Raw genomic sequence first — 53,812 nt, forward strand, 5'->3', positions numbered from 1 at the left:
TCTGCTTCGTCAACAAGCTCGACCGCACCGGCGCCGAGTTCCACCGCTGCGTCGACATGATCAAGGACCGCCTGGGCGCGGTTCCGATCGTCATGCAGCTCCCCATCGGTGCCGAGGCCGACTTCCAGGGTGTCGTCGACCTCGTCACGATGAAGGCGTTCGTCTGGTCCGCCGAGGCGACCAAGGGCGAGATGTACGACGTCGTCGACATCCCGGCCACGCACACCGAGGCTGCTGAAGAGTGGCGCGGCAAGCTGGTCGAGACCGTCGCCGAGAACGACGACGAGATCATGGAGCTCTTCCTGAACGGCGACGAGCCGTCCGTGGAGCAGCTGCACGCCGCCGTCCGTCGCATCATCATCGGCTCCGGCAAGGGTGGCGGCTCGACCATCACCGCGGTGTTCTGTGGCACGGCGTTCAAGAACAAGGGCGTTCAGCCCCTGCTCGACGCCGTCGTCCGCTACCTGCCGTCGCCGCTGGACATCGAGGCCATCGAGGGCCACGACGTCCGCGACGCCGAGGTGGTCGTGAAGCGCAAGCCGTCGGACGAGGAGCCCCTCGCCGCGCTCGCGTTCAAGATCATGAGCGACCCGCACCTCGGCAAGCTCACCTTCGTCCGGGTTTACTCGGGCCGCCTGGAGGCCGGCACTGCGGTGCAGAACTCCGTCAAGGGCAAGAAGGAGCGCATCGGCAAGATCTACCGCATGCACGCGAACAAGCGTGAGGAGATCGACTCGGTGGGCGCCGGCGACATCGTCGCCGTCATGGGCCTGAAGCAGACCACCACCGGTGAGACGCTGTGCGACGACAAGCAGCCGGTCATCCTGGAGTCCATGGACTTCCCGGCCCCGGTCATCCAGGTCGCCATCGAGCCCAAGTCCAAGGGTGACCAGGAGAAGCTGGGTGTCGCCATCCAGCGTCTCGCGGAGGAGGACCCCTCCTTCCACGTTCACTCGGACGAGGAGACGGGCCAGACCATCCTCGGCGGTATGGGCGAGCTGCACCTCGAGGTGCTGGTCGACCGTATGAAGCGCGAGTTCAAGGTCGAGGCCAACGTCGGCAAGCCGCAGGTCGCGTACCGCGAGACCATCCGCAAGGCGGTCGAGCGCCACGACTACACGCACAAGAAGCAGACCGGTGGTACCGGTCAGTTCGCCAAGGTGCAGATCGCGATCGAGCCGATCACGGACGCCGAGGGCCCCGCGTACGAGTTCGTGAACAAGGTCACCGGTGGCCGCGTGCCGAAGGAGTACATCCCCTCGGTCGACGCGGGTGCGCAGGAGGCCATGCAGTTCGGCATCCTGGCCGGCTACGAGATGACGGGCGTCCGCGTCACGCTTCTCGACGGTGGCTACCACGAGGTCGACTCCTCCGAGCTCGCGTTCAAGATCGCCGGTTCGCAGGCCTTCAAGGAGGCCGCGCGCAAGGCGTCCCCCGTGCTCCTCGAGCCGATGATGGCCGTTGAGGTCACCACGCCCGAGGACTACATGGGTGAGGTCATCGGCGACATCAACTCCCGCCGTGGCCAGATCCAGGCCATGGAGGAGCGTCACGGCGCCCGCGTCGTGAAGGGCCTCGTGCCGCTTTCGGAGATGTTCGGCTACGTCGGAGACCTCCGCAGCAAGACCTCGGGTCGCGCCAGCTACTCGATGCAGTTCGACTCCTACGCCGAGGTTCCGCGGAACGTCGCCGAGGAGATCATCGCGAAGGCCAAGGGCGAGTAACTCTCCCGAGTACACGCTTTAGGCTTGTCACCGGACCCCCTGGGGCAACAGGGGAATTCAAAAAACCAGTTGCCCCGGGGACCGGCTTTCCAGCAAAGATCACCTGGCGCCGATCTGTAAGGCGTACAGAACCACTCTCCAGGAGGACCCCCGTGGCGAAGGCGAAGTTCGAGCGGACTAAGCCGCACGTCAACATCGGCACCATCGGTCACATTGACCACGGTAAGACGACCCTCACGGCCGCCATTACCAAGGTGCTGCACGACGCGTACCCGGACCTGAACGAGGCCTCGGCCTTCGACCAGATCGACAAGGCTCCCGAGGAGCGCCAGCGCGGTATCACCATCTCCATCGCGCACGTCGAGTACCAGACCGAGGCGCGTCACTACGCCCACGTCGACTGCCCGGGTCACGCGGACTACATCAAGAACATGATCACCGGTGCCGCGCAGATGGACGGCGCCATCCTCGTGGTCGCCGCCACCGACGGCCCGATGCCGCAGACCAAGGAGCACGTGCTCCTGGCCCGCCAGGTCGGCGTTCCGTACATCGTCGTCGCCCTGAACAAGGCCGACATGGTGGACGACGAGGAGATCCTGGAGCTCGTCGAGCTCGAGGTGCGCGAGCTCCTCTCCGAGTACGAGTTCCCGGGCGACGACCTGCCGGTCGTCCGCGTCTCGGCGCTGAAGGCGCTCGAGGGCGACAAGGAGTGGGGCGAGAAGCTCCTCGGCCTGATGGCTGCCGTGGACGAGTCGATCCCGACCCCGCCGCGTGACACCGAGAAGCCGTTCCTGATGCCCGTCGAGGACGTCTTCACGATCACCGGTCGTGGCACCGTCGTCACCGGTCGTATCGAGCGTGGTGTCCTGAAGGTCAACGAGACCGTCGACATCATCGGCATCAAGACCGAGAAGACCACCACCACGGTCACCGGCATCGAGATGTTCCGCAAGCTGCTCGACGAGGGCCAGGCCGGTGAGAACGTCGGTCTGCTGCTCCGCGGCATCAAGCGCGAGGACGTCGAGCGCGGCCAGGTCATCATCAAGCCGGGCTCGGTCACCCCGCACACCGAGTTCGAGGCCCAGGCCTACATCCTGTCCAAGGACGAGGGTGGCCGCCACACGCCGTTCTTCAACAACTACCGTCCGCAGTTCTACTTCCGTACCACGGACGTGACGGGCGTTGTGACCCTGCCGGCCGGCACCGAGATGGTCATGCCGGGCGACAACACCGAGATGTCGGTCGCGCTGATCCAGCCGGTCGCCATGGAGGAGGGCCTGAAGTTCGCCATCCGTGAGGGTGGTCGCACCGTGGGCGCCGGCCAGGTCACCAAGATCGTGAAGTAAGTTCTTCACGCTCTGACCTGGTAGTCCGCGCGAGCGGGCTCTGTGTCTGGCTCAAGGGCCCCTTCCCTTCCGCTTCGGCGGCGGGGGAGGGGCCCTTGGTCGTGTCCGGACCCGTGTCCGGACCTGTGTCCGCCCTCCCCTGCGTCCGTACGCGGGGGAGGGGGCGGGTACGGGAGAGAGCCGCACCTCCGTCGCGGTTTCCAGAGTTGGGGGCTGCTGGCGAGCGACTGCCTGCGCGTCGGCGTGCTCTGGCGCACGCGAGTGAGTGCCGGTCTGCGCGACGGCTGAACCCTGGAAGGGAACAGAGGTTTCCATACCGAATGGGTGACCTTTGCCGGGGGTGGTCGTTGAGTGCAGGGAGGGGTTCTTCGGCTGGCGCAGGGGCGGGGGTGCGGTAGTGGGCGGGTTGCGGGAGGTGGCGGCGCCGTTCGTCGTCCCGGGGCCGTCCGGTGTGGCGGTCCGCGACCGGCTCAAGGGCCTGACCGTCGAGGACGAGAGGGTTCTCCGGCTGGCCGGTGCGCTGCTCGGCTCGCTCGCTTCCCGGGATCTGAAGGCACGGTGCGCGGCGGGGCTGGATCACGACGCCGAGCAGTGGGCGAAGCGTAAGCGTGCGCTCACGCTGGAGTCTTCGTCGCGGTGGGCCGGGTCGATCACGAAGGCGACGCACGATCAGTGGGCGCTGGCCCGCCGCTGCCGGCTCGCGCACATCCAGTCCCTGCAAGCGGGCGTGCGCACGCTGACGGACCGGTTGTCGAAGCCAGTCGGTGAGAAGGGGGCCAAGGGGGCGCCGGGCGGGTACCGCAGCAGGCAGGAGTGGTTCGCCAGCTGATCTCCGGCATGCCCACCGGCAGACTCAAGGCCCGTCTGGTGTCCATGGCCTCCGAGCGCGGCCTGGCCATCGTCGCCGTGGACCCCGCCTACACCTCGATGTGGGGCGACGAGCACTGGCGCAAGCCCCTCACCAGCAAGACACGCAAGATGTCCCGCCACGATGCTGCGAGCATCGCGATCGGGCGACGCGCCCTCGGGTACCCGATCCGGCGACGGACGGCACCGCCCCCACCACACCAGAGCGATGTGGTAGGGCATCGGGCCGTCCAGGCCGGACCGGGCACCCCGGAGCGTAAGGGAACCCGTCCCCGCATCCCCGGACCACGGACACGATCCGTGCAGCCGGACGCGGAGCGGACGCGGGCGACCAGGACACCCAAAACCGTTCGGGATGTCCGCAGTGGACAGGAACGGGCCCAAGGCTCACTCCTGCTCACTGACCAGGAACGGTGCAGCCCTCTCGTGTCCGGCGTGCGGCCGCGGCCGTCAGTTCACGCGCAGGGACTCCGTGAACGCCTTGCAGACGGCGTAGTCGGGCAGCAGGCCCGTCTCGATGGCCTCCGCCAGCGACGGGGCGGCCTCGTCGCGCGCGGACAGCTGCGGGACCTCCGCCGGCCAGTCGATGCCCAGATCGGGGTCGAGCGGGTGAACCGAGTGCTCGCCGGTCGGGTTGTACGTCTCCGAGCAGAGGTACGAAAGCGTGGCGTCGTCGGAGAGCGCGCAGAAGCCGTGGCCCATGCCCTCGGGGATGTACACCGCGCGGCGGTCCGTGTCGTCGAGGCGGACGCCCTCCCAGCGGCCGAAGGTCGGGGAGCCGACCCGCAGGTCCACGATGACGTCGAGCACGGCGCCGCGCACGCAGGTCACGTACTTGGCCTGGCCGGGCGGCACGTCGGCGAAGTGGATGCCGCGGACCACGCCGCGCGAGGAGACCGAGAGGTTGGCCTGGGCCAGCTTCAGCGGGTGCCCGACGAGCTCGGACAGCCTGTCGAAGCGGTACCACTCGGTGAACAGGCCGCGCGGGTCGCCGTGCAGCTGCGGGGTGATCTCGTACACGCCCTCGATGGAGAGCTCGCGGAACTTCACTTGGCGGCCTCCTCGTCGAGCAGGTTCAGCAGGTACTGGCCGTAGCCGCTCTTCAGCAGCGGCTGGGCCAGCTCGCGCAGCTGCGCGCCGTCGATCAGGCCGGCCCGCCAGGCGGCCTCCTCGATGCAGCCGATCTTGAAGCCCTGGCGCTCCTCGATGACGCGGACGAACTCGGAGGCCTGGACCATCGAGACGAAGGTGCCGGTGTCCAGCCAGGCGGTGCCGCGGTCGAGGATGGTGACGTTGAGCTCGCCGGCCTGGAGGTAGGCGTCGTTGACGGCGGTGATCTCCAGCTCGCCGCGGGCGCTGGGCTTGAGCTCGCGGGCTATCTCCACGACGCGGTTGTCGTAGAAGTACAGACCCGGCACCGCGTAGCGGGACTTCGGCTTCTCCGGCTTCTCCTCGATGGAGACGGCCTGCCCGTTCTCGTCGAACTCGACGACGCCGTACGCCGTCGGGTCGGCGACCGGGTACGCGAAGACCCGGCCGCCCTTGGCGCCGGTGTGCTCGGCCAGGCGGGTGCCGAGGCCGCTGCCGTGGAAGATGTTGTCGCCCAGGATGAGGGCCACGGACTCGTCGCCGATGAAGTCGGCGCCCAGCACGAACGCCTGGGCGATGCCCTCGGGGCGCTCCTGGACCGCGTACTCCAGCCGCAGGCCGAACTGGGATCCGTCACCGAGCAGGCGCTCGAACTGGGGACGGTCCTCCGGCGTGGTGACGACCAGAATCTCGCTGATTCCGGCCATGACCAGGGTGGAGAGCGGGTAGTAGATCATCGGCTTGTCGAAGACGGGGAGCAGCTGCTTCGAGACTGCCCGGGTCAGCGGCCAGAGTCGGGATCCGGTGCCGCCGGCCAAGAGAATTCCACGCATGGCACCACACTATGCGAGAGCAACCGGAACGAAGGGCTCCGGACCGCTGGGGCGGTAGTACAAGCGACTAGACTCTCCGTACTATGCGCATTCTTGTGACCGGCGGCGCCGGCTTCATCGGTTCAGAATTCGTCCGCCAGCAGCTCGGCGCGGACGCATCGGCCCAGATCACGGTGTTCGACAAGCTGACCTACTCCGGTGTCGAGGCCAACCTCGCCCCGGTCGCCGGCCACGCGGGTTACAAGTTCGTCAAGGGCGACATCTGCGACGCCGAGGCCGTCGACGCGGTCATGCCCGGCCACGACGTCGTGGTGCACTTCGCCGCCGAGTCGCACGTGGACCGCTCCATCGCGGGCGCCGGCCCGTTCGTCATGACGAACGTCGTCGGTACGCAGGTCCTGCTGGACGCCGCCCGCAAGCACGGCGTCGGCCGCTTCGTCCACATCTCCACCGACGAGGTGTACGGCTCCATCAACGAGGGCTCCTGGACCGAGGAGTGGCCGCTGGTGCCCAACTCCCCGTACTCCGCCTCGAAGGCCTCCTCCGACCTGCTGGCCCTGGCGTACGCGCGGACCCACGGCATGGACGTCGTGGTGACCCGCTGCTCCAACAACTACGGGCACTACCAGTTCCCGGAGAAGGTCATCCCGCTGTTCGTCACCAACCTGATGGACGGCAAGAAGGTCCCGCTGTACGGCAACGGCGGCAACGTCCGCGACTGGCTGCACGTCTCCGACCACTGCCGCGGCATCGACCTGGCCATGCGCAAGGGGCGCGGCGGCGAGGTCTACAACATCGGCGGCGGCACCGAGCTCACCAACAAGGAGCTCACCGGCGTCCTGCTGGAGGCCGCGGGCCTCGGCTGGGACATGGTCGAGCACGTCGAGGACCGCAAGGGCCACGACCTGCGCTACTCCATCGACATCAGCAAGATCAACGCGGAGCTGGGCTACGCCCCGCAGGTCCGTTTCGAGGACGGCATCGCGCAGACCATCGCCTGGTACCGCGAGAACCGCGCCTGGTGGGAGCAGCTGAAGGACAAGGCGGCGCTGCAGAAGTGACCGCCGCCGACCCGAACGCCGACGCCGCCCCCGTCTCGTCCGCCGCCCCCGAGGCCGCCGGACGCTGGCTCGTCACCGGTGCCGCGGGCATGCTCGGCCAGGACGTCCTGGCCGTCCTGAAGGACGCCGGGATCGAGGCCGCCGGCCTGCGCCGGGCCGACCTCGACATCACCGACTCGGCGGCGGTCCGCGCCGCCGTCGACGGTGTCGCCGTGGTGGTCAACTGCGCCGCCTGGACCGACGTGGACGGCGCGGAGACGGCCGAGGAGGCCGCCACCGCCGTCAACGGCACCGGGGTGCGCGTGCTCGCCGCCGCGTGCGCCGACGCAGGCGCACGCCTGCTGCACGTCTCCACCGACTACGTGCTGCCCGGGGACGCCTCCGAGCCGTACCGCGAGGACACGGCCACCGGCCCGGTCAACGCGTACGGCCGCAGCAAGCTGGTCGGCGAGCAGGCCGTCGCCGAACTGCTGCCGCAGGACGGCTACGTGGTCCGCACCGCCTGGCTGTACGGCGAGCACGGCCCGAACTTCGTCGCCACCATGCTGAAGCTGGCCGCGCAGCGCGACACCCTAGACGTGGTCGACGACCAGCACGGGCAGCCGACCTGGTCGTACGCCCTCGCCCACCGGCTGGTCGAACTGGGCCTCGCCGCGCTGGCCGGACGCGCCCCCGGCGGCGTCTACCACGGCACCGCGAGCGGCCGCACCACGTGGTTCGGGCTGGCCCGCGAGGCCTACCGGCTCGGCGGCCTGGACCCGGAGCGCATCCGTCCGACGACCTCCGAGGCCTTCGTCCGCCCGGCGGCGCGCCCCGCGTTCAGTGTCCTCGGTCACGCCCGCTGGTCCGAGGCCGGCCTGTCCCCGCTGCCGGACTGGCGCGAGCAACTCGCCGGGGCGCTGCGGCAGCCCGCCTTCGCCGACCTGCTGAAATCCCCCTCGCAGGGCTGAGCGGCAGAGCGGCTCACCCTCCTCCGCACACCGCGCTGCGGGGCCCTGACAGGACTGTCAGGGCCCCGCAGGCGCCATCAGGTGTGCCATATGCTTCTCCTATTAAGATGTTTGGCTTCTTCGCGCGAAAGGCGAGCCGTCCGCCGTGCAACTCTCCGTCTTGACCTCCGTCACCGGTCTTCTGGTGCTGGGGTACATCCTTGAGCTGCTGCGCCGTCAGCAACTGCGGGAGAAGTACGCCGCGATATGGCTCGCCATCGGCTTGGTGGTCGCGCCGCTCGGATTCGTGCCCGACCTGCTGGACCCGGTCGCCCGCAGCCTCGGTGTCGCCTCCGGCGTGAGCCTGGTGCTGTTCGTCGGATTCGTGCTCGTCCTGCTCGTCAGCCTCCACCTCAGCTGGGAGACCAGCAGGTTGGAAGCCGAGACGCGAACCCTCGCAGAGGACGTCGCCCTGATCCGCGCGCACCTTGTCCAGCAGGGTGGTTACCCCAGCACGTCGCCGCGCACGGAGGAGTCCGGCGCCGCCATCGAGGCACAGGTGAAGCCGTGAACGACGGTCGTCGTGTTCTGATCATTCTTCCTGCCTGGAACGAGGAGGACGGCCTGCCGTCCGTCCTGCGCGAGATCCAGGAGCAACTGCCCTACGTCGACACCCTGGTGGTGGACGACGGCTCGGCGGACAACACCGCGGCAGTGGCCAGGGCAGCCGGTTCGGCCGTGGCCCAGCTCCCCTTCAACCTCGGTGTCGGCGGCGCGATGCGCCTCGGCTACCGCTACGCGCAGCAGCACGGCTACGACGTCGCGATCCAGGTGGACGCCGACGGCCAGCACGACCCGTCGTACGTTCCGGCACTCCTCGAACGCCTCGCCGCCGGCGAAGCCGACCTCGTCATCGGTGCCCGGTTCGCGGGCGACGGCGAGTACAAGGCCCGCGGCCCCCGCAAGTGGGCGATGTCGCTGCTGTCCGTGATCCTCTCCCGGGTCACCCGGACCAAGCTGACCGACACCACCTCGGGCTTCCGGGCCTGCAACCGGCCGCTCATCGAGTTCTTCGCCCGCTGGTACCCCGTGGAGTACCTCGGCGACACCATCGAGTCCATGGTCGGGGCGGCCCGCTCCGGCTTCACCGTCCGCCAGATACCCGTGGCCATGCGGGAGCGGACGACGGGACGGCCGAGCGCCTCTCCGTTCAGGGCGACGGTGTACCTCGCCCGGGCCGGCCTGGTGCTGCTGCTCGCGATGATCCGCCGCATGCCCGAGGAGCTGCGGGCGTTCACGCCCGGCTCCCCGGCGTACACCGCCTTCCAGCAGGACGCCGCCGAGCGGCGCGGGCGCGAGCTGACCAAGGCCTAGGCGGAGAACATGTCGCGTTTCGAGATCCTCCTGCCGTACTACGGCGACGTCTCGCTGATGCAGGACGCAGTGCGCAGCGTCCTGGTCCAGGGCGGCGACGACTGGCGTCTCACCGTCGTCGACGACGGCCGGGAGCCGGGAGTCCCCGAGTGGTTCGAGGAACTGGCCGACCCCCGGGTCCGCTACTTCCGCAACGAGCGCAACCTCGGTGTGACCGGCAACTTCAACCGGTGCGTCGAACTCGCCGAGTACGCGTACCTGGTGCTCATGGGCTGCGACGACCTCATGCACCCCGACTACCTCGACGTGGTGCGGGCGGCGGCCGATCGTGAGCCGACCGCGGCGATGATCCAGCCCGGCGTCGAGGTGATCGGCACCGACGGCCTGCCGTACGACACCCTGGGCGACCGGACCAAGCGCAAGCTGTACGCGCCCAAGGGGCCGGGCCGGGCGCTGCTCGGCGGCGAGGAGCTGGCCGTCAGCCTGCTCCGCGGCAACTGGCTGTACTTCCCGTCGATCTGCTGGCGCACGGAGGCGGTCAAGCGCTTCGGCTTCCGCACGGACCTCGGCGTGATCCAGGACCTCGCCCTGGTCGTCGACCTGCTGGTGGCGGGGGAGACCCTGGCCACCACCCCGGAGGTCTGCTTCAGCTACCGCCGGCACGCCGGGAGCGAATCCTCGGCCAAGGCCTACACCGGCCAGCGGTTCGAGGAAGCCAAGCGCTTCTTCGTGGAGACCGCCGACCGCCTGGACCGGCACGGCTGGCCGCGCGCTGCCAAGGCCTCCCGCTTCCACCTCTCCTCCCGGCTGCACGCGCTCACCCTGCTGCCCGGCGCCGCCAAGTACGCCGGCCGCGCCGGTGTCGGCGCGATGCTCCGCCACGCCGCGCGCTGAGCGCGCGACCGTCGAAGGCTTTCCATGAATCCGGTCACGAAGCTGCTCAAAGCCCTGCCCCCCGGGACCGCCATGGTCGCGGGGGGCACCGCTGTGCTCGGTGCCGCCTCCTACATCCATCTCGCGGTGGCCGGCCACAGCCTGCCCAAGGCCGGCATGGCCGGGGTCTCCGTGTTGTGGACCCTGGTGATGTCCGTCGGGATCGGCCTGTTCTTCCCGGTCGAGCAGGAGCTCACCCGTATCGTCGCGGCCCGGGCGGTACGCGGTGAGGGCGTCGCGCCGGTGCTCCGGAAGGCGGGGGTGCTGACCGCAGGCATCCTCGCCGCGGTACTCGGCGCACTCGCCGCCTTCGCCCGGCCGATCGCCGACCGGCTCTTCCACGGCGACCTCCAGATGGTCGCCGCCCTGGGCGCAGCCTTCGTCGGGATGGCCCTGTGCTACCTCACGCGGGGCGTGCTGGCCGGCACCGGCCGGTTCACCGCGTACGGCTCCCAGCTCGCGATCGACGGCGGCCTGCGGATCGCACTGGCCTTCGCCTGCGCGGCCGCGGGACTGCACTCCGCGCTCGCCTTCAGCCTCATCCTGGTGGTGGCGCCGCTCGTCGCCCTGCTGGCAACGCTCCGCCCCACCCTGGGCGCGGCGCGCCCCGGCGGTACGATCCGCACCCCGGAGCTGGTGCGCGGCCTCGGGCCGCTGATCGCGTCCACCCTGCTGGCCCAGGTGGTGGTCAACGCGGCGGTGATGAGCACCCAGCTGCTCGAACCGGACCGGACCGAATTGATCGCGGCCCTGCTCAGCGCCCTGGTGCTGGCCCGGGTGCCGCTGTTCGTCTTCGGCTCGCTCCAGGCCTCGCTGCTGTCCGGCCTGTCCACCGTGGTGGCTGCCGGCGACCACCAGGGCTTCGCCCGGATGCTGCGCAAGGCCTGCCTGGTGGTGCTCGGCCTCGGCACCGTCGGCGCCGTACCCGCCGTCGCGATCGGTCCCTGGCTGATCGAGGTCCTGTTCGGCGCCACCCCCGGCCAGCTCGGCCGCACGGACTTCCTGTGGTTCGCCGCCGGGACGACCTGCTACATGCTGGCGATGGTCCTCGGCCAGGCCCAGATGGTGCTGCACAAGCACCGCGCCCAGTTGGCCTGCTGGGCGTTCGGCACCGCGGTGCTGCTCGGCATCACGCTGCTCCCCGGCGACATCGCGCTGCGGGTGGGCCTCGCCTATGCGATCGGCTCGCTGGCCACCGCCGCTTCGATGCTGCTGACCCTGCGCGGCGCCGTGCCGCGCCGCAGCACCGCACCCGTACTCGACGGACACCTCACGGAAGTGTGATCTGGCATGACTCGCCTGGCCCCCCAGCCCACCGCCGACCCGGAAACCGACCGGCCGGTCGGGGATCCTCCGGCGGACAGCCGCACCCGGACGGGGTGGTGGCACGCCCGCTGGGTGGTGCCGACGGCGCTGGCTGCCGGGTACGTGCTCAACGTGCTGTTCCGGCTGTCGCTGGTCACGAGGCAGCACTACCCGACGGTCAACCCCGACGAGCCCATGTACCTGGTCATGGCCAGGATCATGGCCGGCCGGCCGACCACCGAGATCCCCGGCAACCAGGTGATCCCCGGCGGCTACTCGCTGCTCATCTCGCCCGCCCTGCGGATCACGCAGGACCCGGTGTTCGCCTACCACCTGATCATGGGCATCAACGCGCTGATCAGCTGCCTGCTGCTGCCGGTGGCCTACTGCGCGCTGCGCCGGCTGGACGTCTCCAGGCCGGTCGCGTACATCGTCGCCGGCGCCGCGGTGCTGCTGCCGCCGGTGGTCTTCTACTCGCAGTTCGCCATGGCCGACACCCCGCTGCCGGTCCTGGTGCTGACGTGGCTGATCGGCATCCACGGCCTGTTCTCCGAGGGGACCCGCCGCCGGCGGATCGCGTTCGGCCTGCTGGCCGCCTTCGCCGCCGGGTACTGCCTGCTCACCCATGACCGCGGCGGCGTGATCATCGCACTGACCGCGCTGGTGCTGCTGGCGCTGCTGGTCCGGGGCTGGGCCCCCCGGATCGCCGGCGTGCTGGCGCTGGCCGTGCTGGCCGCCATGTTCGTCGCCAAGCAGCTCATGACCGCCTATCTGATGTCCCGGATCGACGGCGCCCGTCCGAGCGAGGTCGGCAACGCCGTCTTCCAGACGCTGCAGAACACGCAGTTGATGCGCCGCACCCTCATGCGGATGGTCGGCCACCTCTGGTACTTCATGACGAGCACCTGGGGCCTGGGCGCGTTGACCCTGGTGGTCTGCGTGTACGCGGTGTTCAGCGGGCGCTTCAGCCGGGCCGATCGCGTGGTGGCCTTCCTGATGGTCGCGCTGCTGGGGGGCATCGCCCTGGCGGCGGCCGCCGGACTCCCCGACGACCACCGGATCGACACCATCGTCTACGCGCGCTACCTGTCCCCGCTGGTTGCGGTGTACGTGCTGGTGGCGGCTGCGGTCCTGTACCGCGTCCGCAGCCGGAAGAAGACCGCCGCACTCGGCGCAGCCGCGGCAGGCGTGACGCTGGCCCTCGCGGTCGTGCTGATCCACATGGGCGCCGAGGAACTCCGCAAGTCCTTCTTCCTCGTGTGGGGCCTGCCCGACGTGACCTTCCTCGCCAGCCGCCTGTCGGGGGACTGGGAGAGCTTCCGTGCGGCGCGCACCACGGCGGTCGCCCTGCTCGCGCTCGCGGTCCTGCTGCTGCCGGTTCTGCTCGGCGGCACCCGCCGGGCCCGGCTCGCCGCCGGTGGCTTCGGGGTGGCGCTGGCGCTGCTCGCGGGCTACGCGACCGTCTCCATCACCAACCACGTCACCAAGCCCTTCACCGCGGGGCGTTACTACGACGCCTCCGGATTCGTCAAGGAAGCCGGCATCCGGCCCGGCGACCGCCTGGTGATGGACAAGGACTTCCGCTGGGAGCCCCAGGTGACGATGTCCTTCCAGGTGCTCGACGGACGGGTGTGGACCCGCTATCTGATCAAGAACGAGACCCCGCCGGCGGAAGCCAACGTCGCCGTGCTCGCCCTCTTCGACCGCAAGGCCCCCGCCACCGACAGCTGGCGCAATGCGCCGGCCGGCTGGTACGTGGACCGGCACATCGGCAAGCGCGAGTACGTGGTCTGGCGCCGCGGATAGGGCAAGGAAGACGGCGGGGCCCCCGGACGCGGTCCGGGGGCCCCGCCTCGGCGTTCAGGGGTACGGGCAGCGGCAGCGATGCGGGGGGCCGTCCGCTTCCGGCGAGGAGCGGGGCCGGGCTGTCAGTACCCGCCAGTAGCATCCGCCGTGACAGGTGCAGATCACCGGGGCGGACGCGCCGCAGGGGGCGGGAAGGCGGCCGACTTCTGCACCGACGAATCCCGTAGGCGGGGCTCCCGGCAACGGGGCGGCCCCGCCGCGCTGCGCAAGGACATACACATGGCCGACAACGGCAACGGCAACGGCAACGGCAACGGCAAGGACGACAGGGCGGGGGTCTCCGACGAGGAGTGGGCCCGGTTCCTGGAGCAGGCCGAGGCGGGCATGGCCACCGCCCCCAAGGAACCCTCCGCACGGGCCCGCGAGGTCACGGCCCGGCTGCGCCGCGAGGAGGAGCAGCGGGCCAAGGCGGCGAAGAAGAAGTGGGGGAGGAAGGGCGGGGGCCGGCCCGGCGACCCGCCCGGCTGGCGCACCGGCCCGGCCTGGCAGGAGCTGGAGGGCCGGGGGAGGGGCCGGCGGCGTCTCAAGGCGGGCCTGGCCATCGCGGCCATCGCCGCCCTCGCGCTGGTCGCCCTGCGGCCGGAGCTCGTCATCGACCGCCTCACCGGCAAGGCCGCGCAGCGCGGGGCCGAGGCCTCCCGGGGGCCGCTGCCCGCCGAGACGGCCCGCCCCGGTGCCGCGCCGTCCGAGACCCTCCCCGACCGGCCGACGCTGCGGGAGCCGTTCCGGGGCTCCCCGGCCGCGCAGTGGGCCGACGGGGCCGCCGGCATCGAGGTGCCGGAGGCGCAGGCCCTGAACGGGGTGTCGAAGGAGTACGTCGCCGAGGGCCTGGCCCGCACCAAGCGGTTCCTGGTCGCGGCCAACCTCGATCCGGCGACCCTGCGGGGCGAGCGGCCCCAGCCGGCGCTGGACCTGATCGACCCGGCCCAGGACGAGCTCGTCGCCCTGGTGGAGCGGTCGCTGGCGACGCCGGACCGGGACAGCGACCCGCTGCACCTGTTCACCCGGTTCAAGGCCGCCGAGATACGGCCCGCCGGGGACGTGGTGAAGGTCCGCGGCCGGATGGAGCTGCAGCCCGGGGACAAGCCGGGCCTCGTGGACGTGGTCGTCGACTACACGTTCGTGTACCCGGTGGTCGAGGCGCGGGCGGGCGCGGAGGAGGTCACGCGCTCGATCGTGCGCAGGCAGATGGAGTTCACGATCGCCGACCCGGTGCGCTGGCGGGTCAAGCCCGGAACGCTGCAGCTCGGGGCGTACGCGGCCGACACGGCGAACACCTCGTGCGACCGGTGGGACGGGTACCTGCACCCCGAGTTCCCCGGGCGGCCGGCGACCGGCACCGCCCCCTCCGGGACCCCGCAGGACCCGTACGACCGCAGCAAGGACATCCGGAGCGGCCAGGGGGAGGGCTGCACCGCGGCCTCACGGCTCTGACCGGCCCGATCGTGCAGCCGGACGGCGCAGGGGGCGCCCGGGACCGGTTCCCGGGCGCCGGCCGCGTGGCGCGGTTTGATCGCTCACGGGGGAGGGGTATTCTCTTCCGCCCGATTGGCCAGGTACGCGCCTCGTATGGCAGACTACTCAAGTTGCTCGGCTGAGTGTCGATGCTGCGCGCCTCCCGCCGGGAGGACCGGAAGCGAGTCCCACAGTACTCGTCGCCTTTATCTGCCTCACGGGGCAGCAATGGGGCGGACGTACGGGAATCTTCCGGGAAGCGTCAGCACGGTGCCGGCCAGGCGCTCGGTGGGTGTTTCTCCCCCGAAACGCGGTCCAGGGACCGCACCCCCTGAACAAGGGAATTTCCGTATGGGAATTTTCTGGGAGGGAGTGCGACACGCCCGACCGCGGGGGTCGGAGAGAAGCGGTGGAGAGATCCACAGCCGGCCGAGGGCCAGAGCGTTTCCACAACAGACAGGACTACGGAGTAGCCATGGCGGGACAGAAGATCCGCATCCGGCTCAAGGCCTACGACCACGAGGTCATCGACTCCTCGGCGAAGAAGATCGTCGAGACGGTGACCCGCACTGGTGCGTCGGTCGCGGGCCCGGTGCCGCTGCCCACTGAGAAGAACGTGTACTGCGTCATCAAGTCGCCGCACAAGTACAAGGACTCGCGCGAGCACTTCGAGATGCGCACGCACAAGCGCCTGATCGACATCCTCGACCCGACGCCCAAGACCGTTGACTCGCTGATGCGCCTGGACCTTCCGGCCGGCGTTGACATCGAGATCAAGCTCTGAGAGGCGTCGAGAAGATGGCAAAGCAGATCAAGGGCGTCCTGGGCGAGAAGCTCGGCATGACCCAGGTCTGGGACGAGAACAACCGTGTCGTCCCGGTTACCGTCGTCAAGGCCGGTCCCTGCGTCGTCACCCAGGTCCGTACCAACGACACCGACGGCTACGAGTCGGTCCAGATCGCCTTCGGCGAGATCGACCCGCGCAAGGTGAACAAGCCCCTCAAGGGCCACTTCGCCAAGGCCGACGTCACCCCCCGCCGCCACCTGGTGGAGCTCCGCACCTCCGACGCCAGCGAGTACACGCTCGGCCAGGAGATCACCGCGGCCGTGTTCGAGTCCGGCGTCAAGGTTGACGTCACGGGCAACAGCAAGGGCAAGGGCTTCGCCGGTGTCATGAAGCGGCACAACTTCCGGGGCCTCGGCGCCGGTCACGGTGTGCAGCGCAAGCACCGCTCCCCCGGTTCGATCGGTGGCTGCGCCACCCCTGGGCGCGTCTTCAAGGGCGTGCGCATGGCTGGTCGTATGGGCAACGAGCGCGTCACCACCCAGAACCTGACCATCCACGCGGTGGACGCGGAGAAGGGTCTGCTCCTCATCAAGGGTGCGGTCCCCGGTCCGAACGGCGGCCTCGTCCTGGTCCGTACCGCGGCCAAGGGGGCTTGAGGTTAATGAGCACCATTGACATCCTTTCGCCGGCAGGCGACAAGGCCGGTACCGTCGAGCTCCCCGCGGAGATCTTCGACGCGAAGACCAGCGTTCCGCTGATCCACCAGGTCGTCGTCGCGCAGCTGGCCGCGGCCCGTCAGGGCACGCACAAGACCAAGACCCGTGGCGAAGTCCGTGGTGGTGGCAAGAAGCCTTACCGCCAGAAGGGCACCGGCCGCGCCCGTCAGGGTTCGACCCGCGCTCCGCAGTTCGCCGGCGGTGGCGTCGTCCACGGCCCCGTGCCGCGTGACTACTCGCAGCGGACCCCGAAGAAGATGAAGGCCGCCGCCCTCCGCGGTGCCCTCTCGGACCGCGCGCGTCACTCCCGCATCCACGTCGTCACCGGCGTGGTCGAGGGTGCCGTCTCCACGAAGGCCGCCAAGACGCTGTTCGGCAAGATCACGGAGCGCAAGAACCTGCTCCTGGTCGTCGAGCGTGCCGACGAGGCCGCGTGGCTGTCCGCCCGCAACCTGCCCCAGGTGCACATCCTGGAGCCGGGCCAGCTGAACACGTACGACGTGATCGTCTCCGACGACGTGGTCTTCACCCAGGCCGCGCTGGAGTCCTTCGTGTCTGGCCCCAAGGCCGATGAGACCGAAGGGAGCGACGCCTGATGTCCGAGGCGACCGTTACCAGCAAGACCTTCACCGACCCGCGCGACCTGCTGATCAAGCCGGTTGTCTCGGAGAAGAGCTACGCGCTGCTGGACGAGAACAAGTACACGTTCATCGTCGCGCCCGGCGCCAACAAGACCCAGATCAAGCAGGCCGTCGAGGCGGTCTTCTCGGTCAAGGTCACCGGGGTCAACACGATCAACCGTCAGGGTAAGCGCAAGCGCACCAAGACCGGTTTCGGCAAGCGTGCTGACACGAAGCGCGCCATCGTGACCCTCGCTGAGGGCGACCGTATCGACATCTTCGGCGGCCAGGCCTCCTAACGGAGTCCTGAGTCGTCCGGAATCGGACGAGGACTGAGAAATGGGTATCCGCAAGTACAAGCCGACGACCCCGGGCCGTCGTGGCTCCAGCGTCGCCGACTTTGTCGAGATCACGCGGTCCACGCCGGAGAAGTCGCTGGTCCGCCCCCTGCACAGCAAGGGCGGCCGTAACAACACCGGTCGTGTGACCGTTCGCCACCAGGGCGGTGGCCACAAGCGCGCCTACCGCGTGATCGACTTCCGTCGTCACGACAAGGACGGCGTGCCGGCCAAGGTCGCGCACATCGAGTACGACCCCAACCGCACCGCGCGCATCGCGCTGCTGCACTACGCCGACGGCGAGAAGCGCTACATCATCGCGCCGCGCGGTCTGCAGCAGGGTGACCGGATTGAGAACGGCCCGACGGCCGACATCAAGCCCGGCAACAACCTGGCGCTCCGCAACATCCCGGTCGGTACGACCATCCACGCCATCGAGCTGCGTCCCGGCGGCGGTGCGAAGTTCGCCCGCTCCGCGGGTGCCTCCGTGCAGCTGCTGGCGAAGGAGGGCACCATGGCCCACCTTCGTATGCCGTCCGGTGAGATCCGTCTCGTCGACGCGCGCTGCCGCGCCACCGTCGGCGAGGTCGGCAACGCCGAGCAGTCGAACATCAACTGGGGCAAGGCCGGCCGCATGCGCTGGAAGGGCGTCCGCCCGACCGTCCGCGGTGTCGCGATGAACCCGGTTGACCACCCGCACGGTGGTGGTGAGGGCAAGACCTCCGGTGGTCGCCACCCGGTCAGCCCGTGGGGTCAGAAGGAGGGTCGTACTCGTTCGCCGAAGAAGGCTTCGAACAAGTACATCGTCCGCCGCCGCAAGACGAACAAGAAGCGCTAGGAGCGGGTTTAGATGCCGCGCAGTCTCAAGAAGGGACCCTTCGTTGACGGCCACCTCCTGAAGAAGGTGGACGTACAGAACGAAGCCGGTACCAAGAACGTCATCAAGACCTGGTCCCGTCGCTCGATGATCATCCCCAGCATGCTGGGTCACACGATCGCGGTGCACAACGGCAAGACCCATGTCCCGGTGTTCGTCACCGAGTCCATGGTCGGCCACAAGCTCGGCGAGTTCTCGCCGACTCGCACCTTCCGCGGCCACGTCAAGGACGACCGGAAGTCGAAGCGCCGCTAAAGCGGGGTGGGAACGACTATGACTTACACCGAAGGGACAACCATGGAAGCCAGGGCCCAGGCGCGGTACATCCGCGTCACGCCCATGAAGGCCCGCCGCGTGGTGGACCTCATCCGTGGCATGGATGCCACGGAGGCTCAGGCGGTCCTGCGTTTCGCTCCGCAGGCCGCGACTGTGCCGGTGGGCAAGGTGCTTGACAGCGCCATCGCCAACGCCGCGCACAACTACAACCACACGGACGCCTCCTCGCTGTTCATCAGCGAGGCGTTCGTTGACGAAGGTCCGACCCTGAAGCGGTTCCGTCCGCGTGCCCAGGGCCGTGCCTACCGGATCCGCAAGCGGACCAGCCACATCACCGTGGTCGTCAGCAGCAAGGAAGGAACCCGGTAATGGGCCAGAAGGTAAACCCGCACGGGTTCCGGCTCGGCATCACCACCGACTTCAAGTCGCGCTGGTACGCCGACAAGCTGTACAAGGACTACGTCAAGGAAGACGTCGCCATCCGTCGGATGATGACGTCCGGCATGGAGCGCGCCGGCATCTCGAAGGTTGAGATCGAGCGCACCCGTGACCGCGTGCGTGTGGACATCCACACCGCTCGTCCGGGCATCGTCATCGGCCGCCGTGGCGCCGAGGCCGACCGCATCCGCGGTGACCTCGAGAAGCTCACCGGCAAGCAGGTCCAGCTGAACATCCTCGAGGTCAAGAACCCCGAGCTCGACGCTCAGCTGGTTGCGCAGGCCGTGGCCGAGCAGCTCTCCTCCCGCGTCTCCTTCCGCCGTGCCATGCGCAAGAGCATGCAGGGCACCATGAAGGCCGGCGCCAAGGGCATCAAGATCCAGTGTGGTGGCCGTCTCGGCGGCGCCGAGATGTCCCGGTCCGAGTTCTACCGCGAGGGTCGTGTGCCGCTGCACACGCTGCGCGCGAACGTGGACTACGGCTTCTTCGAGGCCAAGACCACCTTCGGCCGCATCGGCGTGAAGGTCTGGATCTACAAGGGCGACGTCAAGAACATCGCCGAGGTTCGCGCCGAGAACGCTGCGGCCCGCGCGGGTAACCGCCCGGCCCGTGGTGCCGGCGCTGGCGACCGTCCCGCCGGCCGTGGTGGCCGCGGTGGCGAGCGCGGCGGCCGTGGTGGCCGCAAGCCGCAGCAGGCTGCCGCTGCCGAGGCCCCCAAGGCCGACGCCGCTGCCGCCGCTCCGGCCGAGAGCACCGGAACGGAGGCCTGACCGACATGCTGATCCCCCGTAGGGTCAAGCACCGCAAGCAGCACCACCCCAAGCGCCGCGGCATGGCCAAGGGTGGCACTGAGGTGGCATTCGGCGAGTACGGCATCCAGGCGCTGACCCCGGCGTACGTGACGAACCGTCAGATCGAGTCCGCTCGTATCGCCATGACCCGTCACATCAAGCGTGGCGGCAAGGTCTGGATCAACATCTACCCGGACCGTCCGCTGACGAAGAAGCCCGCCGAGACCCGCATGGGTTCCGGTAAGGGTTCCCCCGAGTGGTGGATCGCGAACGTGCACCCGGGCCGGGTCATGTTCGAGCTGTCCTACCCGAACGAGAAGATTGCGCGTGAGGCTCTCACTCGTGCGGCCCACAAGCTGCCGATGAAGTGCCGGATCGTCAAGCGCGAGGCAGGTGAGTCGTGATGGCGGCCGGTACCAAGGCGTCGGAGCTGCGCGAGCTGGGCAACGAGGAGCTCGTTGCCAAGCTGCGCGAGGCCAAGGAAGAGCTGTTCAAGCTCCGCTTCCAGGCGGCGACCGGACAGCTCGAGAACAACGGCCGGCTCAAGGCCGTCCGCAAGGACATCGCCCGGATCTACACCCTGATGCACGAGCGTGAGCTCGGCATCGAGACGGTGGAGAACGCCTGATGAGCGAGAAGAACGTGACTGAGAAGACCGAGCGCGGCTTCCGCAAGACCCGTGAGGGCCTGGTCGTCAGCGACAAGATGGACAAGACCGTCGTCGTCGCCGTCGAGGACCGCGTCAAGCACGCGCTGTACGGCAAGGTCATCCGCCGTACGAACAAGCTCAAGGCTCACGACGAGCAGAACGCTGCCGGCGTCGGCGACCGCGTCCTCATCATGGAGACGCGTCCGCTGTCGGCGAGCAAGCGCTGGCGCATCGTCGAGATCCTCGAGAAGGCCAAGTAATCACCTGAAGGGTTTCCTTCAGGTTCGTTCCGCCAGGCTCGGCCGGGGCCGCCCGCTTGAGGGCGCCCCGGCCGGGAACCGGCAGACAAACAGGAGATAGACGTGATCCAGCAGGAGTCGCGACTTCGCGTCGCCGACAACACTGGTGCCAAGGAGATCCTTTGCATCCGTGTTCTCGGTGGCTCGGGTCGCCGCTACGCGGGCATCGGTGACGTCATCGTTGCCACCGTCAAGGACGCGATCCCCGGTGGCAACGTGAAGAAGGGTGACGTCGTCAAGGCGGTCATCGTTCGCACCGTCAAGGAGCGCCGCCGCCAGGACGGCTCGTACATCCGCTTTGACGAGAACGCCGCCGTCATTCTGAAGAACGACGGCGACCCTCGCGGCACCCGCATCTTCGGCCCGGTCGGCCGTGAGCTGCGCGAGAAGAAGTTCATGAAGATCATCTCGCTCGCGCCGGAGGTGCTGTAAGCATGAAGATCAAGAAGGGCGACCTGGTCCAGGTCATCACCGGTAAGGACAAGGGCAAGCAGGGCAAGGTCGTCGCGGCCTTCCCCGGCGAGAACCGCGTCCTGGTCGAGGGTGTCAACCGGGTCAAGAAGCACACCAAGGCTGGTCCGAACCAGGCCGGCGGCATCGTGATCACCGAGGCCCCCGTCCACGTTTCGAACGTCCAGCTGGTCGTGGAGAAGGACGGCAAGAAGGTCGTCACCCGCGTCGGTTACCGCTTCGACGACGAGGGCAACAAGATCCGCGTTGCCAAGCGCACGGGTGAGGACATCTGATGGCTACTCCGCGTCTGAAGACGAAGTACCGCGAGGAGATCGCGGGCAAGCTGCGTGAGGAGTTCTCGTACGAGAACGTCATGCAGATCCCCGGCCTCGTCAAGATCGTCGTGAACATGGGTGTCGGCGACGCCGCCCGTGACTCGAAGCTGATCGACGGCGCCATCCGCGACCTCACCACGATCACCGGTCAGAAGCCGGCCGTCACCAAGGCCCGCAAGTCCATCGCGCAGTTCAAGCTGCGCGAGGGTCAGCCGATCGGTGCGCACGTCACCCTCCGTGGCGACCGCATGTGGGAGTTCCTGGACCGCACCCTGTCGCTCGCGCTGCCGCGCATCCGCGACTTCCGCGGCCTGTCCCCGAAGCAGTTCGACGGCCGTGGCAACTACACCTTCGGTCTCACGGAGCAGGTCATGTTCCACGAGATCGACCAGGACAAGATCGACCGCGTCCGGGGTATGGACATCACCGTGGTGACCACGGCGACCAACGACGCTGAGGGCCGTGCGCTCCTCCGTCACCTCGGCTTCCCCTTCAAGGAGGCGTAAGCGAGATGGCGAAGAAGGCTCTGATTGCCAAGGCTGCTCGTAAGCCCAAGTTCGGTGTGCGTGCGTACACCCGCTGCCAGCGCTGCGGCCGCCCGCACTCCGTGTACCGCAAGTTCGGCCTGTGCCGCGTGTGCCTTCGTGAGATGGCTCACCGTGGCGAGCTGCCGGGCGTGACCAAGAGCTCCTGGTAAACCCTTCTGTCCTCGGACAGTTGGGATTGCCGGTAACTCTCGGTAAGCATCTGGGTCGGCGGAGGCCCCTCCCCCATGCCGTAGGCTAGTGGGGTTGGGCGTCCGCCGCCCGCACGACTTACTACGCCGTAGGTCCCCGCACCGCACCCGTCCCGTCTCAGTACGGGGAGAGGGATGGCGCATACAGGAAACCCCGGCGAGAGAGGCCGAAGGCCAATTCATGACCATGACTGACCCGATCGCAGACATGCTCACGCGTCTGCGGAACGCTAACTCGGCGTACCACGACTCCGTCGTGATGCCGCACAGCAAGATCAAGTCGCACATCGCGGAAATCCTCAAGCAGGAGGGTTTCATCACCGGCTGGAAGGTCGAGGACGCCGAGGTCGGCAAGAACCTCGTCCTCGAGCTGAAGTTCGGCCCGAACCGCGAGCGCTCGATCGCCGGCATCAAGCGAATCTCGAAGCCGGGTCTGCGCGTTTACGCGAAGTCCACCAACCTGCCGAAGGTCCTCGGCGGCCTGGGCGTGGCGATCATCTCCACGTCCCACGGTCTCCTGACCGGCCAGCAGGCGCAGAAGAAGGGCGTGGGTGGGGAAGTCCTCGCCTACGTCTGGTAGTCGGGAACGGAGGAAAAGCTATGTCTCGTATCGGCAAGCTCCCCATCCCGGTTCCCGCCGGCGTGGACGTCACCATCGATGGCCGCACGGTTGCGGTGAAGGGCCCCAAGGGTCTCCTCTCCCACACCGTTGCCGCCCCCATCGAGATCGTTAAGGGCGAGGACGGCGTTCTGAACGTCACCCGTCCGAACGACGAGCGTCAGAACAAGGCCCTCCACGGCCTGTCCCGCACGCTGGTGGCCAACATGATCACCGGTGTGACCCAGGGATACACCAAGGCGCTCGAGATCAGCGGTGTCGGTTACCGCGTTGCCGCGAAGGGCTCCGCTCTGGAGTTCCAGCTCGGCTACAGCCACCCGATCCTGGTGGAGGCGCCCGAGGGCATCTCCTTCAAGGTCGAGTCGCCGACCAAGTTCTCGGTCGAGGGCATCGACAAGCAGAAGGTCGGCGAGGTCGCCGCCAACATCCGCAAGCTGCGGAAGCCCGACCCGTACAAGGCCAAGGGCGTCAAGTACGCGGGCGAGGTCATCCGCCGCAAGGTCGGAAAGGCTGGTAAGTAAAGCCATGGCATACGGTGTGAAGATCGCCAAGGGCGACGCTTACAAGCGCGCTGCGAAGGCGCGCCGCCACATCCGCATCCGCAAGAGCATCTCGGGTACGGCGGAGCGTCCGCGCCTCGTCGTGACCCGCTCGAACCGCGGTATCACCGCTCAGGTCATCGACGACCTCAAGGGTCACACCCTGGCGTCGGCGTCGCACCTGGACGCGTCGGTCCGCGGTGGCGAGGGTGACAAGTCCGCGCAGGCCAAGCAGGTCGGTCTCCTGGTCGCCGAGCGCGCCAAGGCCGCCGGTGTCGAGGCCGTCGTGTTCGACCGCGGTGGCAACAGGTACGCCGGGCGCATTGCCGCTCTGGCTGACGCCGCCCGCGAAGCCGGGCTGAAGTTCTAAGCCCCGGTTCCGGGACTAACGGACGTAACAGAGAGAGGTAATCCAATGGCTGGACCCCAGCGCCGCGGCAGCGGTGCCGGTGGCGGCGAGCGGCGGGACCGGAAGGGTCGCGACGGTGGCGCTGCCGCCGAGAAGACCGCCTACGTTGAGCGCGTTGTCGCGATCAACCGTGTCGCCAAGGTTGTGAAGGGTGGTCGTCGCTTCAGCTTCACCGCGCTGGTCGTGGTGGGCGATGGTGACGGCACCGTGGGTGTCGGTTACGGCAAGGCCAAGGAAGTTCCCGCGGCCATCGCCAAGGGTGTCGAGGAGGCGAAGAAGAACTTCTTCCGCGTCCCCCGCATCCAGGGCACCATCCCGCACCCGATCCAGGGTGAGAAGGCCGCGGGCGTCGTCCTGCTGAAGCCTGCTTCCCCCGGTACCGGTGTTATCGCCGGTGGCCCGGTGCGCGCCGTTCTGGAGTGCGCCGGCGTTCACGACATCCTGTCGAAGTCGCTCGGCTCCGACAACGCGATCAACATCGTGCACGCGACCGTGGAGGCCCTGAAGGGCCTGCAGCGTCCCGAGGAGATCGCGGCCCGCCGCGGTCTGCCGCTCGAGGACGTCGCCCCCGCGGCCCTGCTTCGTGCGCGTGCAGGGGCGGGTGTCTGATGGCCCGCCTCAAGATCACGCAGACGAAGTCGTACATCGGCAGCAAGCAGAACCACCGCGACACCCTCCGTTCGCTCGGGCTGAAGCGCCTGAACGACGTGGTCGTCAAGGAGGACCGCCCCGAGTTCCGCGGCATGGTGCACACCGTCCGCCACCTCGTGACGGTTGAGGAGGTTGACTAATCATGGCTGAGACCAGCCCGCTGAAGGCCCACAACCTCCGTCCCGCCCCCGGCGCCAAGACCGCCAAGACCCGTGTGGGTCGTGGTGAGGCGTCGAAGGGTAAGACGGCCGGTCGTGGTACCAAGGGTACGAAGGCCCGTTACCAGGTTCCGCAGCGCTTCGAGGGTGGGCAGATGCCCCTCCACATGCGCCTGCCGAAGCTGAAGGGTTTCAAGAACCCGTTCCGCACCGAGTTCCAGGTCGTGAACCTGGACAAGCTGGCCGCGCTCTACCCGCAGGGTGGCGAGGTCACGGTGGCCGACCTGGTCGCCAAGGGTGCCGTTCGCAAGAACCAGCTCGTCAAGGTCCTGGGCCAGGGCGAGATCTCCGTGGCGCTGACGGTTTCGGTTGACGCCGTTTCCGCCTCCGCCAAGGAGAAGATTGCCGCCGCCGGCGGCTCCGTCACCGAGCTCGTCTAAGACGAACCCACGTGACAGATAGCTGAAAACCCGACCGGGGATGCCTCACATATGGGGCATCCCCGGTTGGTCGTTCCACGGGGGGCGCAGTCGCCGGTAAGGTGGCCTGCACCTTTGCTTGTACGTATTCGTCGAACCTCAGACCGTCACCTCTGACGCAGTAGCGCGGGGGTCGCAGGAGGCACCGTGCTCACCGCGTTCGCCCGGGCGTTCAAGACGCCCGACCTGCGCAAGAAGCTGCTCTTCACGCTCGGCATCATCGTGCTGTTCCGCCTCGGGTCCCACGTCCCGGTACCCGGCGTGAACTACAAGAACGTCCAGATCTGTGTCGACCAGGCCGGAAGCAGCAATGGCCTCTTCGGTCTCGTCAACATGTTCAGCGGCGGCGCGCTGCTCCAGATCACGATCTTCGCGCTCGGGATCATGCCGTACATCACGGCGAGCATCATCCTGCAGCTGCTGACCGTGGTCATCCCGAAACTGGAGACCCTCAAGAAGGAGGGCCAGTCCGGCACGGCGAAGATCACGCAGTACACGCGCTACCTGACGGTCGCGCTCGCCATCCTCCAGGGCACGGGTCTCGTCGCCACCGCCCGCACGGGCGCGCTGTTCCAGGGCTGCCCGGTCGCGAGCCAGATCGTCCCGGACCGGTCGATCTTCACCACCATCACCATGGTCGTCACGATGACCGCCGGTACCTGTGTCGTCATGTGGCTCGGCGAGCTGGTCACCGACCGCGGCATCGGCAACGGCATGTCGATCCTGATGTTCATCTCGATCGCCGCCGGCTTCATCGGCGCGCTGTGGCAGATCAAGCTCCAGGGCAAGATCGCCGACGGCTGGGTCGAGTTCGGTGTCGTGATCCTCGTCGGCCTCGCGATGGTCGCGCTGGTGGTCTTCGTCGAGCAGGCCCAGCGCCGCATCCCGGTGCAGTACGCGAAGCGCATGATCGGCCGCCGCGCGTACGGCGGTACGTCGACCTACATCCCGCTCAAGGTGAACCAGGCCGGTGTGATTCCGGTCATCTTCGCCTCGTCGCTGCTGTACATCCCGGCGCTGATCGTTCAGTTCAGCGGGTCCACCGCAGACTGGGCGATCTGGATCCAAAAGCACTTCGTCAAGGGTGACCACCCCTACTACATCGCGACGTACTTCCTCCTGATCGTCTTCTTCGCGTTCTTCTACGTGGCGATTTCGTTCAACCCCGAGGAAGTTGCAGACAACATGAAGAAGTATGGTGGGTTCATCCCGGGTATCCGCGCCGGTCGACCCACCGCCGAGTACCTGAGCTACGTACTCAACCGGATCACCTGGCCGGGGTCGCTGTACCTGGGTCTGATCGCTCTAGTGCCGACGATGGCGTTGGCCGGCTTCGGAGCGAACCAGAACTTCCCGTTCGGCGGGACGAGCATCCTCATCATCGTGGGTGTGGGTCTGGAAACCGTGAAGCAGATCGAGAGCCAGCTCCAGCAGCGCAATTACGAAGGGTTCCTCCGCTGATGCGTATCGTCCTCGTCGGACCGCCCGGTGCGGGCAAGGGAACGCAGGCCGCGTTCCTTGCAAAGAACCTGTCGATCCCGCACATCTCCACGGGCGACCTGTTCCGGGCCAACATCAGCCAGAACACCGAGCTGGGCCGCCGGGCGAAGGCGTTCATGGACGCCGGCGAGCTCGTCCCGGACGAGATCACCGTCGGCATGGCCAAGGACCGCATGGAGCAGCCGGACGCCGTGAACGGCTTCCTGCTGGACGGCTTCCCGCGCAACGTCTCGCAGGCCGAGGCGCTGGACGAGATGCTGCAGACCGCGGGCATGAAGCTCGACGCCGTCCTCGACCTGGAGGTCGAGGAGGACGAGGTCGTCAAGCGCATCGCCGGCCGCCGGATCTGCCGCAACGACTCGGCGCACGTGTTCCACGTCGTGTACGCCGCGCCGAAGGCCGAGGGCGTCTGCGACGAGTGCGGCGGCGAGCTGTACCAGCGCGACGACGACTCCGAGGGCACGGTCCGGACCCGGCTGGAGGTCTACCACACGCAGACCGAGCCGATCATCGACTACTACAAGGCCCAGGGCCTGCTGGTGACGATCCCCGCCCTGGGCAAGGTCGAGGAAGTCACGCAGCGCGCGATGGACGCCCTGAAGAAGTAGTGCAGAAGTAGTACCCCTGCTGTGCGTACGGCCGCGGTGTCCCCGGGACACCGCGGCCGTACTGTTGAGAAGACCCGGTTCAAAAGGTGGAAGGCACGTTCATGGTCCAGATCAAGACCCCCGAGCAGATCGCGAAGATGCGCGAGGCAGGGCTGGTCGTCGCCGCGATCCACGCGGCGACCCGTGAGGCGGCCGTTCCGGGCGCCACGACGCGGGATCTGGACATGGTCGCGCGCAAGGTGATCGCCGACGCCGGGGCCAAGTCGAACTTCCTGGGCTACGGCGGCTTCCCCGCGACCATCTGCACCTCGGTGAACGAGGTCGTCGTCCACGGCATCCCGGACGACAAGACGGTCCTGAAGGACGGCGACATCATCTCGATCGACGCCGGCGCGATCGTCGACGGCTGGCACGGCGACGCGGCCTTCACGGCCTTCGTGGGCAGCGGTCACGCTCCGGAGCTGCTGGAGCTCTCCCGGGTGACCGAGGAGTCGATGTGGGCCGGCATCGCCGCGATGAAGAACGGCAACCGCCTCGTGGACATCTCGAAGGCGGTCGAGGGCTACATCCGCCGCCAGCCGCGGCCCGCGACCGGCAAGTACGGGATCATCGAGGACTACGGCGGCCACGGCATCGGCTCCGAGATGCACATGGACCCCCACCTGCTGAACTACGTCTCGCGCAAGCGGGGCAAGGGCATCAGGCTGGTCCCGGGCGTCTGCCTGGCGATCGAGCCGATGGTCTCCCTCGGAACCGCCCGTACGGAGGTACTGGCCGACGACTGGACGGTCGTCACCACGGACTCCACCTGGTCCTCGCACTGGGAGCACTCCGTCGCCCTGACGGAGGACGGCCCCATCGTCCTGACCAGCCCGGACTGCGGCAAGGAGAAGCTGGCGGAGTACGGAGTCACCACGGCTCCGGACCCCCTCGGTTAATGATCTAGACTCAGGGGCAAACTTTCCGGATTCGTCTTTCTGGGTGCCCTGACGTAGACTGACTCGTCGGCTTACGTGCATTCGCATGTCCGTGAGCCGATCAAGGTAGCCGATTCGAAAGGCGAAGCGTGGCCAAGAAGCAAGGTGCCATCGAGATCGAGGGCACCGTGATCGAGTCCCTCCCGAACGCCATGTTCAAGGTGGAGCTCCAGAACGGTCACAAGGTCCTCGCGCACATCAGCGGCAAGATGCGCATGCACTACATCCGCATCCTGCCCGATGACCGGGTCGTCGTGGAGCTCTCTCCGTACGACCTGACGCGTGGCCGGATCGTCTACCGATACAAGTAGATCTTGCTCTCACTCCTGCCTGGGCTGACGTCCCGGTGCGGGTGGTGGCACTGACCCGGAGAACCTTAAGAACATGAAGGTCAAGCCGAGCGTCAAGAAGATCTGCGACAAGTGCAAGGTGATCCGCCGTCACGGCCGGGTCATGGTCATCTGCGACAACCTGCGCCACAAGCAGCGCCAGGGCTGACGCACGCCGACCGACCTGCACTTCGCAGTTCTTCGCGCGACGTAAGAAAACGTACATACGCAGGACCCGCCCAGCCCCACCAGGGGTCGGCGGCACCTCCGGCGGGGGCCGGGGACCCGGACGTACCACTGCTCACGGGCGGTCGGCGGTCGGGAGCGGTCTTGCGGAAGACCCCCGAACACACAGGAGCCATTGAATGGCACGCGTTTCCGGTGTTGACATCCCGCGCGAAAAGCGCGTGGAGATCGCACTCACCTACGTCTTCGGTATCGGGCGCACCCGGTCCAAGGAGATCCTCGCCTCCACCGGCGTGAACCCGAACACCCGCGTTCGTGACCTGTCCGAAGAGGACCTGGTCAAGATCCGCGAGTACGTGGACGCCAACCTCCGTACCGAGGGTGACCTCCGCCGCGAGATCCAGGCCGACATCCGCCGCAAGGTCGAGATCGGCTGCTACCAGGGTCTGCGCCACCGCCGTGGCCTGCCGGTCCGCGGTCAGCGCACCAGCACGAACGCGCGTACCCGCAAGGGCCCGCGTCGCGCGATCGCCGGCAAGAAGAAGCCGGGCAAGAAGTAGTCCTGTTCAGCGGTCTTGCGCTGTAGGACCGACCACCTCCCGTAGGAGTAAGAGATGCCCCCCAAGGGTCGTCAGGGCGCTGCCAAGAAGGTGCGCCGCAAGGAAAAGAAGAACGTCGCTCACGGGCACGCCCACATCAAGAGCACGTTCAACAACACGATCGTCTCGATCACGGACCCGTCCGGCAACGTGATCTCCTGGGCCTCCGCCGGCCACGTCGGCTTCAAGGGCTCGCGCAAGTCCACCCCCTTCGCCGCGCAGATGGCCGCCGAGTCGGCCGCCCGCCGCGCGCAGGAGCACGGCATGCGCAAGGTTGACGTCTTCGTCAAGGGTCCGGGCTCCGGCCGCGAGACCGCGATCCGCTCCCTCCAGGCCACCGGCCTCGAGGTCGGCTCGATCCAGGACGTCACCCCCACCCCGCACAACGGCTGCCGTCCGCCCAAGCGGAGGCGCGTCTGACCTCAGGTGCGTTACGCATCTGTGGTTGATGTGGGATTCCGGGCGACATGCCCCCTTTCCGGGAGCATGTCGCCCGTACCCTTGCAGTACCGCTGTACCCGTACGCGGTAACAACATCGGGCTCCGCCCGGTGGCTGGGTCGGACGTCAAATAGTGGGCGTCCACGACTGAAGGAAAAAGACATGCTTATCGCTCAGCGTCCTTCGCTGACCGAAGAGGTCGTCGACGAGTACCGCTCGCGGTTCGTGATCGAGCCGCTGGAGCCGGGCTTCGGCTACACCCTCGGCAACTCCCTGCGCCGTACCCTCCTGTCCTCGATCCCGGGTGCCGCTGTCACCAGCATCCGCATCGACGGTGTCCTGCACGAGTTCACCACCGTGCCGGGCGTCAAGGAGGACGTGACCGACCTCATCCTCAACATCAAGCAGCTGGTCGTCTCCTCGGAGCACGACGAGCCGGTCGTGATGTACCTGCGCAAGCAGGGTCCCGGCCTGGTCACCGCTGCCGACATCGCGCCCCCGGCCGGTGTCGAGGTGCACAACCCGGACCTGGTCCTCGCCACGCTGAACGGCAAGGGCAAGCTGGAGATGGAGCTGACCGTCGAGCGCGGTCGCGGCTACGTCTCCGCCGTCCAGAACAAGCAGGTGGGCCAGGAGATCGGCCGTATCCCGGTCGACTCCATCTACAGCCCCGTGCTCAAGGTCACCTACAAGGTCGAGGCGACCCGTGTCGAGCAGCGCACCGACTTCGACAAGCTGATCGTCGACGTCGAGACCAAGCAGGCCATGCGCCCGCGCGACGCCATGGCGTCCGCCGGCAAGACCCTGGTCGAGCTGTTCGGTCTGGCCCGCGAGCTCAACATCGACGCCGAGGGCATCGACATGGGCCCGTCCCCGACGGACGCCGCCCTGGCCGCCGACCTGGCGCTGCCGATCGAGGAGCTGGAGCTCACGGTCCGCTCCTACAACTGCCTCAAGCGCGAGGGCATCCACTCCGTGGGTGAGCTCGTCGCCCGCTCCGAGGCCGACCTGCTCGACATCCGCAACTTCGGTGCGAAGTCGATCGACGAGGTCAAGGCGAAGCTGGCCGGCATGGGCCTGGCCCTCAAGGACAGCCCGCCCGGGTTCGACCCGACCGCCGCCGCCGACGCGTTCGGTGCGGACGACGACGCCGACGCCGGCTTCGTCGAGACCGAGCAGTACTAGTCGGCTGGGCTCGGGCCCAGGGGATCGCAACGTCGAGACCCAGCACCCAGCAGTACTGATTTCTTCCCGCCGCCAGCGGCTGAGGTCCTGGGCCTCGACCGCCGGCCGGGCTTGATTGCACTTTCCCGGGGCGTCCGCCCCGGGGGAACTGACACCGGTACCTGACACGGCCGGTGCAGATACGAAGGAGTAACACCATGCCGCGTCCCGCCAAGGGTGCCCGTCTGGGCGGCAGCGCCGCGCACGAGAAGCTTCTCCTCGCGAACCTCGCGAAGGCGCTCTTCGAGCACGGCCGCATCACGACGACCGAGGCCAAGGCCCGCCGCCTGCGTCCGGTCGCCGAGCGTCTGATCACCAAGGCGAAGAAGGGCGACATCCACAACCGTCGCCTGGTTCTCCAGACGATCACGGACAAGAGCATCGTCCACACGCTCTTCACCGAGATCGCCCCGCGCTTCGAGAACCGCCCCGGTGGTTACACGCGCATCACCAAGATCGGCAACCGTCGCGGCGACAACGCCCCGATGGCGGTCATCGAGCTCGTCGAGGCCCTGACCGTGGCCCAGCAGGCCACCGGTGAGGCCGAGGCCGCCACCAAGCGTGCGGTCAAGGAGGCCGAGGCCAAGGCTGAGGCCGAGGCCCCCGCCGAGGTCGAGGAGACCAAGGAGGCCTGATCCTTCGGGATCGTGCCTGCCTGATCGGCTCTGAACGGGCCCGCCCCTTCCCGGGGCGGGCCCGTTCTGCATGGGGAGAAGAGCATGCGCTTGAGAGGATCGGTCACGTGAGTGACGAGGTGGAGCCCGGGCACGTCCGGGTAAGGCTGGACCTGAGTTACGACGGCACGCACTTCTCCGGCTGGGCGAAGCAGCGCACGCTGCGGACCGTCCAGGGCGAGCTGGAGTCGGCCCTGCAGACCGTGATGCGGCTGCCGTACCCGGTCGATCTGACCGTGGCCGGGCGGACCGACGCGGGCGTGCACGCCCGCGGGCAGGTCGCCCAGTTCGACCTGGCCGAGGAGGTGTGGGCGGAGCACGGCGACAAGCTGCTGCGCCGCCTCGCGGGCAAGCTGCCGCACGACGTACGGGTGTGGAAGGTCGCCGAGGCCCCGGCGGGCTTCAACGCCCGGTTCTCCGCCGTCTGGCGCCGCTACGCCTACCGCGTGGGCGACCACGCCGGGGGTGTGGACCCGCTGCTGCGGAACCATGTGCTGTGGCACCCGTGGCCGCTGGACGTGGCCGCCATGAACGAGGCCGCCGCCCTGTTGCTCGGCGAGCACGACTTCGCCGCGTACTGCCGCAAGCGCGAGGGCGCCACCACGATCCGCACCCTCCAGCAGCTGAGCTGGGAGCGGGGCGGGGACGGCATCGTCACCGCGACCGTCCGCGCCGACGCCTTCTGCCACAACATGGTCCGCTCGCTGGTCGGCGCCCTGCTGCACGTCGGGGACGGGCACCGGACCACGGACTGGCCCGGCAAGGTGCTGCGGGCCGCCGTACGGGACTCCTCGGTGCACGTGGTCAAGCCGCACGGGCTGACCCTGGAGGAGGTCGGCTACCCGGCGGACGAGCTGCTGGCCGCCCGCAGCAAGGAAGCCCGGAACGTGCGCACGCTGCCGGCCGCCGGCTGCTGCTGATCCCGCCGGTGTACGGCCCGGGCGGCCACCGCCGCCCGATATCCGTTTGGGCGGATCCCTCCCGGGCCGGGACAATGCCCCGCATGGGACATCTCGAAGCCAGCCACCTGGAGTACTACCTTCCCGACGGGCGGGTTCTGCTCCCCGACGTCTCCTTCCGCGTGGGGGAGGGGGCGGTGGTCGCGCTGGTCGGGGCGAACGGGGCCGGCAAGACCACGCTGCTGAAGCTGGTCTCCGGTGAGCTCCAGCCGCACGGCGGCGGCGTCACCGTCAGCGGCGGCCTCGGCGTGATGTCCCAGTTCGTGGGCTCCGTGCGGGACGAGACGACCGTACGGGACCTGCTGGTCTCGGTGGCCCAGCCGCGGATCCGGGACGCCGCCCGGGCGGTCGACCACGCCGAGCACCTGATCATGACGGTGGACGACGAGGCCGCCCAGATGGCGTACGCGCAGGCGCTGAGCGACTGGGCCGACGTCCGCGGGTACGAGGCCGAGACCCTGTGGGACGTGTGCACCACGGCCGCGCTGGGGGTCCCGTACGACAAGGCGCAGTTCCGCGAGGTGCGCACGCTCTCGGGCGGCGAGCAGAAGCGGCTGGTGCTGGAGGCGCTGCTGCGCGGTCCGGACGAGGTGCTGCTCCTCGACGAGCCGGACAACTACCTCGACGTCCCGGGCAAGCGGTGGCTGGAGGAGCAGCTGAAGGCCACCCGCAAGACGGTGCTCTTCGTCAGCCACGACCGGGAGCTGCTGTCCCGGGCCGCCGAGAAGATCATCAGCCTGGAGCCGAGCCCGACGGGCACGGACGTGTGGGTGCACGGCGCGGGCTTCGACACGTACCACGACGCCCGCAGGGAGCGCTTCGCGCGCTTCGAGGAGCTCAAGCGGCGCTGGGACGAGGAGCACGCCCGCCTGAAGGCGCTGGTGCTGCGGCTGCGCAACCAGGCCGCGATCAGCCCCGACATGGCCTCGCGCTACCGGGCCATGCAGACCCGCTTCCAGAAGTTCGAGGAGGCCGGGCCGCCGCCGGAGCCGCCGCGCGAGCAGGAGATCCGGATGCGGCTGAAGGGCGGGCGCACCGGCGTGCGCGCGCTGACCGTGGAGAACCTGGAGCTGACCGGCCTGATGAAGCCGTTCTCGCTGGAGGTCTACTACGGGGAGCGGGTCGGCGTGCTCGGCTCGAACGGCTCGGGGAAGTCGCACTTCCTGCGGCTGCTGGCCGGCGAGGACGTGGCCCACACCGGGCAGTGGAAGCTGGGCGCCCGCGTGGTCCCCGGCCACTTCGCGCAGACCCATGCCCACCCGGAGCTGTTCGGCCGCACCCTCGTCGACATCCTGTGGACGGAGTCCGCGAAGGACCGGGGCGCCGCGATGTCCGTGCTGCGCCGGTACGAGCTGGAACGCCAGGGCGACCAGCCGTTCGAGAAGCTGTCGGGCGGCCAGCAGGCCCGCTTCCAGATCCTCCTGCTGGAGCTGGCGGGCACCACGGCGCTGCTCCTGGACGAGCCGACGGACAACCTGGACCTGGAGTCCGCGGAGGCGCTGCAGGACGGCCTGGAGGTGTACGAGGGCACGGTGCTGTGCGTCACGCACGACCGCTGGTTCGCGCGCACATTTGACCGTTTCCTGGTCTTCGGTTCAGACGGTGTTGTGCGGGAGACTCGGGAACCCGTCTGGGACGAACGTAGGGTCGAGCGCGAGCGCTAGGGGGAGCCCGCCCCCGGGCGGGTCGATCGGGGAGGCACAGTGCGGCTGCGGTCCGGTACCTGGCTCAGGAAACGGCACGACCCGGCGGTGCGTCGGGAGCTCGCCGCCCGGCTGCTGGCCCCCGCCTCCCGCCCGTGGTGCGCCGGCCTGCTGGTCGTGGTCCTCGGGATCTGCGTCGCCACCAGCCTGCGGTCGAACTGGGGCTCGGACAACGCCTTCGTCGTGAAGGCCGCCGAGACGCTGCTGGCGGGCGGCTCGCCGTACGAGGACAAGCGCTTCCTGTACCTGCCGAGCGCCGTGGTCATGGCGGTCCCGGAGGCGCTGCTGCCGACGCCGGTGCTGCGCTGGGTGCTGCCGCCGGTGATGTCGGGGCTGGTGGCCGCGGGCTGGTGGGCGGCGCTGCGGCTGTTCTCGGTGCCGGCCCGGTCGCGGTTCGCGGTCGGCGGGTTCGCCGTGCTGGCGCTGGCCTTCCGGCCGTACGTGAACCTCGTCCTGATAGGCAACTGGACCGCGATATCGGTGGCCGCCCTGCCGCTGGCCCTGCTGCTCGCGCACCGGCGCTCGTGGACGGCCGCCGGACTGGTGGTGGGGCTGGCGATCGCCTGCAAGCCGATGCTGGTGCCGATCGGGCTGCTGTTCGTGCTGGCCCGCCGGTGGCGGGGGCTGGCGGTGGCCGTGCTGGTGCCGCTGGGGATGTCGCTGCTGGGCGCGCTGCTGATGCCGAGCCCCTCGCTGTTCTTCACCAAGACGCTGCCGTTCCTGCTCCGGGGGCAGGACGCGTACGCCCTGCCCTGGGACGCCTCGCCGATCGCGGTGCTGCCCCGGCTGGGGGTGCCGGTCCCGGTCGCGGTGGCGGTGGCGGGGCTGGGGGCGCTCGGCGCGCTGTGGGCGGCCTGGCGGCGGTGGCGGCGGGAGGACGACCGGGACCGGGGCGAGCTGCGGCTCGCGGAGACGGCCTGCATGGTGATGCTGGCCGCATTCCTGGTGTCGCGGCCCTCCTTCGACCACTACCTGCTGGTGGTGCTTCCGCTGCTGCTGGCCTCGGGGGTGCGGGCGGGTTCGGCGGTGCGTTCGGGCTGGTTCTGGGCGGGGATGTTCCCGCAGGTCGCGGGGGTGCCGTGGCCGTCGGAGCTGGAGCGCAAGCGGCGGGCGTTCAAGGACTGCTTCACGCTGTGCGTGTGGGCGGCCACGCTCGCGCGGCGGTGCCTGCGCCCGGCGCGGGTTAACCTGGAAGCCGTACGAACTGCAGGGACCCTTCCCGGGCCCGGAACAGAGCGCACCGCGGAGCCCGCCGAGGCGGGCTCCAGGCCTGCGTTTTGACCCTTCCAGGGCACGGTGGGTATCCTGCTGGTTCGTTATGCGTATTGGCTTGCTCATTCTCACGTGAAAGGGCCTTACGCCGGTCCACCGGGCCGATGACCAGCGGTACACACGGGTTGCGTCCCCGATGTGAACCAGGGCTGTCGTGATCGTCCGTGGTGGCCTTGTCAGGACCCTTCCCTTCGGGCCGTGAGGCTCGGGGGAGAACCCATCACTGAAGAAGCGAAGGCATACGACCGTGCGTACGTACAGCCCCAAGCCCGGCGACATCTCGCGCCAGTGGCTCGTCATCGACGCCCAGGACGTCGTCCTCGGCCGTCTGGCGACCCAGGCCGCTACCCTCCTGAAGGGCAAGCACAAGCCGACCTACGCCCCCCACATGGACATGGGCGACTTCGTCATCGTCATCAACGCCGACAAGGTCCACCTGTCCGGCAACAAGGCGTCCCAGAAGATGGCCTACCGCCACTCCGGCTTCCCGGGCGGTCTGCGCTCCGTGCGCTACGACGACCTGCTGGCGAACAACCCGGAGAAGGCCGTCGAGAAGGCCGTCAAGGGCATGCTCCCCAAGAACTCCCTGGGCCGTCAGATGCTCTCGAAGCTGAAGGTCTACTCGGGCGACCAGCACCCGCACGCTGCCCAGCAGCCGGTGCCGTTCGAGATCACCCAGGTCGCGCAGTAGTTCCGGCCACCCCCTAAACACAGAGAATTCTGAGGAGCATCGTGGCCGAGACCACCGCCGAGACCCCCGTCGACGAGTTCGAGGGCGTCGAGGAGTACACCACCGAGTCGGACGTCGCCGTCGAGGGCGACTACACCTCCGAGTCCCTTGCCGGTCGCTTCGGCGACCCCCAGCCGGCCGCCGGCCTGGGCCGTCGCAAGAACGCCATTGCCCGTGTCCGGATCGTTCCGGGCTCCGGCAAGTGGAAGATCAACGGTCGCACCCTTGAGGACTACTTCCCCAACAAGGTGCACCAGCAGGAAGTCAACGAGCCGTTCAAGCTGCTTGAGCTCGACGGTCGTTACGATGTCATCGCCCGCATCGCGGGTGGCGGCGTCTCCGGCCAGGCCGGCGCCCTGCGCCTCGGCGTGGCCCGTGCGCTGAACGAGGCGGACGTCGACAACAACCGCCCGGCGCTGAAGAAGGCCGGCTTCCTTTCCCGCGACGACCGTGCGGTCGAGCGCAAGAAGGCCGGTCTGAAGAAGGCCCGTAAGGCTCCGCAGTACAGCAAGCGTTAATCTGCGCCTGCTGTTCAGCAACGACCGCCCCGGCAGCACTCTCTGTGCTGCCGGGGCGGTTCGTTTACCGCCACAAGCGGCACATACCTGTCACCAGCGGTCTCAAGCGAAGCGCGATCTTGGGAGGACAACAGTGGGACAACTCTTCGGAACGGACGGTGTACGGGGCGTCGCCAACGCGGATCTGACGGCTGAGCTCGCGCTCGGCCTCTCCGTGGCAGCGGCCCACGTACTGGGCGAGGCCGGCACCTTCGCGGGCCACCGGCCGACGGCCGTCGTCGGCCGCGACCCCCGGGCCTCGGGCGAATTCCTGGAGGCCGCGGTCGTCGCCGGTCTCGCGAGCGCGGGCGTGGACGTCCTGCGCGTCGGTGTGCTGCCCACCCCGGCGGTGGCGTATCTCACCGGTGCGCTGGGTGCCGACCTCGGCGTGATGCTCTCCGCCTCCCACAACGCGATGCCCGACAACGGCATCAAGTTCTTCGCCCGCGGCGGCCACAAGCTCGCCGACGAGCTGGAGGACCGGATCGAGGCCGTCTACGAGGAGCACCGCACGGGCGCGCCCTGGGACCGGCCCACCGGCGCCGGCGTCGGCCGCGTCTCCGACTACGACGAGGGCTTCGACAAGTACGTCGCCCACCTCATCGGGGTCCTCCCCAACCGTCTCGACGGGCTGAAGATCGTCCTGGACGAGGCGCACGGCGCGGCCGCCCGCGTCTCGCCCGAGGCCTTCGCCCGGGCCGGTGCCGAGATCGTCACCATCGGTGCCGAGCCCGACGGCCTGAACATCAACGACGGCTGCGGCTCCACCCACCTCGGCCTGCTCAAGGCGGCCGTCGTCGAGCACGGCGCCGACCTCGGCATCGCCCACGACGGCGACGCCGACCGCTGCCTCGCGGTCGACGCCTCGGGCGCGGAGGTCGACGGCGACCAGATCCTCGCCGTGCTGGCCCTGGCCATGCGCGAGGCCGACACCCTGCGCGGTACCACCGTCGTCGGCACGGTCATGTCCAACCTGGGCTTCAAGCTGGCCATGGAGGCCGAGGGCATCCAGGTCGTGCAGACCGGCGTCGGCGACCGGTACGTGCTGGAGGCGATGAAGGAGCACGGCTACGCGCTGGGCGGCGAGCAGTCCGGCCACGTGATCATCCTCGACCACGCGACGACCGGCGACGGCACGCTGACCGGCCTGATGCTGGCCGCGCGCGTCGCGGCGACCGGCCGGTCGCTCGCGGAGCTGGCCGGTGTGATGCAGCGGCTGCCGCAGGTCCTGATCAACGTGCCCGACGTCGACAAGTCCCGGGTCGCCAGCTCCGGCGAGGTGGCCGCGGCCGTCGCCGATGCCGAGCGCGAGCTCGGCACCACCGGCCGGGTGCTGCTCCGTCCGTCCGGTACGGAGCCCCTGGTCCGGGTGATGGTGGAGGCCGCCGACATCGAGCAGGCCCGCACGGTGGCGGGGCGTCTCGCGGACGCCGTGAAGACGGCGCTCGGCTAGTCGCTCCCGCGTTCGCCCGAACGGGCTACGGGAGCCGTGGCGCACCCGGCCGCCGGACCATCCGGTGCTGCTGGGTGCGCCACAGCAGTTTCCAGCCCACGAGGGTCGCGACCCCGGCCAGGACGATGCCGCACAGGTTCAGCAGCAGCTGCAGTGCCGAGCCCCACATCTGCGGGTAGTCCCCGAAGCTGAAGGCGACGGCGGCGTTCGCGGCGGCCGGGACGGTGGTGACGGAGATCGCCACGCCGACCAGGGCACCGGACTTCGCCGAGGTCAGGGACAGCGTCCCGGCCATGCCGGCCAGCAGGGCCACGATGAAGGAGAACGGGTCCGGGTTCCAGATGAAGCTGGTGTTCGGGCGCGGCTTCTCCAGCATCGCCTCGTTGAACTGCCCCAGCCCGGTCATGGCCAGGCTGAACAGGGTCGTCGCCGCCATCGCCACCGTGAAGCCCACCACCAGGGCGAAGGCGGAGCGGCCGGCGAGCCGCGGCTCCCGCTGGACCAGCCCGGTGCAGATCCCGGCGAGCGGCCCGAACTCGGGGCCCAGGGCCATCGCGCCCACGATCAGGATGGCGTTGTCGAGGACCACACCGCAGGCCGCGATCATCGTCGCGATGCCGAGGAACATCAGGTAGGTGATGGTGAGGGTGGACTCCTCGTGGGTCGCCTCGGCCAGCTGCTCCCAGATCACGGCGTCCGCGGCCTCGCCCGGAGCCTCCTTCTCCGCCTCGTCGGCGCGGGCGGACAGGGACAGGTCGATGTGGTCGACGGCGATCGCGCCGTCCCGGTCGACGGCCAGCTCCCGCAGCCCGTGCAGCAGCTCGTCCCCGGCCTCCCGGGCCACGTCGCACAGCACGATGTCGCCGACCGGATCGCGGGCGGCCCCGGAGAGCACGGCCACGTGCGTGGTGCCGACCGTCCGGCCGATCAGCGCGAGGACGGCGCCGGTCCGGTCGTGCGGTGTCATGATCCGCAGATGGAGCATGCCCGCACAGTAGCCCTCGCGGGGCCAGCGGGAGCGCTGTCAGAGCTTGCGCAGGCTGAGTTTCTGCACCTTGTGGTCCGGGCCCTTGCGGACGACGAGGGTGGCGCGGCCGCGGGTGGGGGCCACGTTCTCCAGCAGGTTGGGCTTGTTGATCGTCCGCCACATGGTCTGCGCGTACTCCAGGGCCTCCTCCTCGGAGACCTGCGTGTACCTGCGGAAGAAGGAGAACGGGTTCTGGAAGGCGGTCTCCCGCAGCTTCCGGAACCGGTTGAGGTACCAGCGCTCGATGTCCTCGGGGCGCGCGTCCACGTACACGCTGAAGTCGAAGTAGTCGGCGAGGCCGACCCGGGTGCGCCCGTCCTTGCCGGGAAGGGCCGGCTGGAGCACGTTCAGGCCCTCGACGATCAGGATGTCCGGGCGGCGGACGACGAGCCGCTCGCCGGGGACGATGTCGTAGATCAGGTGCGAGTAGACCGGGGCGGTGACCTCGTCCTTGCCGGCCTTGATGTCGGCGACGAAGCGGGTCAGCGCACGGCGGTCGTAGGACTCGGGGAAGCCCTTGCGGGAGGTGAGCCCGCGCCGCTCCAGCTCCTTCATCGGGTAGAGGAAGCCGTCCGTGGTGACGAGCTCCACGCGCGGGTGCTCGGGCCAGCGGGCCAGCAGCGCCTGGAGCAGGCGGGCCACGGTGGACTTGCCGACGGCGACGGAGCCGGCGACGCCGATCACGAACGGGGTGCCCTGCTGGCTGCCGTGGCCGGTGCCGCCCGCGTCGCCGAGGAAGGTGTTGAGGGTGCCGCGGAGGGTGCTGGTGGCGCCGACGTACAGGTTGAGCAGCCGGGAGAGCGGCAGGTAGATGTCGCGGACCTCGTCGAGGTCGATGACGTCGCCCAGGCCGCGCAGCTGCTCGACCTCCTCGGCGGTCAGCGGCAGCGGGGTGCGCTCGCGCAGGGCGCTCCACTCGGCGCGGGTGAGGTCGACGTACGGCGAGACCTCGGCCCGGCGGGGGGAACGCTCGGACCGCTCGGTGCGCGTCGTTGCGCAGTCCGGGTCGGGCGTGCTGCTTCGTGGCGGCGAAGTGATCACACCGCCATTGTCGTGGCTCGGGGCCTCCCGTGGGTGGTGGGGTCGGTCACGTGGCGGAGGCGCGGAGGCTGCTTTCGGTCTCACTGAGATCACGATCGGCCGCGAACGGGCGTTCGGGCGGGCGGGTGTCGGCGGCGGCACGTAGATTGCTGATCATGATGGCTCCGGCGCCCATGGGGAGTGGGCGCGGTCCGGGCCGTCCCGACCGTCTCATTGCACCACCCTGTGGGGGAGATTTTCCGTGCGCAGCATCCTTGTCCGCCGTTCCGTCATGACCGCCTCCGCCGCCGCGCTGGCGCTGCTCGCCACCGCGTGCGGCTCGTCCGAGGGCAAGAAGGAGGACGCCAAGGCCGACGCCTCCTCGTCCGCCGCCGCCCCGGCCTCGCCCGCGGCCCCCGCCGCGAAGGGCAAGACGGACGCCGAGCTCGCCTCGGTGATCGTGAAGCAGGCCGACCTGCCGGACCACGTGGTCAAGGAGGCCACGGCCGCCGAGGCCGCCGCCGGCGCCGCCGCCACCAGCGACAAGCCCGAGTGCCTGCCCCTGGTCAAGGCGCAGGGCCTCGCCCCGGTCGGCACGGCCACCGGCGCCGCCCGCACCAAGGCCATCGCCAAGCCGAAGGAGCCGGCCGCGGACGCCAGCCCCGAGGACAAGATGAAGGCCGCGATGGACGCCCTCGGCTCCACCGTCACCGCCGTGACCGTCGCCTCGTACGACGGCAAGGGCGCCGAGGACGCCTTCACCGCCCTGAAGACCGCGGGCACCGCCTGCGCCGGCGGCTACTCCGCGACCTCCGGCGGCAGCACCGGCAAGATCGGCAAGGTGGCCGCGGGCGCCCCGGTCACCGCGGGCGACGCCGCCCTCTCCTACACCGTCGAGGGCGACATGGACGGCGAGAAGATGGCGACGCAGCTCGTGGTCGTCCGCAAGGGCAACACCCTGGCGACCTTCTCCGCGGTCGGCCTGAAGGCCGAACAGCCGAAGGCGCTCGTCGACGCGCAGGTCAAGAAGCTCGGCTGAGGCCGGCACCGGCGCCGGAGCTCGGCGCCTGAGCATCCGTCAACCCCGTTCCGGCGCATTCGCCGGGGCGGGGTTGCGCCGTCTTGCCCGAAAGTGCGGGGCGGGAAGCCGATCGCGGCGTACGCTGCGCCGTATGTGCGGAATTGTGGGTTACGTAGGAGCGCAGTCGGCGCTCGATGTGGTCATCGCCGGACTCAAGCGGCTGGAGTACCGCGGGTACGACTCGGCGGGCGTCGCCGTGCTCGCCGACGGGGAGATCGCCTCCGCCAAGAAGGCGGGGAAGCTGGTCAACCTGGAGAAGGAGCTCGTCGCGCATCCGCTGCCGACGGGCTCCACCGGCCTGGGGCACACGCGTTGGGCCACGCACGGCGGGCCCACCGACGCCAACGCCCACCCGCACCTCGACAACGCGGGCCGGGTGGCCGTCGTCCACAACGGCATCATCGAGAACTTCGCCGCGCTCCGCACCGAACTGGCCGAGCGCGGGCACCGGCTGGAGTCCGAGACGGACACCGAGGTCGTCGCCCACCTGCTGGCGGAGCGGTTCGCCGCCGCCGGGAACGACCTCGCGGAGGCCATGCGGCAGGTGTGCCGGCGGCTCGAAGGGGCGTTCACGCTGGTCGCGGTGCACGCCGACGCGCCGGACGTGGTGGTCGGCGCCCGCCGGAACTCCCCCCTGGTCGTGGGCGTTGGGGAAGGTGAGAACTTCCTCGCCTCGGACGTGGCCGCGTTCATCGCCCACACGCGGTCCGCGATCGAGCTGGGGCAGGACCAGGTCGTCGAGCTCCGCCGCGACGGGGTCTCGGTGACCGGGTTCGACGGCTCGCCCGCGCAGGTGCGGGCGTACCACGTCGACTGGGACGCTTCGGCGGCCGAGAAGGGGGGATACGACTACTTCATGCTCAAGGAGATCGCCGAGCAGCCGAAGGCCGTCGCCGACACCCTCCTGGGCAGGATCGACGCGAGCGGCTCGCTGACCCTGGACGAGGTGCGCATCCCCGCCTCGGTGCTCCGGGAGGTCGACAAGGTCGTGATCGTGGCCTGCGGTACGGCCTACCACGCGGGCATGATCGCGAAGCTGGCCATCGAGCACTGGACCCGCATCCCGTGCGAGACGGAACTGGCGAGCGAGTTCCGCTACCGCGACCCGATCCTGGACCAGCGGACGCTGGTGGTGGCGATCTCGCAGTCCGGCGAGACCATGGACACCCTGATGGCGCTGCGCCACGCGCGCGAGCAGGGCGCCAAGGTGCTGGCCATCTGCAACACGAACGGGTCGACGATCCCGCGGGAGTCGGACGCCGTGCTGTACACGCACGCCGGCCCCGAGGTCGCCGTCGCCTCCACCAAGGCCTTCCTGACCCAGCTGGTGGCCTGCTACCTGGTCGCGCTCTACCTCGGACAGGTCCGGGGCACCAAGTGGGGCGACGAGATCCAGGCGGTGGTCCGTGAGCTGTCCGACATCGCCGCGGCCGTGGACGCCGTCCTGGAGACGATGGAGCCGGTGCGGGAACTGGCGCGGTCCCTGGCCGACAAGAACACCGTGCTGTTCCTCGGGCGGCACGTCGGCTACCCGGTGGCGCTGGAGGGCGCGCTCAAGCTCAAGGAGCTCGCCTACATGCACGCCGAGGGGTTCGCGGCGGGCGAGCTCAAGCACGGGCCGATCGCGCTGATCGAGAAGGACCTGCCGGTGGTGGTCGTCGTGCCGTCGCCGCGCGGGCGCTCCGTCCTGCACGACAAGATCGTGTCGAACATCCAGGAGATCCGGGCGCGCGGGGCGCGGACCATCGTGATCGCGGAGGAGGGCGACCAGGCGGTCGTCCCGTACGCCGACCACCTCATCCGCATCCCGGCCACGCCGACGCTGCTCCAGCCGCTGGTCGCGACGGTGCCGCTGCAGGTGTTCGCGTGCGAACTGGCCACCGCGCGCGGGAACGAGGTGGACCAGCCGCGTAATCTCGCGAAGTCCGTGACCGTGGAGTGAATGGGTAGTTCGTTGTGATTATCGGCGTGGGAATCGACGTTGCCGAGATCGACCGCTTCGGCGCGGCACTGGAGCGGACGCCGGGCATGGCCCAGCGACTCTTCGTCGAGTCCGAGTTGCTCCTGCCGAGCGGCGAGCGGCGCGGAACCGCCTCGCTCGCCGCCCGGTTCGCCGCCAAGGAGGCACTGGCCAAGGCGCTCGGCGCACCCGCCGGAATGCTGTGGACCGACGCCGAGGTGTACGTGGAGGACTCCGGGCAGCCGCGGGTGCGGGTGCGGGGCACCGTGGAAGCGCGGGCCGTGGCGCTCGGGGTGAAGTCCTTTCACATTTCGCTCAGCCACGACGCGGGCGTCGCCTCGGCGGTGGTCATCGCCGAGGCGTAGCCCAGCCGGGGCGTAGCGCCGCCGATCGGGCTGTTCGATCGGGCAGGCTCGCGTGTTTCCTTCGGGATCCGTGGTGATGTGTCATTCGTCGGTGTCATGCCGTGTGTCGGGTGCCGGTGTCGTTCATGGGTTCGCGGATCGCATGCGTGACCCTTTTGCGGCGGTGTCGTTGATCGGATGACAGCACCACGGGCGAGGGGGAGGGGTGGTGGTGGGACGGAAGCTGCCGCTGGGCGGGGACGAGACGGCCCGTACCGCCTGCGCCCGCACCCTTGTCCGGTCGGGCGTGGACGAGAGGACCGGCGAGGTTCTCGCCCCGGCCACGCTGGCGGAACGTGTCGGCTGGTGCACCGACCTGGTGGCCGGCATGACTGCCACACTGCTGGCCGAACGCTGGAACACCGCTGACGTGGACGCGCTGGCCTCCGGGGTGGACGGCGGGGGCCGGAAGCTGCCGTCGAACGCGTGGATGGCGCTGCGCCGCCTCGGCTGGACCACCGCCGCCCCCGAGGGCGTGAAGGTCAACGACCGCATCGTGCGCATGGCCCAGCGCGCAACACCTCCAAGCACTGCCCGCACTGCCTCACCCCGCTGCGGCACCGCAAAGCCCCAGACCGGCCCACCGTGAGCGGCTGGAAGTGGGCCGTCTGCCCCAGCCCCGAGTGCGGCTGGCAGGGCGACCGCGACCAGGGTGCCTGGCGCCGTATCGCCGCACGCGGACTCGCCCACCAGGCCAAGACCGTCGTGGACCGCACCAGCGGGCAGATGGCGATCCGCACGGTGACGGACACGATGGAGGCCAAGGCCGTCATCACGACCGCCCCGAAGACCAGCCGGGCGGACCGGTCGAAGACCGGCCCCACCCGGCCGCGCACCAGCCGCCCCGCGCCCAGGCGACGCGGGGTTCCCTCCCCGGCCCGGCCTCCGGGCCGGGCCGGCCAGCGTCCGGAGGGACACGCACCAACGGGCCGGAGGATGCTGCCCCGCGCAGCCCACCGGCACCAGGGCGTGCACACGATCAGCACACCCACCACCCGCCGACACCGGCCACGAGGAGCAGCACTGGGCGCGGGATTCCACCTCCGCGCTCACGCCGCCCCACCCAGGTGGTGGGCAGAACCCACGCCGAACCCCACGGTTCGCACGGAATTGCTCAGCTGATCAGAGACGCTGGGCACATGCGGACTGCTTACAGCGTGGAGAACGTACGGGCCGCCGAACGGGAGCTGATGGCCCGGCTCCCCGAAGGCGCCCTCATGCAGCGGGCCGCGGCCGGACTGGCCGCCGCCTGCGCCGACCTGCTGCCGAAGGTCTACGGATCACGGATCGTGCTGCTCGTCGGGCCGGGCGACAACGGCGGCGACGCCCTGTACGCGGGCGCCCGGCTGGCCCGGCGCGGCGCCGGGGTGACCGCCGTGCCGATGGATCCGCAGCGGATGCACCCGGGCGGGCTGGCCGCGCTGCGCGCCGCCGGCGGGCGCGTCGCCGGGACCGTGCCCGAGCGGGCCGACCTCGTCGTGGACGGGCTGCTCGGCATCGGCGGCCGGGGCGGACTGCGGCCGGCCGCCGCGGCGCTGGTGGAACGGATCCCGGCCGGGGCCGCCGTGGTCGCCGTCGACCTGCCGAGCGGGGTGGACGCGGACACCGGGGAAGTGGCCGGCGCCGCGGTGCGGGCCGACGTCACGGTGACCTTCGGGGCGCACAAGCCGGGGCTGCTGATCGACCCGGGGGCGTCGCTCGCCGGTGTCGTGCGGCTCGTGGACATCGGGCTGGAGTTCGACGCCGCGGGCGGGACTGCGGCCGGGCCCGGCCGCGGTGCCGGGCCCGAGGCCGAAGCCCTGCAGCACGCCGACGTGGCGCGGCTGCTGCCCCGGCCCGGCGCCGACAGCGACAAGTACCGCCGCGGTGTCGTCGGCATCGCCGCCGGATCGGCCCAGTACCCCGGCGCCGCCGTGCTCGCCGTGGCCGGGGCCCTGCGGGGCGGCGCGGGCGCCGTGCGGTACGTCGGCCCGGCGGCCGGCGAGGTCCTCGCCCGCTACCCCGAGACGCTGATCGGGTGGGGCCGCGTCCAGGCGTGGGTCGTCGGCCCCGGGCTCGGGGAGGGGCGCGGCCAGGACGTCGAGCGGGTCCTGGCCGACCCCGTGCCGGTGCTGGTCGACGCCGACGGGCTGCGCGGGCTCGACCCGGAGGTGCTGCACGCCCGGCCGGCGCCCACGCTGCTGACCCCGCACGCCGGGGAAGCGGCCGCGCTGCTGGGGGTACCGCGGGAAGCCGTGGAATCCGGGAGGCTGGCGGCCGTAAGGGAGTTGGCCGGGCGGTACGGGGCCGCGGTCCTGCTGAAGGGGTCGACGACGCTGGTGTGCGGTGACGGGCGGGGGCGGCCGGTGCGGGTGAACCCGACGGGTACGCCGTGGCTGGCGACGGCGGGCAGCGGCGACGTGCTGTCGGGGCTCGGCGGGTCGCTGCTGGCGGCCGGGCTGGCGGCCGCGGATGCGGGGGCGGTGGCGGCGTACCTGCACGGGCTGGCCGCCCGGTTGGCCGCCGACGGGGCTCCCGTCCTCGCGCATGAGGTGGCCGAAGCCTTGCCCGCCGCTTGGCGTAACGCCGCCCGGGTCTGACCGGCCGGCGCCGCGGCTTCCGGGGGCCGGCCCCCGGTCCGCCGCGCCTCGAACGCCGGCGGGGCCGGGTGGGGCCGACTGTGGTGGCTCGGCGCGCCGCCGCTTCCGGGGGCCGGCCCCCGCGCCCCCGCGCCTCAAACGCCGGCGGGGCTGAATTGGGCGGGGCTGAATTGGGCCGGCCCCGCGCCCCCGCGCCTCAAGCGCCGGCGGGGCTGAATTGGGTGGGGCTGAGTTGGGTGGGTTGGGGTGGGGGAATGGCGGGCGCGCGGGGGTGGGGAGGGCTCTGAGAGACTGGGGGCGATGAACGAGACACCGGGGCGCGTGTACGCCGAGATCGATCTGGACGCCGTACGGGCGAACGTGCGCGCACTGCGCGCGCGGGCTCCCCGGGCCGAGCTCATGGCCGTCGTCAAGGCGGACGCCTACGGGCACGGGGCCGTGCCCTGCGCCCGCGCAGCCCAGGACGCCGGCGCCGCCTGGATCGGCACCGCCACCCCCGACGAGGCGCTCGCCCTGCGCGCGGCCGGGATCGGCGGCCGGATCATGTGCTGGCTGTGGACCCCCGGCGGGCCCTGGCGGGAGGCGATCGAGGCCGATGTCGACGTCTCCGTCAGCGGGATGTGGGCCCTCGACGAGGTGACCGCGGCCGCCCGGGCGGCCGGGCGGACCGCCCGGATCCAGCTCAAGGCCGACACCGGCCTCGGCCGCAACGGCTGCCAGCCTGCCGACTGGGCGGAGCTCGTCGGCGCGGCGGTGGCCGCCGAGGCCGAGGGCACCGTCCGCGTCACCGGCGTCTGGTCGCACTTCGCCTGTGCCGACGAGCCCGGGCACCCCTCCATCCGGCTCCAGCTGGCCGTGTTCCGCGACATGCTCGCGCACGCCGAGAAGGAGGGGCTGGAGCCCGAGGTCCGGCACATCGCCAACTCTCCCGCGACGCTGACCATCCCGGACAGCCACTTCGACCTGGTGCGCTGCGGCCTCGCCGTCTACGGCGTGTCGCCCGCCCCCGAGCTCGGCACCCCCGCCGAGCTCGGGCTGCGCCCGGCGATGACCCTCAAGGCGTCGGTGGCCCTGGTCAAGACGGTGCCCGCCGGGCACGGCGTCAGCTACGGCCACCACTACGTCACCGACGACGAGACCACCCTCGCGCTGATCCCCGCCGGGTACGCCGACGGCATCCCCCGGCACGCCTCGGGCCGCGGCCCGGTCTCCGTCGGCGGCCGGGTCCGGCGTGTCGCCGGGCGTGTCGCGATGGACCAGTTCGTCGTCGACCTCGGCCCCGGAGCCCAGGTGCGGGCGGGGGACGAGGCCGTCCTGTTCGGCAGCGGCGAGCACGGCGAACCCACCGCCGAGGACTGGGCTCAGGCGGCACAGACGATCGCGTATGAGATCGTCACCCGTATCGGAGGGCGCGTACCCCGCGTCTACCGCAACGGCTGAGTTGAGTTGAGGACGACGGCGTGAGCGAGAACTGGCGCAGGGCCGGCTGGGCCGGGGCCGCGATCGGCGTGATAGCCGCGGGTGCGGCGGCCGGTGTCGCCGTCGAACGGATCACGGTCGGGCGCAGCGTGCGCCGCAAGGCGCGCCTTGCCCTCGATGCCGCCGGCGACTACGGCTCCCTGCGTGGAACGCCGGGCGCCGCCTACGCCGAGGACGGGACCGAGCTCCACTACGAGCTCGACGAGCCGGATGAGGACACCGCCAAGCGGCCGCGCTCCCGGCTGCGCCGCAAGGACCGGCCCGCGCCGACCGTCGTCTTCTGCCACGGCTACTGCCTGGCCCAGGACTCCTGGCACTTCCAGCGCGCCGCCCTGCGGGGCCTCGTCCGCGCCGTGTACTGGGACCAGCGCAGCCACGGCCGCAGCGCCCGCGGCTTCGCGCAGGCCGACGGCGAGCCGGTGACGATCGACCAGCTCGGCCGCGACCTGAAGACCGTCATCGACGCCGCCGCCCCCGAGGGCCCGCTGATCCTGGTGGGTCACTCGATGGGCGGTATGACCATCATGGCGTTCGCCGAGCAGTACCCGGAGCTGGTGCGCGACCGCGTGCTCGGGATCGCCCTGGTCGGCACCTCCAGCGGCCGTCTGAACGAGGTGACGTACGGTCTGCCCGCCGTGGGCGTGGGGGCGGTGCGCCGGATCCTGCCGCCCGTGCTCAAGGCGCTCGGCTCGCAGGTGGAGCTGGTGGAGCGGGGCCGCCGGGCCACCGCGGACCTGTTCGCCGGCATGATCAAGATGTACTCGTTCGGCGCCCCGCGCGAGGTGGACCCGGGCGTCGCCCGGTTCGCGGAGCGGCTCATCGAGGCCACCCCCATCGACGTGGTCGCCGAGTTCTACCCGGCCTTCCAGGCCCACGACAAGACGGCCGCCCTCCAGCGGTTCGCGGACATCCCCGTCACCGTCATCGCCGGGGACCACGACATGATCACCCCGGCCGCGCACAGCCAGGCCATCAAGGACGCGCTGCCGGCCGCGGAGCTCGTCGTCCTGGAGCGGGCCGGGCACCTGATGATGCTGGAGTACCCGCAGACGGTGACCGGGCTGCTGGCCGAGCTGCTCGCGCGCACCGGTGCGGTCCCCGCAGCGGCTAACGTTGGCGGACATGGAAGAAGTACCGCTGGAAGCCCCTCTCAGCCCGGCGCGGGGATCTCGGGATCCTGAAGGCGCCGCCGGCGCGCGCATCACCGTCGACTCGCCCGCGGCCATGCAGGCGCTGGGCCGCAGCATTGCCGGCCTGCTCCGCCCCGGCGACCTCGTCCTGCTGACGGGGGAGCTCGGCGCGGGCAAGACCACGCTGACCCGCGGGCTCGGCGAGGGGCTCGGCGTCCGCGGGGCGGTGACCTCGCCGACGTTCGTGATCGCCCGGGTGCACCCCTCGCTGCGTGGCGGGCCGGCGCTGGTCCATGTGGACGCGTACCGGCTGGGCGGCGGGCTGGACGAGATGGAGGACCTGGACCTCGACGTCTCGCTGCCCGAGTCCGTGGTCGTCGTCGAGTGGGGCGACGGCAAGGTCGAGGAACTCTCGGACGACCGGCTGCACGTGGTGATCGCGCGGGCGGTCGGCCACGAGGAGGTCCTGGACGACGTACGGGAGGTCACCGTGCGCGGTGTCGGCGGGCGCTGGGCCGCACCGGGCCTGCTGGCGGGCCTCGGGGCCGTCGCGGCGGGCTGAGCCCGGGCGGCACGGCGGGCTGAGCCCGGGCGGTGCGGCCGGTACCTCTCGGGGCCGGACCCCAAGAGGTGCCGACAAGGTGTCGGCAAGATATTGCGCCGGGAGAGGCGGGCGTGGTCACATGGTACGCAGGGCTGGTTAGGCCTACCTAAGTACGGCCGGCCCGGGCCAGGAGGCAGCCATGTCGACAGGAGCAGCGGCACCGCGCGACCCCCGCAGGCCGACCGTGCCGAGGGGAGCCTTGTCCGCCGTGCCCATGGGCGTGCTGCTCGCCGCGGGCGCGGCCGCCACCGCCGTCTCGACGCCGCCGGTGCACGCGCGCGCCGGGCAGGAGGACGCCGGACCGGCCGGCCCGGGCAGGGCGGCCGAGGGCCGCGGATCCGGCCGGCACGCGCAGGCCGCCCCGGAGCCCGAGGCGGCCTGAGTCCTCCGTCCGGGTGAAATCAGGGAACGACGACGACCTTGGAGTTGATCGTCGCGAACGCCCACATCGCGTCGCCGTCGGCCCGGCTCATCCGGATGCCGCCGGTCTTCCGCGTCGGGTCGGGCTCGGGCAGCTTCCCGTCCGCGCGGGCGCTGAAGCCGACCACGACCCCGCTGCCCTCGGCGGTCGCGAAGCGGACGACGTGCTCGACCGGCACCCCGTCGGAGCCGGTGACCGCGTTCGAGCGGGAGTTCACCAGGTAGGTGCCCGGCTTCGGGTGCACCGTGCTCGGCACCACCGTGAACGTCTTCGGGTCCTTGCCGTCCTCGGCGACCAGCCACACCCGCTTCAGGGCCGCCGAGTACACGACGCGCGTACCCGTACCGGAATCGGCCGGCACGGCGTTCGGCTTCGCCGGGCCGGGCGCCGGCGCGGGCGCCTGCACGGAGGGCGCCGCCGACGGCGCGGCAGCCCCGCGCGGGGACGGCGCGGGCGCGGTCGCCGAGGCCTGGTAGCCGAGGAACCCGACCGCGGCCAATGCCGCGGCGGTGAGCCCGGCCACGATTCCCGAGCTGCTGCGTCCCACTTGCCCCACCTCTCGTGCTTCCCGGTGCGCCGGGTCCGGCAGATCTCCCGGGCCGATTCCCGGGGTTCGAATGCCGTGGTCGAATCCTGGGGTCGAAGGTAGCAGCAGGGGTGCCCCGTGCCCGGCCGCGAGGGCCCGGGCCCGGGGAGTCGTAGGCTGTTCGCGTGCTCTTGCTCGCTGTAGATACCGCCACGCCCGCCGTCACCGTCGCCCTGCACGACGGCGAGAACGTCCTCGCCGAGTCCCAGCAGGTCGACGCCCGCCGCCACGGGGAGCTCCTGCTGCCCTCGGTCGACCGGGTCCTCGCCGAGGCCGGGCTGACGCTCGACGCCCTCACCGGCATCGTCGTCGGTGTCGGCCCCGGCCCCTACACCGGGCTGCGCGTCGGCCTCGCCACGGCCGCCACCTTCGCGTCCGTCCTCGGCATCCCCGTGCACGGCCTGTGCAGCCTCGACGGCCTCGCGTACGCCGCGGGCGCCGCCGGGATCGAGGGCCCCTTCACCGTCGCCACCGACGCGCGGCGCAAGGAGGTCTACTGGGCCCGCTACGAGGACCCGCTCACCCGGATCGGCGAGCCCGCCGTGGACCGCCCCGCCGAGATCGCCGAACGGGTCGCCGGGCTGCCCGCGGTCGGCCAGGGCGCCCTGCTGTACCCGGAGGTGTTCCCCGACGCGCGCGGCCCCGAGCACCAGAGCGCCGCCGCCCTCGCGGCGCTGGCGGTGCACCGGCTCGCGGCCGGGCAGGAGTTCCTGCCCCCGACGCCGCTGTACCTGCGCCGGCCCGACGCGCAGGTGCCGAAGAACTACAAGGTGGTCACCCCGCAGTGACGCCCCACCCGCCGCCCGACCACCGCCCCTCATCGACGCCGCTGCGCGGCGGCAGCCCTCGATTGCGCGAGATGCGCTGGTGGGACATCGGGCCCGTGCTGGAACTGGAGCAGGAGCTGTTCCCCGAGGACGCCTGGTCCGCCGGAATGTTCTGGTCCGAGCTCGCCCACGCCCGCGGCCCGCACGCCACCCGCCACTACGTCGTGGCCGAGGACGCGGAAGGCCGCCTCGTCGGCTACGCCGGGCTGGCCGCCGCCGGCGACCTGGCCGACGTACAGACCATCGCCGCCGCACGCGACCAGTGGGGGACCGGGCTCGGCGCCCGGCTCCTGACCGACCTGCTGCGCGCGGCCACCGCCTTCGAGGCCGCCGAGGTGCTGCTGGAGGTGCGGGTGGACAACACCCGGGCCCAGAAGCTCTACGAGCGCTTCGGATTCGAGCCGATCGGCTTCCGCCGGGGCTACTACCAGCCCGGCAACGTCGACGCGCTCGTGATGCGCCTTTCCGATCCCGCACTCTCCGTCCCCGCGGACGGACCCGTACAAGGTGAGACCCATGGCTGACGAACCCCTCGTCCTCGGCATCGAGACCTCCTGCGACGAGACCGGCGTCGGCATCGTCCGCGGCACCACCCTGCTGGCGGACGCGGTCGCGTCGAGCGTCGACGAGCACGCCCGCTTCGGCGGCGTCGTCCCCGAGGTGGCCTCCCGCGCCCACCTGGAGGCGATGGTCCCGACCATCGAGCGCGCCCTGAAGGAGGCCGGGGTCAGCGCCCGCGACCTCGACGGCATCGCGGTCACCGCCGGCCCCGGCCTCGCGGGGGCCCTGCTGGTCGGCGTCTCGGCGGCCAAGGCGTACGCGTACGCCCTCGGCAAGCCGCTGTACGGCGTGAACCACCTGGCCTCGCACATCTGCGTGGACCAGCTGGAGCACGGGCCGCTGCCGGAGCCGACGATGGCCCTGCTGGTGTCCGGCGGGCACTCCTCCCTGCTGCTCGCCCCGGACATCACCTCCGACGTGCGGCCGCTGGGCGCGACCATCGACGACGCGGCGGGCGAGGCCTTCGACAAGATCGCGCGCGTGCTGCACCTCGGCTTCCCCGGCGGCCCGGTCATCGACCGGCTCGCCAAGGAGGGCGACCCCAAGGCGATCAACTTCCCGCGCGGGCTGACCGGGTCGCGCGACCCCGCGTACGACTTCTCCTTCTCCGGGCTCAAGACGGCGGTCGCCCGCTGGATCGAGGCGAAGCGGAACGCGGGCGAGGAGGTGCCCGTGCGCGATGTCGCAGCGTCCTTCCAGGAGGCCGTGGTGGACGTGCTGACCCGCAAGGCGATCCGGGCCTGCAAGGACGAGGGCGTCGACCACCTGATGATCGGCGGCGGGGTCGCGGCCAACTCCCGGCTGCGGGCACTCGCGCAGGAGCGCTGTGACGACGCGGGGATCATCCTGCGGGTGCCGCGGCCGAAGCTGTGCACCGACAACGGCGCGATGGTCGCGGCGCTGGGTGCGGAGATGGTCAAGCGGAACCGCCCCGCCTCGGACTGGGACCTGTCGGCGGACTCCTCGCTGCCGGTGACGGACCCGCACGTGCCGGGCGCCGGCCGGGAGGACGGGGACGAGCAGGGCGAGGGCCAGGGGCACGGGCACGTGCACGGTCAGGGCCACGGGCACGGTCACGGGCACAGCCACGACCACGACCACGTGCACGAGCTGAGCAAGGACAACCTGTACTCATGAGCACCATTGCGCTGATGTGGGAGGCCCGCGCCGCCGACGGTCGCGGCGCCGAGCTGCTGGAGTGGGCCCGCGCGCAGGTCCTGGCCCGGGAGCCGGTCCGCCGGGAGGTGCTGCGGGCCCCGCAGGACCGGGTGTTGGTGATCACCTGGTGGGAGGCGGCCGAGGGCCTGGCGGCCGACCTCCCCGAACTCCCGGAGCCCGCGGCCGACCTGATCACGCGCGCGGTGCACCGCTGGCGGTTCGAGTCGGTGGAGGTGGAGGCGGAGGCCTCCGGCACCGGCACCGGCGGGTCCTGAGCCGCGGGGCGGCCAGCCCTGGGTAGGGTCATGCGCATGACACACCCGGACCTGCCGCCCCCGCCGCCGCCCGCGCCCGTAAGGGCCCGGCTGGACGAGGCCTCCGCGCAGGCCCTGCGCGCCGACCGCGCGCGCATCCTGCGGGAGCTGGACCGGCGCAGCCTGGGCCCGGGCCGGCTGCTCCTGCTCTGGGCCGTGGCCACCGTCTTCACCGTCGGCTGGTCCCTCGTCGGCGCGGCCCTGATGTCCTTCGAGGCCCCGGACCCCTTCTCGGTCATCTACGGCGCGGTCTTCGCCCTGCTCGGGGCGGGCGTGATGATCCCGACCGGGTTCTGGTTCGCCTGGTGCGTCCGGCAGGACCGCGCGATGCGCCGGCTGCTGCGCGCCTGGGCCGCGGCGGCCCCGGACCCGGCCGCCGACGCCTGGCTCCGCGCCCCCGGCATGAGCCTGTTCTGGGCGCTCGCCTCCTCCGCCGTGGCCGCGTTCGGGCTCTGGACGTCCTTCGCCGGCGTCGCGTCGGCCCGGCCGGGCGACACC

General features: G+C 70.3%; 66 protein-coding genes and 1 pseudogene (2 of these 67 running past the window's edge). 62 read left to right on the plus strand and 5 right to left on the minus strand.

All coding sequences use genetic code 11. The features are described 5' to 3' along the window. From fusA to ACIQUT_RS11065, 3 genes and pseudogenes are all read left to right on the plus strand, one after another. Positions 1 to 1,724, plus strand: the 3' portion of a protein-coding gene (fusA, locus tag ACIQUT_RS11055; protein ID WP_403561751.1) for an elongation factor G. 406 nt of this gene lie to the left of the window's left edge; 1,724 of the gene's 2,130 nt are visible here — the last part of the coding sequence; its start codon lies off the left edge, out of view; the stop codon is at positions 1,722 to 1,724. A 152-nt stretch (positions 1,725 to 1,876) separates the two neighbouring features. Continuing rightward, positions 1,877 to 3,070, plus strand: coding sequence for an elongation factor Tu (gene tuf / locus ACIQUT_RS11060; protein WP_403561753.1), 1,194 nt, complete (start codon positions 1,877 to 1,879; stop codon positions 3,068 to 3,070). Between the two features lie 397 nt (positions 3,071 to 3,467). Beyond that, a pseudogene (locus ACIQUT_RS11065) lies at positions 3,468 to 4,342 on the plus strand (hypothetical protein); the annotation flags it as partial. Between the two features lie 45 nt (positions 4,343 to 4,387). Here the strand turns inward: ACIQUT_RS11065 and rfbC are convergent. Both rfbC and rfbA read right to left on the minus strand, forming a co-directional pair. After that, positions 4,388 to 4,987 (minus strand): dTDP-4-dehydrorhamnose 3,5-epimerase, encoded by a 600-nt coding sequence (gene rfbC / locus ACIQUT_RS11070; RefSeq protein WP_403561755.1) that lies wholly within the window; start codon positions 4,985 to 4,987, stop codon positions 4,388 to 4,390. After that, on the minus strand, positions 4,984 to 5,859 hold the full coding sequence (rfbA, locus tag ACIQUT_RS11075; protein ID WP_403561757.1) for a glucose-1-phosphate thymidylyltransferase RfbA: 876 nt from the start codon (positions 5,857 to 5,859) through the stop codon (positions 4,984 to 4,986). The genes rfbC and rfbA overlap by 4 nt, the downstream gene beginning before the upstream one ends. A gap of 83 nt (positions 5,860 to 5,942) precedes the next feature. Between rfbA and rfbB the strand changes: the two genes are divergently transcribed. From rfbB to glmM, 44 genes are all read left to right on the plus strand, one after another. Then, on the plus strand, positions 5,943 to 6,920 hold the full coding sequence (gene rfbB, locus ACIQUT_RS11080; protein ID WP_403561759.1) for a dTDP-glucose 4,6-dehydratase: 978 nt from the start codon (positions 5,943 to 5,945) through the stop codon (positions 6,918 to 6,920). Then, on the plus strand, positions 6,917 to 7,870 hold the full coding sequence (rfbD, locus tag ACIQUT_RS11085) for a dTDP-4-dehydrorhamnose reductase (protein ID WP_403561761.1): 954 nt from the start codon (positions 6,917 to 6,919) through the stop codon (positions 7,868 to 7,870). The genes rfbB and rfbD overlap by 4 nt, the downstream gene beginning before the upstream one ends. Before the next feature lie 145 nt (positions 7,871 to 8,015). Continuing rightward, complete coding sequence (locus ACIQUT_RS11090) at positions 8,016 to 8,420, plus strand: DUF2304 family protein (RefSeq protein ID WP_403561763.1); 405 nt, start codon at positions 8,016 to 8,018, stop codon at positions 8,418 to 8,420. Then, positions 8,417 to 9,223, plus strand: a complete 807-nt coding sequence (locus tag ACIQUT_RS11095) for a glycosyltransferase family 2 protein (RefSeq protein WP_403561765.1) — start codon at positions 8,417 to 8,419, stop codon at positions 9,221 to 9,223. The genes ACIQUT_RS11090 and ACIQUT_RS11095 overlap by 4 nt, the downstream gene beginning before the upstream one ends. 9 nt (positions 9,224 to 9,232) lie before the next feature. After that, positions 9,233 to 10,117, plus strand: a complete 885-nt coding sequence (locus ACIQUT_RS11100) for a glycosyltransferase family 2 protein (RefSeq protein WP_403561767.1) — start codon at positions 9,233 to 9,235, stop codon at positions 10,115 to 10,117. A gap of 24 nt (positions 10,118 to 10,141) precedes the next feature. Further along, positions 10,142 to 11,440, plus strand: a complete 1,299-nt coding sequence (locus ACIQUT_RS11105) for a hypothetical protein (RefSeq protein WP_403561769.1) — start codon at positions 10,142 to 10,144, stop codon at positions 11,438 to 11,440. Between the two features lie 6 nt (positions 11,441 to 11,446). After that, entirely contained in the window at positions 11,447 to 13,267 is a 1,821-nt protein-coding gene (locus ACIQUT_RS11110) for a hypothetical protein (protein WP_403561771.1), read from the plus strand. Positions 13,268 to 13,546: 279 nt separating this feature from the next. Further along, a complete protein-coding gene (locus ACIQUT_RS11115) occupies positions 13,547 to 14,761 on the plus strand; it encodes a hypothetical protein (RefSeq protein ID WP_403561773.1) in 1,215 nt (404 codons plus the stop codon). Between the two features lie 496 nt (positions 14,762 to 15,257). Then, positions 15,258 to 15,566 (plus strand): 30S ribosomal protein S10, encoded by a 309-nt coding sequence (gene rpsJ / locus ACIQUT_RS11120; RefSeq protein ID WP_003948644.1) that lies wholly within the window; start codon positions 15,258 to 15,260, stop codon positions 15,564 to 15,566. A 14-nt stretch (positions 15,567 to 15,580) separates the two neighbouring features. Further along, on the plus strand, positions 15,581 to 16,225 hold the full coding sequence (rplC, locus tag ACIQUT_RS11125; protein WP_361090689.1) for a 50S ribosomal protein L3: 645 nt from the start codon (positions 15,581 to 15,583) through the stop codon (positions 16,223 to 16,225). A 5-nt stretch (positions 16,226 to 16,230) separates the two neighbouring features. Further along, positions 16,231 to 16,881, plus strand: a complete 651-nt coding sequence (rplD, locus tag ACIQUT_RS11130; protein WP_125540845.1) for a 50S ribosomal protein L4 — start codon at positions 16,231 to 16,233, stop codon at positions 16,879 to 16,881. After that, positions 16,881 to 17,204 (plus strand): 50S ribosomal protein L23, encoded by a 324-nt coding sequence (gene rplW, locus ACIQUT_RS11135; RefSeq protein WP_030298212.1) that lies wholly within the window; start codon positions 16,881 to 16,883, stop codon positions 17,202 to 17,204. The genes rplD and rplW overlap by 1 nt, the downstream gene beginning before the upstream one ends. 40 nt (positions 17,205 to 17,244) lie before the next feature. Next, entirely contained in the window at positions 17,245 to 18,081 is an 837-nt protein-coding gene (gene rplB / locus ACIQUT_RS11140; RefSeq protein WP_114053737.1) for a 50S ribosomal protein L2, read from the plus strand. Between the two features lie 12 nt (positions 18,082 to 18,093). After that, positions 18,094 to 18,375 (plus strand): 30S ribosomal protein S19, encoded by a 282-nt coding sequence (gene rpsS, locus ACIQUT_RS11145; protein ID WP_361913648.1) that lies wholly within the window; start codon positions 18,094 to 18,096, stop codon positions 18,373 to 18,375. Positions 18,376 to 18,417: 42 nt separating this feature from the next. Beyond that, a complete protein-coding gene (rplV, locus tag ACIQUT_RS11150) occupies positions 18,418 to 18,765 on the plus strand; it encodes a 50S ribosomal protein L22 (RefSeq protein WP_385428049.1) in 348 nt (115 codons plus the stop codon). Continuing rightward, positions 18,765 to 19,604, plus strand: a complete 840-nt coding sequence (gene rpsC, locus ACIQUT_RS11155; RefSeq protein ID WP_179173312.1) for a 30S ribosomal protein S3 — start codon at positions 18,765 to 18,767, stop codon at positions 19,602 to 19,604. Before rplV ends, rpsC begins: the two co-directional genes overlap by 1 nt. 5 nt (positions 19,605 to 19,609) lie before the next feature. Then, the gene (gene rplP / locus ACIQUT_RS11160) at positions 19,610 to 20,029 is read left to right on the plus strand and encodes a 50S ribosomal protein L16 (RefSeq protein WP_352193895.1); all 420 of its coding nucleotides are present in this window, start codon (positions 19,610 to 19,612) and stop codon (positions 20,027 to 20,029) included. Then, entirely contained in the window at positions 20,029 to 20,253 is a 225-nt protein-coding gene (gene rpmC, locus ACIQUT_RS11165; RefSeq protein ID WP_125540842.1) for a 50S ribosomal protein L29, read from the plus strand. Before rplP ends, rpmC begins: the two co-directional genes overlap by 1 nt. Further along, positions 20,253 to 20,534, plus strand: coding sequence for a 30S ribosomal protein S17 (rpsQ, locus tag ACIQUT_RS11170; protein WP_079429300.1), 282 nt, complete (start codon positions 20,253 to 20,255; stop codon positions 20,532 to 20,534). Before rpmC ends, rpsQ begins: the two co-directional genes overlap by 1 nt. A gap of 102 nt (positions 20,535 to 20,636) precedes the next feature. Beyond that, the gene (rplN, locus tag ACIQUT_RS11175; protein WP_003956455.1) at positions 20,637 to 21,005 is read left to right on the plus strand and encodes a 50S ribosomal protein L14; all 369 of its coding nucleotides are present in this window, start codon (positions 20,637 to 20,639) and stop codon (positions 21,003 to 21,005) included. A 2-nt stretch (positions 21,006 to 21,007) separates the two neighbouring features. Then, positions 21,008 to 21,319, plus strand: a complete 312-nt coding sequence (rplX, locus tag ACIQUT_RS11180; RefSeq protein WP_179173314.1) for a 50S ribosomal protein L24 — start codon at positions 21,008 to 21,010, stop codon at positions 21,317 to 21,319. Next, positions 21,319 to 21,867 carry a 50S ribosomal protein L5 gene (gene rplE / locus ACIQUT_RS11185; RefSeq protein WP_403561778.1) on the plus strand — a complete coding sequence of 183 codons (549 nt, stop codon included), beginning with the start codon at positions 21,319 to 21,321 and terminating at the stop codon, positions 21,865 to 21,867. The genes rplX and rplE overlap by 1 nt, the downstream gene beginning before the upstream one ends. Before the next feature lie 5 nt (positions 21,868 to 21,872). After that, positions 21,873 to 22,058, plus strand: a complete 186-nt coding sequence (locus ACIQUT_RS11190; RefSeq protein ID WP_003956452.1) for a type Z 30S ribosomal protein S14 — start codon at positions 21,873 to 21,875, stop codon at positions 22,056 to 22,058. Between the two features lie 220 nt (positions 22,059 to 22,278). Next, the gene (gene rpsH, locus ACIQUT_RS11195) at positions 22,279 to 22,677 is read left to right on the plus strand and encodes a 30S ribosomal protein S8 (protein ID WP_042812335.1); all 399 of its coding nucleotides are present in this window, start codon (positions 22,279 to 22,281) and stop codon (positions 22,675 to 22,677) included. 20 nt (positions 22,678 to 22,697) lie between these two features. Further along, positions 22,698 to 23,237, plus strand: a complete 540-nt coding sequence (gene rplF / locus ACIQUT_RS11200) for a 50S ribosomal protein L6 (protein ID WP_114053744.1) — start codon at positions 22,698 to 22,700, stop codon at positions 23,235 to 23,237. Between the two features lie 4 nt (positions 23,238 to 23,241). Next, positions 23,242 to 23,625, plus strand: coding sequence for a 50S ribosomal protein L18 (rplR, locus tag ACIQUT_RS11205; protein ID WP_114053745.1), 384 nt, complete (start codon positions 23,242 to 23,244; stop codon positions 23,623 to 23,625). Between the two features lie 45 nt (positions 23,626 to 23,670). Further along, positions 23,671 to 24,273: a 30S ribosomal protein S5 gene (gene rpsE, locus ACIQUT_RS11210; protein WP_361913662.1), complete on the plus strand. Its 603-nt coding sequence runs from the start codon at positions 23,671 to 23,673 to the stop codon at positions 24,271 to 24,273. Continuing rightward, positions 24,273 to 24,455, plus strand: a complete 183-nt coding sequence (rpmD, locus tag ACIQUT_RS11215) for a 50S ribosomal protein L30 (RefSeq protein WP_005313525.1) — start codon at positions 24,273 to 24,275, stop codon at positions 24,453 to 24,455. Before rpsE ends, rpmD begins: the two co-directional genes overlap by 1 nt. Before the next feature lie 2 nt (positions 24,456 to 24,457). Further along, positions 24,458 to 24,913, plus strand: coding sequence for a 50S ribosomal protein L15 (rplO, locus tag ACIQUT_RS11220; RefSeq protein ID WP_179173318.1), 456 nt, complete (start codon positions 24,458 to 24,460; stop codon positions 24,911 to 24,913). A 186-nt stretch (positions 24,914 to 25,099) separates the two neighbouring features. Further along, positions 25,100 to 26,413: a preprotein translocase subunit SecY gene (secY, locus tag ACIQUT_RS11225; RefSeq protein ID WP_179173319.1), complete on the plus strand. Its 1,314-nt coding sequence runs from the start codon at positions 25,100 to 25,102 to the stop codon at positions 26,411 to 26,413. Then, entirely contained in the window at positions 26,413 to 27,060 is a 648-nt protein-coding gene (locus ACIQUT_RS11230) for an adenylate kinase (RefSeq protein ID WP_403561781.1), read from the plus strand. Before secY ends, ACIQUT_RS11230 begins: the two co-directional genes overlap by 1 nt. 101 nt (positions 27,061 to 27,161) lie before the next feature. Then, a complete protein-coding gene (map, locus tag ACIQUT_RS11235; protein WP_403562482.1) occupies positions 27,162 to 27,998 on the plus strand; it encodes a type I methionyl aminopeptidase in 837 nt (278 codons plus the stop codon). A 128-nt stretch (positions 27,999 to 28,126) separates the two neighbouring features. Further along, positions 28,127 to 28,348, plus strand: a complete 222-nt coding sequence (gene infA / locus ACIQUT_RS11240) for a translation initiation factor IF-1 (protein ID WP_003956442.1) — start codon at positions 28,127 to 28,129, stop codon at positions 28,346 to 28,348. A 73-nt stretch (positions 28,349 to 28,421) separates the two neighbouring features. Further along, positions 28,422 to 28,535, plus strand: a complete 114-nt coding sequence (gene rpmJ, locus ACIQUT_RS11245) for a 50S ribosomal protein L36 (protein WP_003956441.1) — start codon at positions 28,422 to 28,424, stop codon at positions 28,533 to 28,535. Positions 28,536 to 28,731: 196 nt separating this feature from the next. Further along, entirely contained in the window at positions 28,732 to 29,112 is a 381-nt protein-coding gene (rpsM, locus tag ACIQUT_RS11250) for a 30S ribosomal protein S13 (RefSeq protein WP_179173322.1), read from the plus strand. Between the two features lie 54 nt (positions 29,113 to 29,166). After that, positions 29,167 to 29,571 (plus strand): 30S ribosomal protein S11, encoded by a 405-nt coding sequence (gene rpsK, locus ACIQUT_RS11255; protein WP_003956432.1) that lies wholly within the window; start codon positions 29,167 to 29,169, stop codon positions 29,569 to 29,571. Positions 29,572 to 29,753: 182 nt separating this feature from the next. Then, on the plus strand, positions 29,754 to 30,776 hold the full coding sequence (locus tag ACIQUT_RS11260) for a DNA-directed RNA polymerase subunit alpha (protein WP_003956430.1): 1,023 nt from the start codon (positions 29,754 to 29,756) through the stop codon (positions 30,774 to 30,776). A gap of 197 nt (positions 30,777 to 30,973) precedes the next feature. Beyond that, positions 30,974 to 31,450, plus strand: coding sequence for a 50S ribosomal protein L17 (gene rplQ, locus ACIQUT_RS11265; RefSeq protein ID WP_385673310.1), 477 nt, complete (start codon positions 30,974 to 30,976; stop codon positions 31,448 to 31,450). Between the two features lie 107 nt (positions 31,451 to 31,557). Next, entirely contained in the window at positions 31,558 to 32,409 is an 852-nt protein-coding gene (truA, locus tag ACIQUT_RS11270; RefSeq protein WP_403561784.1) for a tRNA pseudouridine(38-40) synthase TruA, read from the plus strand. A gap of 83 nt (positions 32,410 to 32,492) precedes the next feature. Next, positions 32,493 to 34,112: an ABC-F family ATP-binding cassette domain-containing protein gene (locus ACIQUT_RS11275; protein ID WP_403561786.1), complete on the plus strand. Its 1,620-nt coding sequence runs from the start codon at positions 32,493 to 32,495 to the stop codon at positions 34,110 to 34,112. A 45-nt stretch (positions 34,113 to 34,157) separates the two neighbouring features. Then, positions 34,158 to 35,432 (plus strand): glycosyltransferase family 87 protein, encoded by a 1,275-nt coding sequence (locus tag ACIQUT_RS11280; RefSeq protein ID WP_403562484.1) that lies wholly within the window; start codon positions 34,158 to 34,160, stop codon positions 35,430 to 35,432. Positions 35,433 to 35,670: 238 nt separating this feature from the next. Then, positions 35,671 to 36,114: a 50S ribosomal protein L13 gene (rplM, locus tag ACIQUT_RS11285; protein WP_387265812.1), complete on the plus strand. Its 444-nt coding sequence runs from the start codon at positions 35,671 to 35,673 to the stop codon at positions 36,112 to 36,114. A 41-nt stretch (positions 36,115 to 36,155) separates the two neighbouring features. Continuing rightward, positions 36,156 to 36,671 (plus strand): 30S ribosomal protein S9, encoded by a 516-nt coding sequence (gene rpsI, locus ACIQUT_RS11290; protein WP_360624219.1) that lies wholly within the window; start codon positions 36,156 to 36,158, stop codon positions 36,669 to 36,671. A 133-nt stretch (positions 36,672 to 36,804) separates the two neighbouring features. Further along, positions 36,805 to 38,163, plus strand: coding sequence for a phosphoglucosamine mutase (gene glmM, locus ACIQUT_RS11295; protein WP_403561788.1), 1,359 nt, complete (start codon positions 36,805 to 36,807; stop codon positions 38,161 to 38,163). A 25-nt stretch (positions 38,164 to 38,188) separates the two neighbouring features. Here glmM and ACIQUT_RS11300 read toward each other — a convergent pair whose 3' ends face one another. Both ACIQUT_RS11300 and coaA read right to left on the minus strand, forming a co-directional pair. Further along, positions 38,189 to 39,148 carry a DUF389 domain-containing protein gene (locus ACIQUT_RS11300; protein ID WP_403561790.1) on the minus strand — a complete coding sequence of 320 codons (960 nt, stop codon included), beginning with the start codon at positions 39,146 to 39,148 and terminating at the stop codon, positions 38,189 to 38,191. 39 nt (positions 39,149 to 39,187) lie between these two features. Further along, positions 39,188 to 40,231, minus strand: coding sequence for a type I pantothenate kinase (gene coaA / locus ACIQUT_RS11305; RefSeq protein ID WP_403561792.1), 1,044 nt, complete (start codon positions 40,229 to 40,231; stop codon positions 39,188 to 39,190). A gap of 241 nt (positions 40,232 to 40,472) precedes the next feature. Between coaA and ACIQUT_RS11310 the strand changes: the two genes are divergently transcribed. From ACIQUT_RS11310 to ACIQUT_RS11355, 10 genes are all read left to right on the plus strand, one after another. Beyond that, on the plus strand, positions 40,473 to 41,249 hold the full coding sequence (locus ACIQUT_RS11310) for a hypothetical protein (RefSeq protein WP_403561794.1): 777 nt from the start codon (positions 40,473 to 40,475) through the stop codon (positions 41,247 to 41,249). 133 nt (positions 41,250 to 41,382) lie between these two features. After that, a complete protein-coding gene (gene glmS / locus ACIQUT_RS11315) occupies positions 41,383 to 43,233 on the plus strand; it encodes a glutamine--fructose-6-phosphate transaminase (isomerizing) (RefSeq protein ID WP_403561796.1) in 1,851 nt (616 codons plus the stop codon). A 14-nt stretch (positions 43,234 to 43,247) separates the two neighbouring features. Then, on the plus strand, positions 43,248 to 43,616 hold the full coding sequence (locus ACIQUT_RS11320; RefSeq protein WP_403561798.1) for a holo-ACP synthase: 369 nt from the start codon (positions 43,248 to 43,250) through the stop codon (positions 43,614 to 43,616). A gap of 211 nt (positions 43,617 to 43,827) precedes the next feature. Beyond that, a complete protein-coding gene (locus tag ACIQUT_RS11325) occupies positions 43,828 to 44,244 on the plus strand; it encodes a hypothetical protein (protein ID WP_403561800.1) in 417 nt (138 codons plus the stop codon). Next, entirely contained in the window at positions 44,241 to 44,777 is a 537-nt protein-coding gene (locus ACIQUT_RS11330; protein WP_403561801.1) for a hypothetical protein, read from the plus strand. The genes ACIQUT_RS11325 and ACIQUT_RS11330 overlap by 4 nt, the downstream gene beginning before the upstream one ends. A 17-nt stretch (positions 44,778 to 44,794) precedes the next feature. Further along, positions 44,795 to 46,234: an NAD(P)H-hydrate epimerase gene (locus tag ACIQUT_RS11335; RefSeq protein WP_403561803.1), complete on the plus strand. Its 1,440-nt coding sequence runs from the start codon at positions 44,795 to 44,797 to the stop codon at positions 46,232 to 46,234. Between the two features lie 300 nt (positions 46,235 to 46,534). Further along, on the plus strand, positions 46,535 to 47,674 hold the full coding sequence (alr, locus tag ACIQUT_RS11340) for an alanine racemase (protein ID WP_403561805.1): 1,140 nt from the start codon (positions 46,535 to 46,537) through the stop codon (positions 47,672 to 47,674). Between the two features lie 20 nt (positions 47,675 to 47,694). Further along, positions 47,695 to 48,894: an alpha/beta fold hydrolase gene (locus tag ACIQUT_RS11345; protein WP_403561807.1), complete on the plus strand. Its 1,200-nt coding sequence runs from the start codon at positions 47,695 to 47,697 to the stop codon at positions 48,892 to 48,894. Then, a complete protein-coding gene (gene tsaE / locus ACIQUT_RS11350) occupies positions 48,836 to 49,405 on the plus strand; it encodes a tRNA (adenosine(37)-N6)-threonylcarbamoyltransferase complex ATPase subunit type 1 TsaE (protein ID WP_403561809.1) in 570 nt (189 codons plus the stop codon). The genes ACIQUT_RS11345 and tsaE overlap by 59 nt, the downstream gene beginning before the upstream one ends. A 181-nt stretch (positions 49,406 to 49,586) precedes the next feature. After that, positions 49,587 to 49,829, plus strand: a complete 243-nt coding sequence (locus tag ACIQUT_RS11355; RefSeq protein WP_403561811.1) for a hypothetical protein — start codon at positions 49,587 to 49,589, stop codon at positions 49,827 to 49,829. A gap of 19 nt (positions 49,830 to 49,848) precedes the next feature. Here ACIQUT_RS11355 and ACIQUT_RS11360 read toward each other — a convergent pair whose 3' ends face one another. Next, positions 49,849 to 50,415, minus strand: a complete 567-nt coding sequence (locus tag ACIQUT_RS11360; protein ID WP_403561812.1) for a hypothetical protein — start codon at positions 50,413 to 50,415, stop codon at positions 49,849 to 49,851. A gap of 164 nt (positions 50,416 to 50,579) precedes the next feature. On the opposite strand from ACIQUT_RS11360, the gene tsaB reads away from it, so the two are divergent. The 5 genes from tsaB to ACIQUT_RS11385 all read left to right on the plus strand — a co-directional run. Then, entirely contained in the window at positions 50,580 to 51,242 is a 663-nt protein-coding gene (tsaB, locus tag ACIQUT_RS11365; protein ID WP_403561814.1) for a tRNA (adenosine(37)-N6)-threonylcarbamoyltransferase complex dimerization subunit type 1 TsaB, read from the plus strand. 71 nt (positions 51,243 to 51,313) lie between these two features. Beyond that, the gene (rimI, locus tag ACIQUT_RS11370) at positions 51,314 to 51,805 is read left to right on the plus strand and encodes a ribosomal protein S18-alanine N-acetyltransferase (RefSeq protein ID WP_403562486.1); all 492 of its coding nucleotides are present in this window, start codon (positions 51,314 to 51,316) and stop codon (positions 51,803 to 51,805) included. Beyond that, positions 51,798 to 52,979 carry a tRNA (adenosine(37)-N6)-threonylcarbamoyltransferase complex transferase subunit TsaD gene (gene tsaD, locus ACIQUT_RS11375; protein ID WP_403561816.1) on the plus strand — a complete coding sequence of 394 codons (1,182 nt, stop codon included), beginning with the start codon at positions 51,798 to 51,800 and terminating at the stop codon, positions 52,977 to 52,979. The genes rimI and tsaD overlap by 8 nt, the downstream gene beginning before the upstream one ends. Next, on the plus strand, positions 52,976 to 53,275 hold the full coding sequence (locus ACIQUT_RS11380) for a hypothetical protein (RefSeq protein ID WP_403561818.1): 300 nt from the start codon (positions 52,976 to 52,978) through the stop codon (positions 53,273 to 53,275). Before tsaD ends, ACIQUT_RS11380 begins: the two co-directional genes overlap by 4 nt. A gap of 36 nt (positions 53,276 to 53,311) precedes the next feature. Further along, positions 53,312 to 53,812, plus strand: the 5' portion of a protein-coding gene (locus tag ACIQUT_RS11385; RefSeq protein WP_403561820.1) for a hypothetical protein. The gene runs 150 nt beyond the window's last position; 501 of the gene's 651 nt are visible here — the first part of the coding sequence; it begins with the start codon at positions 53,312 to 53,314; its stop codon lies beyond the right edge, outside the window.

Origin of the sequence: Streptomyces sp. NPDC090445 (assembly GCF_044769385.1) — a bacterium.
Taxonomy (GTDB): Bacteria; Actinomycetota; Actinomycetes; order Streptomycetales; family Streptomycetaceae; genus Streptomyces.

Excerpts from the sequence above, each read along its gene's own strand:
- rfbA (WP_403561757.1), bottom strand. The coding sequence starts at position 5,859 with ATGCGTGGAATTCTCTTGGCCGGCGGCACCGGATCCCGACTCTGGCCG.
- rfbB (WP_403561759.1), top strand. The coding sequence starts at position 5,943 with ATGCGCATTCTTGTGACCGGCGGCGCCGGCTTCATCGGTTCAGAATTC.
- ACIQUT_RS11100 (WP_403561767.1), top strand. The coding sequence starts at position 9,233 with ATGTCGCGTTTCGAGATCCTCCTGCCGTACTACGGCGACGTCTCGCTG.
- ACIQUT_RS11105 (WP_403561769.1), top strand. The coding sequence starts at position 10,142 with ATGAATCCGGTCACGAAGCTGCTCAAAGCCCTGCCCCCCGGGACCGCC.
- ACIQUT_RS11110 (WP_403561771.1), top strand. The coding sequence starts at position 11,447 with ATGACTCGCCTGGCCCCCCAGCCCACCGCCGACCCGGAAACCGACCGG.
- ACIQUT_RS11115 (WP_403561773.1), top strand. The coding sequence starts at position 13,547 with ATGGCCGACAACGGCAACGGCAACGGCAACGGCAACGGCAAGGACGAC.
- rpsJ (WP_003948644.1), top strand. The coding sequence starts at position 15,258 with ATGGCGGGACAGAAGATCCGCATCCGGCTCAAGGCCTACGACCACGAG.
- rplC (WP_361090689.1), top strand. The coding sequence starts at position 15,581 with ATGGCAAAGCAGATCAAGGGCGTCCTGGGCGAGAAGCTCGGCATGACC.
- rplD (WP_125540845.1), top strand. The coding sequence starts at position 16,231 with ATGAGCACCATTGACATCCTTTCGCCGGCAGGCGACAAGGCCGGTACC.
- rplW (WP_030298212.1), top strand. The coding sequence starts at position 16,881 with ATGTCCGAGGCGACCGTTACCAGCAAGACCTTCACCGACCCGCGCGAC.
- rplB (WP_114053737.1), top strand. The coding sequence starts at position 17,245 with ATGGGTATCCGCAAGTACAAGCCGACGACCCCGGGCCGTCGTGGCTCC.
- rpsS (WP_361913648.1), top strand. The coding sequence starts at position 18,094 with ATGCCGCGCAGTCTCAAGAAGGGACCCTTCGTTGACGGCCACCTCCTG.
- rplV (WP_385428049.1), top strand. The coding sequence starts at position 18,418 with ATGGAAGCCAGGGCCCAGGCGCGGTACATCCGCGTCACGCCCATGAAG.
- rpsC (WP_179173312.1), top strand. The coding sequence starts at position 18,765 with ATGGGCCAGAAGGTAAACCCGCACGGGTTCCGGCTCGGCATCACCACC.
- rplP (WP_352193895.1), top strand. The coding sequence starts at position 19,610 with ATGCTGATCCCCCGTAGGGTCAAGCACCGCAAGCAGCACCACCCCAAG.
- rpmC (WP_125540842.1), top strand. The coding sequence starts at position 20,029 with ATGGCGGCCGGTACCAAGGCGTCGGAGCTGCGCGAGCTGGGCAACGAG.
- rpsQ (WP_079429300.1), top strand. The coding sequence starts at position 20,253 with ATGAGCGAGAAGAACGTGACTGAGAAGACCGAGCGCGGCTTCCGCAAG.
- rplX (WP_179173314.1), top strand. The coding sequence starts at position 21,008 with ATGAAGATCAAGAAGGGCGACCTGGTCCAGGTCATCACCGGTAAGGAC.
- rplE (WP_403561778.1), top strand. The coding sequence starts at position 21,319 with ATGGCTACTCCGCGTCTGAAGACGAAGTACCGCGAGGAGATCGCGGGC.
- ACIQUT_RS11190 (WP_003956452.1), top strand. The coding sequence starts at position 21,873 with ATGGCGAAGAAGGCTCTGATTGCCAAGGCTGCTCGTAAGCCCAAGTTC.
- rpsH (WP_042812335.1), top strand. The coding sequence starts at position 22,279 with ATGACCATGACTGACCCGATCGCAGACATGCTCACGCGTCTGCGGAAC.
- rplF (WP_114053744.1), top strand. The coding sequence starts at position 22,698 with ATGTCTCGTATCGGCAAGCTCCCCATCCCGGTTCCCGCCGGCGTGGAC.
- rplR (WP_114053745.1), top strand. The coding sequence starts at position 23,242 with ATGGCATACGGTGTGAAGATCGCCAAGGGCGACGCTTACAAGCGCGCT.
- rpsE (WP_361913662.1), top strand. The coding sequence starts at position 23,671 with ATGGCTGGACCCCAGCGCCGCGGCAGCGGTGCCGGTGGCGGCGAGCGG.
- rpmD (WP_005313525.1), top strand. The coding sequence starts at position 24,273 with ATGGCCCGCCTCAAGATCACGCAGACGAAGTCGTACATCGGCAGCAAG.
- rplO (WP_179173318.1), top strand. The coding sequence starts at position 24,458 with ATGGCTGAGACCAGCCCGCTGAAGGCCCACAACCTCCGTCCCGCCCCC.
- ACIQUT_RS11230 (WP_403561781.1), top strand. The coding sequence starts at position 26,413 with ATGCGTATCGTCCTCGTCGGACCGCCCGGTGCGGGCAAGGGAACGCAG.
- map (WP_403562482.1), top strand. The coding sequence starts at position 27,162 with ATGGTCCAGATCAAGACCCCCGAGCAGATCGCGAAGATGCGCGAGGCA.
- rpmJ (WP_003956441.1), top strand. The coding sequence starts at position 28,422 with ATGAAGGTCAAGCCGAGCGTCAAGAAGATCTGCGACAAGTGCAAGGTG.
- rpsM (WP_179173322.1), top strand. The coding sequence starts at position 28,732 with ATGGCACGCGTTTCCGGTGTTGACATCCCGCGCGAAAAGCGCGTGGAG.
- rpsK (WP_003956432.1), top strand. The coding sequence starts at position 29,167 with ATGCCCCCCAAGGGTCGTCAGGGCGCTGCCAAGAAGGTGCGCCGCAAG.
- ACIQUT_RS11260 (WP_003956430.1), top strand. The coding sequence starts at position 29,754 with ATGCTTATCGCTCAGCGTCCTTCGCTGACCGAAGAGGTCGTCGACGAG.
- rplQ (WP_385673310.1), top strand. The coding sequence starts at position 30,974 with ATGCCGCGTCCCGCCAAGGGTGCCCGTCTGGGCGGCAGCGCCGCGCAC.
- ACIQUT_RS11275 (WP_403561786.1), top strand. The coding sequence starts at position 32,493 with ATGGGACATCTCGAAGCCAGCCACCTGGAGTACTACCTTCCCGACGGG.
- ACIQUT_RS11300 (WP_403561790.1), bottom strand. The coding sequence starts at position 39,148 with ATGCTCCATCTGCGGATCATGACACCGCACGACCGGACCGGCGCCGTC.
- glmS (WP_403561796.1), top strand. The coding sequence starts at position 41,383 with ATGTGCGGAATTGTGGGTTACGTAGGAGCGCAGTCGGCGCTCGATGTG.
- ACIQUT_RS11335 (WP_403561803.1), top strand. The coding sequence starts at position 44,795 with ATGCGGACTGCTTACAGCGTGGAGAACGTACGGGCCGCCGAACGGGAG.
- alr (WP_403561805.1), top strand. The coding sequence starts at position 46,535 with ATGAACGAGACACCGGGGCGCGTGTACGCCGAGATCGATCTGGACGCC.
- tsaE (WP_403561809.1), top strand. The coding sequence starts at position 48,836 with ATGGAAGAAGTACCGCTGGAAGCCCCTCTCAGCCCGGCGCGGGGATCT.
- ACIQUT_RS11355 (WP_403561811.1), top strand. The coding sequence starts at position 49,587 with ATGTCGACAGGAGCAGCGGCACCGCGCGACCCCCGCAGGCCGACCGTG.
- rimI (WP_403562486.1), top strand. The coding sequence starts at position 51,314 with ATGCGCTGGTGGGACATCGGGCCCGTGCTGGAACTGGAGCAGGAGCTG.
- tsaD (WP_403561816.1), top strand. The coding sequence starts at position 51,798 with ATGGCTGACGAACCCCTCGTCCTCGGCATCGAGACCTCCTGCGACGAG.
- ACIQUT_RS11380 (WP_403561818.1), top strand. The coding sequence starts at position 52,976 with ATGAGCACCATTGCGCTGATGTGGGAGGCCCGCGCCGCCGACGGTCGC.